We start from the raw sequence: 57,671 nt of genomic DNA on the forward strand, positions 1-57,671 counted from the left end.
CAGCCAGGCGTCGACGGTGACCACCACGGCGAGCAGGGTCATCGATGCCACGAACGACAGGTGCCCGACGGTGGCCAGCACCCGGCCGCGGCCCCGGCCGACCAGCCGTCCGGAGACGTTGGCCAGCACCAACGTCCCGAGGGTGGCCGGCAGGGTGAGCACGCCGGTGGCCAGGGGACTGAAGCCGCGTACCTGTTGCAGGTAGAAGGTGTTGACGAAGGTGAACCCGCCAAGCGCCAGGTAGGCCACGACCGCGGTGAGCACCGCGCCGCGCAGCGCCGGGACGGCCAGGTGTGCCGGGTCGAGCACCGGGTCCGGGCGACGTCGCGCGGCCGGCAGGTAACCGGCCGCCGCAGCCACCGAGACCGCCACGGCCACCAGCACCGCCGGGCTGGTCCAGCCCCGGTTCGCGCCGTCGATCAGCGCGAAGGTGAACCCGACCAGCACCAGGGCCGCCAGGGTGTTGCCGAGCCCGTCGAGGCGTCGGGGCGGGCCGGCGACGACGCCGGCCGGCAACAGCCGGGTGCCGACCGCGAGCAGCAACGCGCCGCCGATGCCCACCCAGAACACGCTGCGCCAACCGGCGGCCTGCACCAGGACCCCGCCGACCAGCGGCCCGCAGGCCGCCGAGACGCCGGCGGTGGCGCTCCAGGTGCCCAACGCGCGACCGCGTTCGGCGGCCCCGGGGAAGAGGTTGGCGATCAGGGCCAGTGCCGGCGGCGCCATCAGGGCCCCACCGGCGCCCTGCACACCCCGGCTGACGATCAGCGACACCGCGTCCGAGGAGACGCCGCAGAGCAGCGAGCCGACGACGAACACGGCCAGGCCGAGCCGGAACATCCGACGCCGGCCGAACCGGTCGGCGACCGCGCCGCAGGGCAGGGTGAGGCTGGCCCGGACCAGCGCGTTGCTGGCCGCGACCCACTGCAGTTCGGCGGTGCTCAGCCGCAGGTCGCGTTGCAACGAGGGCAGGGCCAGGTTCAACGCGGCACCGTCGAGCACGCCGAGGAAGAGCGTCCCGCAGCAGACCAGCAGGGCGGCGCGGCTGCGCCGGGGCGGGGACATCAGAGCTGCTCGTACACCGGCCGACTGGCCCGCTGCTTGAGGATGCCGACCTCGACGGCCAGGTCGATCTGCTTCTCCAGGTTGGCGAAGACGGTCTCGTCCCACCGGTCGCCGTAGATCGGCACGAGGCGTTCGGGCAGCAGCTCGATCGCCCTGCGTTCGTCGGCCTTGACCCCGTAGTCGGCGTGGTACTTCGCCACCAGCGACGGGTCCTCCTTGATCAGTCGCCAGGCCTCCAGGGTGAGGTCCACGTACGCCTTGGCGGTCTCCCGGTTGGCGGCCAGCCAGTCCCGGCGGACGGCGGTGCCGTTGAGGAAGAGCGGGTTGGTGTCGCCGGTGCCCTGCTGCCACAGTTCGCCGACCGAGGCGAGCTGCCGGTTGCCGGCGGCCACCAGCCGGGTGGCGTTGGGCTCGATGGCGATGATGGCGTCGAGGTCACCGCGTTCGTAGAGCGCCAGGTTGGCGATCGGCTGCCCGGTGAAGAGCTGGAACTCCCGGTCGAAACGGATGCCGTTGACCGCCGAGGCCAGCGCCGCCGCCCGGTAGGTGTCGCTGCTGGGTGGCTGCACACCTACCTTGCGGCCCTTCAGGTCGGCGATGCTCTGGTACGGGCTGTCGGCGGGCACGATCCAGCGGCCGTGGTTCCACAGGGACGGCCCGACGATGACGACGTCGTGGCCGCTGGTGTTCACCTCGGTCGCGCCCAGCGGGCCGAAGGCGAAGATGTCCAGGACGCCGGTGAGCAGCTGCTCCTGCCCCGCGCCGGGACCGCCGCCGGCCTGCCGGTCGAGGTCGAGCCGGTGCTTGGCGGCCAGGTCGAACTGCTCCACCACGGAGTCGCGGATCGCCCCGGCGGTGCCCGGGCTGCGTGGTTGCACCTTGGCCCGCAGGGTGCCGTCGGCGGCTGCGGGCTCCTCGTCGCCGCAGGCCGCCAGCAGGGCGGTCACACCGGCGCCGCCGGCGAGCAGCCCGGCCGCGCGCAGCAGGGATCGTCGATTGAGCTGGTACGTGGACACGAGGTCCGTCCTTCCGGGGGTCAGGCCAGGGCCGCCACGATCTGGCGGTGGATGTCGAACAGTTCGGGGTCCTCGGGGCTACGTGGCCGGGGCCGGTCGATCCGGTACTCCCGCACCACCTGGGCCGGGCGTCCACCCAGCACCACCACGCGGTCGGCGAGGAACGCCGCCTCCAGGGCGTTGTGGGTGACCAGCAGCCCGGTACGCGGGGTGTGTAGCCACAGCTCCTGCAACAGCAGGCGCAGCCGGCGGGCGGTGAGCTCGTCCAGGGCGCTGAACGGCTCGTCGAGCAGGACCAGCTCCGGTCGCACCACGAACGCGCGGGCGACCGCGACCCGCTGGCGTTGACCGCCGGAGAGCACCGACGGGTACGACTGGGCGTACTCGGTCAACCCGACCTGGTCGAGGATCCGGGGCACCTCGGCACCGTCGATCCGCGCCGCGCGGGCGGCCAGCCGGACGTTGGTGTCGACGGAGGTCCAGTCCAGCAGGCGGGGCTGTTGGAACACCATGCCGAGGCGGGGCTGCCCGCCGCCGGTGTCCACCGTGCCGCGGTCGGGCAGTTCCAGCCCGGCGACCAGGTGCAGCAGGGTGGTCTTGCCGGTGCCGGACGCGCCGACCACCGCGACCAGTTCGTCGGCGGCCAGGGTGAAGGAGAAGTCCCGCAGCACCTGCTGGCGTTCGCCGGTACGGCGGTTGACGAAGGCCTTGTCCACCCCGTCGAGTCGGATCCGGGCGTCGCCGGTGGGCCGGCTCATCGGGTCGCCACCCGGCGCCACCGCACCGCGCGGCGTTCCAGCGTCTGCAGCAGGCCGTACTCGATGACCGCCATGACCAGGGTGAAGGCGAGGGTCCAGGCGAGCACGCCGGCCACGTTGTGCTGGGAGAACTCCAGGTTGAGCTGGTAGCCGACGCCGTCGGCCAGGCCGAAGATCTCGACCAGGACGATGACCTTCCAGGCCATCGCGATGCCCAGTCGCGCGCCGGTGAACAGGTCGGGCACGATGGCCGGCAGCCACACGTACCGCAACCGGGTGAGCGCGTCGAGGCGGTAGACGTGGGCCATCTCGCCGAGTGCCGGGTCGACCGCGCGGACGCCCTGGGCGATGTTGATGGTCAGTGCGGGCGCGGCGGCCAGGGCGACGGTGAGGATCGGGTTGAGCAGGCTCACCCCGAACCAGATCACGCAGAGCAGCGCCTTCACCAGGCCCGGGGTGGCCAGTCCGATCAGCACCGCCGGCTCCAGGAACCGGCGTAGCCACTCGTTGCGTCCCATCGCGATGCCGGCGGCCACCGAGACGACGAAGGCCACCGCGAAGCCCAGCGCGACCCGGGTCAGGGTGGTCTGGACGTTCTCCCAGAGCGCGCCGTTGACGGTGATCTCGACCAGGTTGCCGGTGATGTCGGCGACGCCCGGGAGCAGCGCGCTGTCGGAGCTGCGCGCCATCAGCTCCCAACCGGCGACGAGCAGTCCGACCAGCAGCAACGCGGGCAGGACCCGAGCGATCCGGTCGCCGTGCGACGTCCGGGGCGGCGGCGCGGGGGAGCGCCCACGGTGCGGGGCCACCTCCTCGGTGTCTACGGGGTGCGTCACAGTCATCGTCGTCCCAGATTTCGGTAGGCGGTCGGTGGCATACACCGGTGCCGGGTGGCATCGCCGCAGGTGAGGCGAGGTAGGTAATCCCTATCTTGTTGATGGGATTACTGGGGATGCAATATGCATCTCGCATGATGGGAAGCGGGGTCGAGGGGCGCGTCGGCGGCCACCGACGCGGGAACGGCCCGTCGCGACGACCACCGGACGGTGGCGCGCGACGGGCCGTGGCACGGCGGGTCGGTGTGGCTACCGGGTGCCGGCGGCCCCACCGGGGCGGTACTCGAACCAGTCGAAGGCGGCGGTGCCGGCGGTGACGTACATGCCGATGACCCGGCCGGTGAACCCGGTGGCCACCTCGGTCGACAGGTAGCGACCGTCCAGTTCGGCCAGTGGATCCGGGTGCTCGGTGCCGACCCGGAAGGCGATGGTGTCCGGGCCGGTGGGGCCGACCCCGACCGGACCGGCGGCCAGCTGCCCGGCCGAGGTCACCGACGGCGGCAGCACGTCGTGGGTACGGATGTCCACCACCAGTTCCACCGGTCCGGCCGGGACGGACCGTTCGGCCAGGCACTGCCGCAGCGGACCGATCCGGGCGATCACCCGTACCCGACCCTGGGCCACCTCGAGGTCGTAGTGGTGGGCCTCGTCGAGCCGGACCGACAGCCCGGCGCGGGCGTCGAGCGGATCGAGGCGGGCGGTGACCCGGCAGTCGAGGTGCTGCTGCCGGCGGCCGACGAAGGTGTACCCGGGGCGGTCGAGGGTCGGCCCGGTGGCGTGCAGGGTCAGCCAGCCCGGCCGGTCGGTAAGCGACCAGGAGTGCGCCGGCCGGCTGCGCGGCGAGATCCAGCACGGCGCGAGGGTGTCCGCGTCGAAATCGTCCCGCTCCGGCGGTGTCCCGGCGCGCACAGCCGGCGCGGCCGGCGGCGACCCGGCCTGCTCAGCCGGCGCGGCCGGCGGTGTCCCGCCGGGGGCGGTCGACCCGCGCGGTTGCACCGGCTCGACCCGGGGCCAGCCGTCGACCCAGCGTACCGGGGTCAGGAACGTCTCCCGACCCAGGACGTGGAACTGCGGGGTGTGGCCGCGCGGGCGGGTGCCCAGCAGCACCATCCACCAGGATCCGTCGGGGGCATGCACCAGGTCGGCGTGGCCGGTGCTCTGGATCGGCCGGTCGGTGCTGCGGTGCGACAGGATCGGGTTGCCCGGGGCGGCCTCGAACGGACCGCGCGGGGACCGGGCGCGGGCCACCGAGACCGCGTGGCCGCGTTCGGTGCCGCCCTCGGCGATCAGCAGGTACCACCAGCCGTCGATCCGGTACAGGTGCGGGGCCTCCGGATACTGCAGGCCGGTGCCGGTCCAGCCGGGCCACGGTCCCTCCAGGACGGTGCCGGTCGCCGGGTCGATCCGGGCGAGCTGGGTGCCGGAGAAGGCGCACCAACAGGTGCCGTCGTCGTCCCAGGCCAGGTCGGGATCGATGCCCGGCAGGTCGAGCCAGACCGGATCGGACCAGGGGCCGGCCGGGTCCTCGGCGGTGACGACGAAGCTGCCCCGGTGCACGTTGGTGGTGATCAGCCAGAACCGGCCGTCGTGGTGACGGATCGTGGGAGCGTAGATGCCGCCGGAGGTCGCGGCGTCCGGCGGGATCGGCAGCTGCTCCGGTCGGTCCAGGGCGTTGCCGATCTGCCGCCAGCGCACCAGGTCGCGGCTGTGGAACACCGGTACGCCGGGGACGTACTCGAAACTGGAGCAGACGAGGTAGTAGTCCTCGCCCACCCGGCAGACGCTGGGGTCGGGGTGGAATCCCGGGACCACGGGATTGTCGTAGTGGGACAACGGTGCTCCGTTCGGCTCAGCCGGCCAGGCGGGCGCGGAGGAAGTCCAGGGCGCGGGCCTCGTCGAGGATGCCACCACCCTCGTGCCCGTTGTACTCCCAGACCAGCAACTCGCGTGGCCCGGCGTAGGCGTGGTACGCCCCGTAGACCGTCGACGGGGGACAGGTGGCGTCCATCAGGGCCACCGAGAACAGCGCCGGCGCGGTGGCCCGGCGGGCGAAGTTGACCCCGTCGAAGTAGGCGAGGGTGCGGTGTACCCGCTCGATGCTCTCCCGGTGCACGGCCAGGTAGTCGGCCACCTCCCGGTACGGGTACGCGTTGGTGATCCGGGTGGCGCGCGGGAAGTCACAGAGGAACGGCACGAAGCTCACCACGGCGGCCAGGTCGGTGCGGAGTCCGGCAACGGCGAGCGCGGCCCCACCGCCCTGGCTGGACCCGAGCACCGCGACGCGCGCCGGATCGACCTGGGGCAGGCTGCGGGCCGCGTCGACGGCGCGCACCGCGTCGGTGAGGAACCGCCGGTAGTAGTAGTCGGCCGGGTCGCCGATGCCCCGGGTGAGCACGCCCGGTACCTGTGGGGTGGCCACGGCCGGGTCCGGGGTCTCGCCGACGCTCCAGGAGGAGCCCTGCCCCCGGGTGTCCATCTGCAGGTGGGCGAAGCCGGCCGACGCCCAGAGCAGGTTCGCCAGGGCGTGCCCGCGACCGCCGCCGTAGCCGACGTACTCCACCACGGTCGGCAGCGCCGTGGTGGCCCCGGCCGGCAGCCGCAGCCAGGCCCGGACGTCCTGGCCGGCGAAGCCCCGGAAGGTGACATCGTAGGTGACCAGCGTGGTCAGGCCGGTCGGCACCTCGCGTAGCCGCACGTCGAGGTCGTGACCGGCGGCCTCGGCCAGGGTGTCGGCCCAGAAGTCGGCAAAGTCGTCAGGCGTGCGCTGCGAGCTGCGATAGGTCGCCAGTTCCGGCAGGGGGAGATCGGTCAACACCGGTGTTCCTCCAGGTGGGGGTGTGGGGTTGCGCGGCCGGCTGGCGACCGCGTCGTCCATGATGCGGTACGGGCGACCGCGCGACCGGAGCGGGTGGCCGAAACTTTCGGCCCTGCTGCCAGCGGCGGAAGCCGTCGACCCGGGCTCGTCGGGGTTGAGCTGTCGAGGGTGTTTCGGTAACGTTTCCGATCGGAGAGCGTCGATCTCCACGGCGATGTTCCGTTGACCGTGTCCCTGCGGTGGCCTCCGGGCGGCCACGACGACAGCGGACCGGCCGCCGTGGCGGGCGGGATCGAGGCGACTCCCCTCCTGTGACAGTTCCCGGAAAGGCATTCGCCATGAACAACCTGTCCGCCCGCGACAGCGGGCGTGCGATCAGCACGCACCGACGACGTACCGCGCTCGCGGCGGTGGCGGTCGGCACCGCTGCCGTCGTCGTCGCGACGCTGGCCCTCGCCCCCGGCGCCAGTGCCGGCACGACCCTGGGTGCCTCGGCGGCGGAGAAGGGCCGCTACTTCGGTGCCGCGGTGGCGGCCTACAAGCTCTCCGACTCCACCTACGTGGGGATCCTGAACCGCGAGTTCAACTCGGTCACCCCCGAGAACGAGATGAAGATCGACGCGACCGAGCCGTCGCAGGGCAACTTCAGCTTCGCCAACGCCGACCGGATCGTCAACCACGCCATCGCCCAGGGGATGAAGGTGCGGGGCCACACCCTGGCCTGGCACTCCCAGCAGCCCCGCTGGATGGAGAGCATGGAGGGCACCGCGCTGCGCAACGCGATGCTCAACCACGTCACCCGGGTCGCCACCTACTACCGAGGCAAGATCGACTCCTGGGACGTGGTGAACGAGGCGTTCGCCGACGGCGGCAGCGGTGGCCGGCGTGACTCGAACCTGCAGCGCACCGGCAACGACTGGATCGAGGCGGCGTTCCGCGCCGCGCGGGCCGCCGACCCGGGCGCGAAGCTCTGCTACAACGACTACAACACCGACAACTGGACCCACGCCAAGACCCAGGGCGTCTACAACATGGTCCGGGACTTCAAGGCCCGGGGCGTGCCGATCGACTGCGTCGGCTTCCAATCGCACTTCAACCCCAACTCGCCCTACCCCAGCAACTACCGCACCACCCTGGCCAGCTTCGCCGCGCTCGGCGTCGACGTGCAGATCACCGAGCTGGACATCGAGGGCTCCGGTACCGCGCAGGCCAACTCCTACCGCAGCGTGGTGCAGGACTGTCTGGCCGTGCCGCGCTGTAACGGCATCACGGTGTGGGGCATCCGGGACACCGACTCCTGGCGTTCGGGCGGGACGCCACTGCTCTTCGACGGCAGCGGCAACAAGAAGCAGGCGTACAACGCCACCCTGGAGGCGCTGAACGCCGGGGGCACCACCACCCCGCCGACGACTCCACCCACCACGCCCCCGACCACCCCGCCCACCACGCCGCCGACGACCCCGCCCACCACCCCACCGGTCGGCGGGGCCTGCTCGGCGACCGTGTCGGTGAACCAGTGGAACGGCGGCTTCGTGGCCACGGTACGGGTCACCGCCGGCAGCGCCGGGCTGAACGGCTGGACGGTCAGCACCACCCTGCCGGGCGGCGCCAGCGTCACCAACGCCTGGAGCGCCACGAACACCGGCACGACCGGCACGGTCAGCTTCCGCAACGTCAGCTACAACGGCCAGGTCGCGGCCGGCGGCAGCACGGAGTTCGGGTTCCAGGGCACCGGCACCGCACCCAGCGCCACCCCCACCTGCACGGCGAGCTGAGTTTCCCGCCGCGGCGCGAGGGGTCGACCGGCTCCTCGCGCCGCCCGCTGTCCACCCTCCGCCGGTGACCGCACCCCCCTGACCGGTGCCGGCCGCGGTCCCGGGTGGAGTTGCCGTCCGGGAACCGGTGCCGCATGATCGAAAGAGAGTAGTTGCGGTCGGCCAACCATCCCGAGAAACCGGTCGGGCACCCCCGGTGGCCTTGCCGTCGGCGTCGCGACCAGGGGGTTCAACCATGGGTACGCCCCGACTCGTCCCGCCACCGGGGCCCGCCGACGGTCGCCCCGTCCTGGTCGTCGTGCCGTACGCCGGCAGTGGTGTCGCCCCGTTCCGGGACTGGGCCGACGCACTGGCCGACGTCGCCACGGTCACCGCCGTACTGCTGCCCGGTCGGGAGCACCTGTTCGGCCAGCCGGCGCTGACCTCGATGGCCGACGTGCTGCGTGGACTGACCCCACAGGTCGAGGCGCTGGCACCCCGTCCGGTGGTGCTCTTCGGGCACAGCATGGGTGCGGTGGTCGCCTTCGCGCTCGCCCGGCAGTTGCGGCGACGTGGCGTCCCGCCGGCCGGGTTGATCGTCTCCGGCGCCGGCAGCCCGTGCCGGCGCGACCCGACCGACCTGGTGCACCTGCTCGACGACGACGCCCTGCTGCGCCGTACCGCGGACTTCGGCGGAATGCCCCCGCAACTGCTGGCCGACCGGGAGCTGCTGGGGTTGTTCACCCCGGTGCTGCGCGCCGACTTCCAGGTGCTGGAGACCTGGCCGGTGGACCCGCAGCCGCCGCTGGCGCTGCCGGTGACGGTGTTACGCGGGACCGGTGACACCACGGTCACCGACCACCAGGCCGACGGGTGGCGTACCCACACCGTCACCGACCCGGACGAGCACTTCTTCGCCGGTGGGCACTTCTTCGTCCACACCGCCCGCGCCGAGGTGCTGCGCACCGTCGCGGACGTGCTGGCCGCCGTGCCGGGCGACAACCGACGGTCCCACCACCCGCGCCATCGATGACCGACCGGCGTCGGCGATCGGGGTGGGCCGTACGCTCGCTGCCATGAGCATTCCTGACCTGCTGCGTCGGCACCGTCTCGTCCCCGTGGTCGTGCTCGACGACGCCACCGCCGCCGAACCCCTCGCCGACGCGCTCGCCACGGGCGGGCTGCCCGTCGCCGAGGTCACCTTCCGGACTCCGGCCGCCGCCGAGTCGATCGCCCGGATGGCCGCGCACGGCGGGGTCACCGTCGGGGCCGGCACGGTGCTCACCGCCGAGCAGGTGGACATCGCGGTCGGGGCGGGCGCCCGCTTCGTCGTCTCGCCCGGGTTCAGCCCGGCGGTCGTCCGGCGCTGCCGAGAGCACGGGGTCACCGCGCTGCCCGGTGCGGTCACCGCGACCGAGGTGATGGCCGCCCTCGCCGAGGGGGTCGACACCCTGAAGTTCTTCCCCGCCGGTACCTCCGGCGGTGCGCCGGCGGTGGCGGCGTTGTCCGCGCCGTTCGGTCAGGTGAGTTTCGTGCCCACCGGCGGTATCGACGCCACCTCCGCCGCCGACTACCTGGCGCTGCCGGCTGTGCTGGCCGTCGGCGGCAGCTGGATGGTGCCCCGGGCGGCGATCCGGGCCGGCGAGTTCGACCGGATCACCGACCTGGTCACCGCCAGCGTCGAGGCGGTGGCCCACTGACGGAGCCCGTAGCGACGCGCCGGAGGCTCACGACACACCGTCCTTACCGGACAGACGGCGGGGCGGTGCGGCAGTATCCTGTGCAGTCGTGGGCACCTGGCGCACCGGGCGCACGACGGGGTGGGAGGCGGCCGGATGCAGGCGACGCAACGGGTCCGGTTAGGACGCACCGAGGTCGAGGTGACCCGGCTGGGCGTCGGTCTGGCCCAGATCGGTGGGCTCTACACCCCGGTCGGTGACTCCGCCGCCCGGGTCACCGTGGAGACCGCCTGGGATCTCGGTCTGCGCTACTTCGACACCGCGCCGCTCTACGGCTGCGGCCTGTCGGAGCGCCGGGCCGGGGCGGTGCTGGCCGACCGGCCACGCGCCGAGTTCACCCTCTCCACCAAGGTCGGCCGGCTGCTGGTGCCCGGCGACGACGATCCCCAGGGAATCTGGGCCGAGCCCACCGGGCTGCGACCGGTCTTCGACTTCAGCTACGCCGGGGTGCGCCGCTCGTACGCCGACAGCCTGGAGCGCCTGGGCCTGGACCGGATCGACATCGCGCACATCCACGACCCGGACGCCCACCTGGCCGACGCCCTGCGGCAGGCCTACCCGGCCCTGGCCGACCTGCGGGCGGCCGGGGAGATCGGGGCGGTGAGCGCCGGCATGAACCAGGCCCCGGCGTTGGTGACGCTGGCCCGCGCCGCCGACCTCGACTGCGTCATGCTGGCCGGCCGCTACACCCTGCTGGACCAGTCGGGCCTGGCCGAGCTGCTGCCGCTCTGTCAGCGGCGGCAGATCTCGGTCCTCGCCGCCGGGGTCTACAACTCCGGCCTGCTGGCCGACCCGAAACCCGGGGCGTTCTACGACTACGCCCCGGCCGACGCGGCGCTGGTGGAGCGGGCCCACGCGATCCGGACCGTCTGCGACCGGCACGGGGTGCCGCTGCGGGCCGCCGCCATCCAGTTCCCCCTCGGGCATCCGGCGGTGGCCAGCGTGGTGGTCGGCGCGCACGATCCCCGGCAGATCGCCGACAACATCACCATGTTCGAGTGGGACATCCCCGGTGCGCTCTGGGCCGACCTGAAGCGGGCCGGTCTGCTGGCCCGGGAGGTTCCCACGCCGTGACCGACCGCCGTCGTCTGGAGCGTGCTCCGGGAGACTGACGGGGCGGACCGGTGGGCGCGCGACGCGCCACACCGGAGGCGGCGGGGGGCACTCCGGCGTCAACGGTAGGCTGCGGACGGCGTCCGAGTGACCTAAGGGGAACGCGTGTTTGGCGGAACGGTTGCCGGGTCGGTTGTGGCCTGCGGAAAACCGGCGTGAGTCACGGGCTGCGCGCCGGCGACCCGGCCCGACTCGGCGGTTACGAGTTGCTCGACCGGCTCGGCGAGGGTGGCATGGGCAGCGTCTTCCTGGCCCGCTCGCCGCAGGGACGGCGGGTCGCGGTCAAGGTCGTCCGGGCGGACCTGTCGCACGACGACGAGTTCCGGGGCCGGTTCCGCAGCGAGGTCAACCGGGCCCGCCAGGTCCCACCGTTCTGCACGGCCGAGGTGCTGGACGCCGACCCGGACCACGACCCGCCGTACCTGGTGGTGGAGTACGTCGAGGGGCCGAGCCTGGCGCAGTTCGTCCGGGACCAGGGGCCCCTGGGGGCGGCCGGGGTGCACAGCATGGCGGTCGGGGTGGCCACCGCGCTCACCGCCATCCACGGCGCCGGGGTCATCCACCGGGACCTGAAGCCGGCGAACGTGCTGCTCGCCCCGGGCGGGGTCAAGGTCATCGACTTCGGCATCGCCCGTGCCTTCGAGGCCACCAGCCGGCACACCCGGACCAACCAGCTGGTCGGGACCGCCGCGTACATGGCGCCGGAGCGCTTCGAGCCGGCATCCGGCCAGCCGGTGGGTCCGGCCGCCGACGTGTTCGCCTGGGGCGCGGTGGTCGGCTACGCGGCGACCGGCCGTAACCCGTTCGGCGGGAATTCCGCCACCGACACCGCGATGCGGATCCTCACCCAACCGCCGGACCTGACCGGGCTCGACGGGCCGCTGCGGGAGCTGGTCGGCCGGGCCCTGGCCAAGAATCCCGCGGACCGGCCCACCGCCCGGGAGCTGCTCGACGGGTTGCTGACGGCGGCGCCCTCGACGAGCCCGGCGCAGCCGGCCCCTGCGGCGGCGGTGTCGCCCGCCCCGACCGGTGCCGCGGGTGACGGCGGGTATCCGACCGACGGTGCGGGCTCGGGCCGGCGACGTCGGCTCACCGGGCTGGCGGTGACCGCCGTGGTGATCGCGGCGCTGGTGTCCAGCGCCCTGTTCGGCCCGCAACTACTGGGCGGCGGCGCTGATCGGGACCCGGTCGGTTCGACGGGCAACGGCACGCCGGCGGCTGACGGGCCGACGTCGCCGGCAGCGGGTACGCCGAGTCCGTCGCCGTCGCCGTCGGGGACGGATCGGACCCGGGCCATGCTCTCCGGAGAGCGCCGTGTCCTGCTGCACGTGGTGCAGATCGACCGGGATCTTTCGCTGCCGTTCGACCGCACGTTGCGCGTCGGCGACGGGACCGGACCGGACGCCCTGTTCGTGCTCGATCCGGTCGGTGTGGATTACATGATCAAATCGCTGAACCCGGACGTCGCCCACCAGCCGTGCCTCGGGGTCAAGATCGATTCGGCGGGTTACGCCTCGTTGGTCGGCGTCGACTGTCAGCCGACGCCGGCCACCGTCTTCGACATCTCCCGCGACGGCTGGGACGACAAGGGTCGCCTGGCGTACTCCATCATCAACGAGACGTACGGCGTGCTGGAGTGGAACGCGGACGAGAAGCGGCTGCACGTGCAGGAGCAGGGCGACGCCCCGGTCGGCACCACCTTCAGTCTGGTCGACCGCGGCGCGCTCTGACCGACCCACGTCGGGCCGGTTCGGATGCGGGCCGCAGAGGCACCTCGTCGGGGCGGGGTCGGCTCGACAAGGGTCTCCTGCACCCCCCCCCGAGAGCTGAGGCCCACCCGAGAAAGGCACCCCTCGTGAAGATCGTCGCCGCAGACGTCATCGTCTCCAGCCCGGACCGCAACTTCGTCACCCTCAAGATCACCACTGAGGACGGCCTCACCGGTCTGGGCGACGGCACCCTCAACGGACGCGAGCTCTCCGTCGCCTCGTACCTGCGCGACCACGTCGCCCCGCTGCTGGTCGGGCGGGACGCGCACAACATCGAGGACGCCTGGCAGTTCCTCTACCGCTCGGCGTACTGGCGGCGCGGCCCGGTCACGATGGCCGCCATCGCCGCCGTCGACGTGGCCCTCTGGGACATCAAGGCCAAGGCCGCCGGCATGCCGCTCTACCAGCTGCTCGGCGGGGCGTCCCGGACCGGCATCATGGCCTACGGGCACGCCTCGGGCCGGGACCTGCCGGAGCTGTTCGACTCGATCCGCGCCCACCTCGACGAGGGCTTCCGGTCGATCCGGGTGCAGACCTCGGTGCCCGGCATCAACGCCGTGTACGGCGTCGCCGCCCAGCCCAGCAGCGGCGGCAAGCGGTACGACTACGAGCCGGCCCAGCGCATCCCGCTGCCGGCCGAGGAGGACTGGGACACCCGGGCGTACCTGCGGCACCTGCCCGGCGTCTTCGAGGCGGTACGCGCCGAGTTCGGCCCGGAGCTGCCGCTGCTGCACGACGGCCACCACCGGATGACCCCGATCCAGGCCGCCAGGCTCGGCAAGTCGCTGGAGCCGTACGACCTGTTCTGGCTGGAGGACTGCACCCCGGCGGAGAACCAGGAGGCGCTGCGGCTGGTCCGCCAGCACACCACCACGCCGCTGGCCATCGGCGAGATCTTCAACACCGTGTGGGACTACCAGACGCTGATCCGGGAGCAGCTGATCGACTACGTGCGCTCGGCCGTCACCCACACCGGTGGCATCACCGCGATGCGCAAGCTGCTGGACTTCGCCGCCCAGTACCAGATCAAGTCGGGCATCCACGGACCGACCGACATCTCGCCGGTGGGCATGGCCGCCGCCCTGCACCTGGACCTGGCCATCCACAACTTCGGCATCCAGGAGTACATGCGCCACGGCGAGCTGACCAACGAGGTGTTCCGCCAGTCGTTCACCTTCGCCGACGGTTACCTGCACCCGGGTGACCAGCCCGGCATCGGCGTCGAGCTGGATGAGGAGGCCGCCGCCCGGTTCCCGTACCAGCCGGCGTACCTGCCGTACAACCGGCTCAAGGACGGCACCGTCCATGACTGGTGAGGTACCGGCGACCCGGCACGTGGTGGTGATGGGGGTCTCCGGCGCGGGCAAGACGACGGTCGCCGTCGGTCTCGCCGCGGCGACCGGGCTGACCTTCGCCGAGGCCGACGTGCTGCGGCAGGGGCCACCGGCGGTGGACTTCGTGCACCTGGCCGGACCGACCGAGATCATCCGCGCCCGGCTGTCGGTGCGGGAGGGTCACTACATGCCGCCCAGCCTGCTCGACTCGCAGACCGCCACCCTGGAGCCGCTCCTCCCCGACGAGCAGGGCATCATCCTGGACCTGGAGTCGTCCACCGAGACCCTGGTCGACGCGGCGGTCGCGCAACTCGGTCTGCCGACGTCGGGCCGGTCGGCCGGACCGCCGCCGTCGCCGACCCCGGCTCGCCGGTGACCGCCGTGCCTGATCGGTCGTGCCTGATCAGCGGTGGATAATGCCGGTATGCGCGAGCCTGCCATGACGGATGTCGCCCGCCTCGCAGGCGTCTCCCACCAGACCGTCTCCCGGGTGCTCAACGACCACCCGAACGTCCGGGAGGCGACCAGGCTGCGGGTGCGGGCGGCCATCGCCGAACTCGGGTACCGACCCAACCGGGCCGCGCGCACCCTGGTCACCGGCCGCTCGCAGTTGATCGGCGTGGTCGCGCAGAACAGCACCCTGTACGGTCCCGCGTCGCTGCTGGCGGCCTTCGAGCAGGCGGCGGCCCAGGCCGGTTTCGCGGTGAGCGTCGGCAGCGTCAGCACCCTGGACCGCCGGTCGATCCTCGCCGCGGTGGAACGGCACCTCGACCACCGGGTCGCCGGCATCGTGGTGATTGCGCCGGTGGCCTCGGCCAACGAGGCCCTGGACCACCTGCCCGACCAGGTGCCGGCGGTGACCGTCGACGGGGACCTGAACCGGCAGGCCGCGCTGGTCACCGTCGACCAGGTCGCCGGGGCGGCGATGGCCACCCGGCACCTGCTGGAGCACGGCCACCGGACCGTGTGGCACGTCTCCGGGCCGGCCGACTGGTTCGACAGCGCCGGTCGGGTCGCCGGCTGGCGCTCGGCGCTGCGTGCGGCCGGCGCGGAGGAGCCGCCGCTGCTGTCCGCCGACTGGTCCGCGGCCTCGGGCTACCGCGCCGGGCAGATGCTGGCCAGGATGCCCGAGGCCACGGCCGTCTTCGCGGCCAACGACCACCTCGCCCTCGGGGTGTTACGGGCGTTGAGCGAGCGCGGTCGCCGGGTGCCGGCCGAGGTCAGCGTGGTCGGCTTCGACGACGTGCCGGAGGCGGCCTACTTCATCCCCCCGCTGACCACCGTCCGGCCGGACTTCGACGCGGTCGCCCGGGCCAGCCTGGGCCTGCTGCTGAGCCAGATCGAGTCCGGGATGCCGACGCGGGAACGGCACACCATCGCGCCCACCCTGGTCACCCGGGACAGCGTGGCCGGTCCCGCCCGCTGACCGGCCCGCCGGCTCACGTCCAGCAGACCCAACCGCGGGTCTGGCTGAACCACGTCGCGACCTGCAGCACCGACAACGCGGCCCCGGCGACCCAGGCGGCCACCTGCCAGGCCGAGTCGAGCAGGGACCAGGTGGCGACCAGACCCACCGGCGCGGTTGCCCAGCACCACCCCCACGATCGCCACCACCGCCGTGACGTGCAGGTGCATCGTCGTACGATGCGCGCCGGCCAGGTTGTCGATCTCGTTGCGCAGGGCGGTGAACTCGGCAAGCGCCACCTCGACCGTCACCTGGCCGGCCGACCGGTCCGCACCGGTGGCCCATGGTCGACGTGGTGACCGGGAGCGGACGGATACGGCACGCAGAGTGTCCATGCCGGAATCCTGTCAGCCCGGTGCCACCGGTCGGGCGTACCCTCGGCGCACCCGATCCGCCCGGGGCGCTCCGGTCGTGTCGCGGGCCGACCGGGCCGAACCTGGTCCAGAATGTCCGATGTGACAACGTGGTTGGTGGGGCCCGACGGCGGTATCGACCGGGCGGCCGGGTTCCCGCCGGGCCCGGTGTCGACGCGGCCGGCCGGGGACGGCTCCCTGGACTACTACCTGGTCCGACCCGCCGGTGACGGTCGGTCGGCCCGACGCGACGGCGGCGTCGGGGCCCCGGACGGGATCCTGGTCGAGGAGTTCGTCCTCGACCGGGAGCACTGTGCGGTCCGGCTGGACAGCGCCGGCTGGACGGCGGGGGAGCGCCGCTGGTGGCGCGCGGCGGCGTTCAGCCGGGCCGTCCGCTCCGATCCGACCGTGCGGGCCCGGGTGGTGCCGGTCGACCGGGACGAGGCCGCCGCCGTGCTACGTCTCTTCGGTGGCGCCGACCTACCCGACGAGCGGACGCTGCGGGGCTACTTCCGCGACGGCACGCCGCTGCGCACCGCCGTGCCCCTGCGGCTGGGCGGGGAGGTGACCGCCGGCTTCCACGACACCCGGGTGCACCGGATCCTGTTCGCCAACGACCTGACCCCGCCGGGGCTGGCCGACCTGCGCACCCGCTGGCCGCTGACCGTCACCGGTGACCTCGCCGACCCGCTGGCCCGGGTCATCGGCACCGCCGAGCTACGGGTAGGCGACGACGCGTTCCGCTGGGAGCTGCGCCGGATCGGCACCGTCTCGGCCTGGTGCGTCGACCTGACCAGCGACCTCGCCGGACCGCACGACGACGCGCTCCGGCCGATGCTGCGGCAGCTGACCACCGCGATGCGCCGGCAGGGCCTGATCCCGGTCACCATCGAACGCTTCGCCTGACCCCTGGTCGGCCGGATGCCACGACGGGTGCGCGACCGCAGCGCCGGCCCGACCACCGCACCGGGACCGGACGGTTGACCCTCGACCCGGTCGAGACCGGAGAGTACGGCCGAGCACGAGGCCGTACGACAACCGGGGGACCGACCGTGGCGACTTCCGACCAGCCGGCGGTGGCCGCAGCCCCACCGGCGGACCCCCGCGGATCGGCGGTGCCACCCCGGGCGTACTGGGTGTGGTTGGGCGGGACCCAACTCTCCGTCCTCGGCACCCAGATCCTGGCCTTCGCGATGGCCTGGGCGGCGAGCGGTCGGGGTGGTCTCTTCGCCGGCCTGGTGTTGACCGCGATCAACCTGCCCCGGGTGCTGCTCCTGCTGGTCGGCGGGGCGGTGGCTGACCGGGTGGGGCCCTGGCGGGTCCTGATCGTCGCCGACGCGATGATGGTCGGGGTGACCCTGGCGTTGGCCGTCGGCGCCTGGTCGGTGCCCGATCCGGCGGTGTTCTTGCTGGTCGCCGCCCTCGCCATCGGCGCGGTGGACGCCTTCGGGCTGCCTGCCTCGGGTGCGCTCCCCCGGCTGCTGGTGTCCCCGGCGGCGTTGGCCCGGGCGTTGTCGGCCCGGCAGGTAGCCGGTCAGCTGGCGGTCTTCGCCGGCCCACCGCTGGGCGGGCTGTTGGTGGCAGCCGCCGGGCTGGTGGCGGCGGCCCTGGCCACCGCGGGCACGTTCGCGGTACTGCTGTTCGTCCTGGCGCTGCTGCGTCCCCGCCACCCCACCGGGCAGACCCTGCCGGATCGGCCCCGGCTGCGGAGTGCGGTGATTGACGGGATGTGGGTCGCCGCTCGGGACCCGGTGCTGCGGACCGCGTTGCTGCTGGTCATGGCCACCGCTGCGGTCCTGCTGCCGGTCTCCGGGCTGTTGGTGCCCCTGCTCGCCCGGGACAATGCCTGGTCGGCCCGGTCCGCCGGCTCGGTGGTCGGGGTGGTCGCGCTCGGCGTGGCGGTCGTCGCCGCGACGGTGGCGGTGCGGGGTGCCTGGTCCAGTCCGGGGCGTACCGCCGGAGCAGGGCTGTTGCTCGCCGCCGTCGGCGTGGGCGCGCTGGCGTCGGCTCCGACCGTGTCCTGGGCGGTACCGGCCGCGGCTTTGGTCGGCCTCGGCACCGGCGGGGTCACCACCGTACTCGCGCCGCTGATCCTCGGTTCGACCCCCGGCACCCACCTGGCCCGGGTCCAGGCGGTGCTGGTCCTGGCGCAGGGCGTACCGCTGCTGGTGACCCACAACCTGCTCGGCTGGCTCGCCGACGCCGTCGGCACCTCGACGGCCCTCTACGGCTGCGCCGCCACCCTCACCGCCCTCGCCCTCACCGCCCTACGGGCCCCCACCCCCTCGCCTCGCCCGATCGGGGCCGCCGGGGGTGCAGCTTCCGGGAAATAGTGGTGTCCGGTGCGGACGTGGCCACTCTTTCCCGGAAGCTGCCCGCCCTCGACCGTCCGGGACGACGCCCGTCGAGCGGGGACGGGGGCGGATGGGTGAGACTGGCGGGGTGTTGCCCGCTGCTGAACTGATCGCCGACCTGCCGGTCCGGGAGGTGCTGCCGGCCCTCACCGAGGCTCTGGCCGATGTCGGCGCGGCGGTGCTGGTCGCGCCGCCGGGCACCGGCAAGACCACCCTGGTACCGCTCGCGCTGGCCGACGCCGGCAGTGGGCGGGTGGTGGTCGCCGAGCCCCGGCGGGTGGCGGCCCGGGCGGCCGCCCGACGGATGGCGGCGCTGCTCGGTGAACGGGTCGGCGAGCGGATCGGCTACACGGTGCGCGGGGACCGTCGGGTCGGCCCGGCGACGCGGGTGGAGGTGGTCACCACCGGCGTGCTGGTGCAGCGGCTGCACCGCGATCCGGAGCTGGCCGGCATCGACGCGGTGGTGCTCGACGAGTGCCACGAGCGGCACCTCGACTCCGACCTGGCGCTCGCCTTCACCACCGAGGTACGGGCCACCCTCCGACCGGACCTGCGACTGCTGGCCACCTCGGCGACCGCCGAGGCCACCCGACTGGCCCAGATCCTCGACGCCCCGGTCGTCGAGGCGCACGCCGCGACGTACCCGCTGCAGGTGCACTGGTGCCCACCGGCCGGACCGGTCGACCCGCCGCGTGGTGCGCGGGTCGATCCCCGGCTGCTGGACCACGTGGCGGCCACCGCCCGCCGGGCGTTGGCCGACGGCCCGGGTGACGTGCTGGTGTTCCTGCCCGGTGCCCGCGAGCTGGGCACGGTGGCCGCCCGGCTGACCGACGTCGACGCCGACGTGGTCACCCTGCACGGCCGGCAGACGGGGGCCACCCAGGACGCCGCGCTGCGGCCCGGGCCCCGACGGCGGGTCGTGCTCGCCACCTCGATCGCCGAGAGCAGCCTGACCGTCCCCGGCGTACGCGCGGTGGTCGACGCCGGACTCAGCCGGGTGCCCCGCACCGACCACGCCCGGGGCCTGGGCACCCTGGTCACCGTCGCGGTGTCCCGCGCCTCGGCGACCCAGCGGGCCGGCCGCGCCGCCCGCCAGGGACCCGGCCGGGTCTACCGGTGCTGGTCGCCGGCCCAGCACGAGCGGCTGCCCGCGCAGCCCGAGCCGGAGATCGCCGCCGCCGACCTGACCGGGTTCGCCCTGGACCTGGCCCGGTGGGGGCATCCGGACGGGACCGGGTTGGCCCTGCCGGACCCGCCGCCGGCCGGCGCGCTGCGGGTCGCCCAGGCCGCCCTGCGCGCCGTCGGCGCGCTCGACGCGACCGGTCGGGTCACCGCGCGGGGGCGGGCGATCGCCGAGGCCGGCACCCATCCCCGCCTGGCCCGGGCGCTGCTCGACGGTGCCGCCCTGGTCGGCACCGCCCGGGCCGCCGAGCTGGTCGCGCTGCTGACCGAGGAGGGCACCGGTGGGGCCGGCGACGACCTGGTCGCCGCCTGGCGGCGGCACCGCGCCGAGGCACCCCACGCGTGGCGGCAGGAGGTGCGCCGGTTGACCCGCAACGCCGGGGACCATCCGGGTACGCCGGTCCCGGACGACCTCGCCGCCGCGCTGGTGGTCGGGCTGGCGTACCCGGAACGGCTGGCCAGGCTGCGCCACGCCGACGGCACCGCGTACCTGATGGCCGGGGGAACCGCCGCGGACCTGACGCCCGGCACCCGGTTGACCGGGGCGGCGTGGCTGGCCGTCGCCGTCGCCGACCGGGCACCGGGCGCGACGGCCGCGCGGATCCGCTCGGCCGCGCCGCTGGACGAGGCGACCGCCCGCCAGGCCGGTGCGGGGCTGCTCACCGAGACCGCCGAGGTGGCCTGGGCCGACGGCGACGTGGTGGCCCGCCGGATCGTCCGCCTCGGCGCGATCACCCTGGTCGAACGGCCGTTGGCCGAGGTCGACCCGCAGGCCCGGCGGGCGGCCCTGCTCGACGGGCTGCGCGAGGTGGGGCTGAGCCTGCTGACCTGGTCGCGGGAGGCGGTCGCGCTGCGCGACCGGCTCGCCTTCTGTCACGCGGCGCTGGGCGGGGGATGGCCGGACGTCTCCGACGGGGCGCTGCTGGCCGCCGCCGACGATTGGCTGGCCCCGGAGCTGGCCCGGGCCCGGCGCCGGGCCGACCTGGCCCGGGTCGACCTGGTCACCGCGCTGCGCCGGCTGCTGCCGTGGCCGGCCGCCGCCCGCTTCGACGAGCTCGCCCCGGAGCGCATCGAGGTGCCCAGCGGCTCGCGGATCCGGGTCGACTACACCGACCCGCGGGCCCCGGTGCTCGCGGTCAAGGTGCAGGAGGCGTTCGGCTGGGCCGAGACACCCCGGCTGGCCGACGGGCGGGTACCGGTGCTGCTGCACCTGCTCTCGCCCGCCGGCCGCCCGGCGGCGGTCACCGGCGACCTGCCGTCGTTCTGGCGTACCGGGTATCCGCAGGTCCGTGCGGAGCTGCGGGGCCGGTACCCGCGTCATCCGTGGCCGCCGGACCCGGCCACCGCCACCCCCACCCGGGGTACGGCGCGCCGGGCCCGTTGACCCTCAGCCCTTCGTGATCACCTCGTCGGTGGCCAGGCTCGACGTGCGCTGCTGGATCAGTGTCCGCAGCCGCGTCGAGTCCGTGTCGACCGACGCGGCGTCCGAGCTGTCCACACCGGTCAACACCCGGGTCAGCTCGTCCAGGGCGGTCGACGCCGCCCCGTCGGCGTAGATCTGCTGGTACAGCTCCCGGTAGGCCGACTCGTAGACCTCGGTGAACGCGTCACTGGCCAGGAACCGCTCCTTGAGCTTGTGCCCTCCGCCGAAGCCCCCACCAGGGGCCCGGCCGTCCTCGGCATCCGCGCCTCCGCCGGGCGGCTGCATCCCCTCGGGCAGCTCCGGCATCCCGCCGGGTACCTGTCCGCCGTCCGGCATCCCGCCGGGTACCTGTCCGCCGTCGGGTGCCGCGCCGCCGCGGAACATGTTCCGCATGCTGCCCTGCTCGTGCGGGCCCTGGTCGGCGTTACCGCTGAAGGTCAGGTTGTAGTCCCAGCCGACCACCGTGAACTTCCTGGCCGACAGGTCGTACCAGAGGTAGTAGTTGCGACCCGGGCCCGACATGTCGTCGAAGTTGAGCAGCAGGTTCTGCAGCGCCACGTACCGGGCGAAGGACTCCACGTCGATCCGGTCGGCCAACCCCGCGTCGAACTCCTCGTCGCTGCTGTTGTCGACCCACCTGATCAGGTCGATGACGGGTTGCAGGTCCTGGCTGCCCAGCTTGGTGACCTGCTTGAAGTCGTCCTGGTAGTCGATCGGATCGTCGCCCTGGTCGGTGAACTGCCCGGTGGCCAGCGACTTGTACAGCACCCCCGAGCCGTCGATGTCCTCGGCGAAGGCACCGTCCGGGTTCTGGATCACCAGCCGGGCCGTCGCCGGCCGGTCGTTGACCACGAAACTGGAGTACGCGTACCGGGGGGCGATCTCGCCGAGGTCGGCCAACAGGTCGAGGGTGACCGCCTCGTTGAGCACGGTGGATCCACCGCCCATCCCGCCGACCCGTACCGCGATCTCCCGGTGCCCCTGGTAGCGGAGGCCCTCGACGAACTCGTCGAACCGGATCAGCCACGGCAGCGTCTCCGGCTCCTCGGCCTTCAGGCTGGTCATGGTGAAACCACCTCCGGCCCGGTTGCCCCACCCGCCGTTGTCCTCGGTCGTGTCGCCCTGGGGGGCGCCGCCTTCGGGCGCGCGACCGCCTTCTGCAGCGCCGCCTTCGGGCGCGCGACCGCCTTCTGCAGCACCGCCTTCGGGCGCGCGACCGCCGCGGGCGCGACCTTCGGCTGCGCCGTCGCCGGGAGGGCCGCCGTCGGCCGCACCGCCGGGGCGGTCACCGGAGCGGCCGATCGACTCGCCGTCGCGGGTCAGGCCACGCAGGGTGGAGTTGCCCTTGAGCCGTACGCCCACGCTGGAGATCGTGGTGCCGTCGATGGTCACGTCGGCCTCGACGTAGTCCTTCTCGCCCTCCTGGTGGAAGGTGTCCAGCATCCGCTGGTAGTCGGCGTCCCGGAAGGTCACCGTGATCTCGTGGGCGACGGTCGCATCGAACAGGTCCCGGGTGCCCGCGATGTTCTGGGTCACCACGTCACCCTCGCCGTCGCTGCTGCTGGTCACGTAGGGCTGCACCCGCACCGTGCTGAACACCACCGCCACGACGGCGAGGAACGCGACGCAGCCGGCCAGCAGTTTCCAGTAGTGGCGCAGCCGGACCGGAATCCGGTGCCGCAGCCGACGACGGGGCGGGGCAACGGCTGCGCCCATCACAGGTCCGTCTGGTCGTAGCCGGTCAGGACGGTGACCCGCTGGCCGGAGGTACGCTCACTCAGCGCCGAGATCAGCTCACCCGGCTCGTGGCCCTTCTTCAGCCGTACCGTGTACATGATCTCGGTGAGCGCCCCGCCCCGGATCGTCTCCATGCTGACCAGCTCGAACTCGCTGGTGAAGCGGATCAGCACGTCCTTGATCGCCTCGGTGTGGTTGCCGTCCGGGGGCACCTGGACCTTGACGACCTGGCGCTGCACGTTGCTGGCGAACCAGTTGAACCGGTACATCACCAGGATGATCAGGCTGATCGCGACCGCGGCGACGATGGCCAGGCTGTAGAAGCGGGTGCCGCAGGCCATGCCGACGCCCATCACCAGGAAGATGAAGCCGACGTCGCGGGTTTCCTTGATCGCGTTGCGGAAGCGCACCACCGACAACGCGCCGACCAGGGCGAACGCCCGGGCGATGTTCGAGCCGACCACCAGCATGATCAGGGCGATGAGCATGCCGAGGATGACCAGCGTCTGCACGTAGGACTGGCTGTACGACACGTTGCGGTGGGTGAACCGGTAGATGTATCCGATCATCGTGCTGAGCAGGAAGGAGAGCGACAACGCGACGGCGATGTCGGCCATGCTGAAGGTGCCGGACAGGTCCTGGAAGGTGAAGTCCACGGTGGATCAGGCCTCGTTTCGGATAGGGCTCGGCGACAGGCCGGCGGCGGGGTCGTCGTCGACGACGTGGAAGACCGAACGGGGGGCGCGGCCGAAGGCCTCCACGCTCTGGCAGTACTTGGACATCCGGACCACCGACATGTTCGACCGGGCGGCGAGGTCGGTCAGCCAGTACGGCACCCGCTCGTTGGCCTTGATCTCCACGACCGCGCGGGTGGCCGGCACGATCAGCCGGTTCTCGGCGTCGGCGCCCAGGTGGAAGTCCCGGTCCCGGCCCCGGACCCGGTGGTCCAGGGTGACCCGCAGGCCCACGTCGGCGTCGCGGCCGACGAACGCCTCCCGCTGGTAGCCGGTCATCGCGACCGGTCGCAGGTCCAGCCCGCTCACCAGCTCGAGCACCTCGGAGACGAAGCCGCGCTGGGACTCGTCGTGCTCGATCATCCGGCGGCCGTCGCAGAGCTCCCGGGCCAGCCGGTAGGGCAGGGCCACCCGTCGTTTCTGGGTGACCCGGTTGACCCGCTGCTTGATCTCGACATAGACGGTGCTGTCGTCGGTGATGCCGAAGCGGTCGCCGTAGTGCCGTACCCGCAGTTTGCGACGGAACTTCAGCCCCTCGATCTTCTCCCAGTAGAAGCGCAGCTGCGGGGTGTCGTAGTAGAGGCTCCAGACCCCGTACCCGCCGGTGCCACCGTGCTGGTCGCCGTCCATCCGGCCGGCCAGCACCTCGCGCAACGCCGGCACGTCGACGCTGGGCACCAGGTACTTGATCTCGTACCGGTTGAAGGAGTGCAACCGGCTCGGCGCGCGCAGGGCGTGGCCGGCCCGGTCGGTGCCGGCCGTCGGGGGGCCACCGGACGACCGCGGTGGTCGGTCCGCAGCGGCGACCGGTACGGGAGGTGGGCGAAGCGGAAGGGGCATGGTGTCGCGCCGATCTCGGAGGTGGACGAGGTCAGGCGACAAGCCAATCCGTGTTGTCTGTGTGCCGGATGTGGACAACTTATGAATACGGGGTGAGCCGTGGGTGGACGTCGACCTCCGGCCGGTGCCGGCGAGGGTCCGGTGACCAGACGATCTTGTGACATGTGTCCCCACTTCGCCGATGAGCAGGGTCACGAGCTGTGCAGTTACCCGGGTACCCCGGTAGGGTAGGTGGACCGTCTGTTGATCTCTGGGGAGGTTGTGTGCTGGTCCTGGTGGCGGTCCATGCGCTCGCAGCCGTGGTCGCCCCGGCGCTGGTGCGCAGGTGGGGACCGCGGGCGCTGTACCTGGTGGCATTGCCCCCGGCCGTGACCCTGGGGTGGGCGTTGACCCACACCGCCCAGGTCCGCGGCGGGGACCCGGTGGTCGAGACGGTGCCCTGGGTGCCGCAGCTCGGTCTGGAGATCGCCCTGCGGATGGGCACCCTGAGCTGGCTGATGGTGCTGCTCGTCGGCGGCGTCGGCGCGCTGGTGCTGGCCTACAGCGCCCGGTACTTCTCCGCCGGCGACCCGGGGCTGGGACGCTTCGCCGCGGTCTTCGTCGCCTTCGGTGGAGCGATGCTCGGCCTGGTGGTCTCCGACGACCTGCTGCTGCTCTACGTCTTCTGGGAGTTGACCACCGTCTTCTCCTATCTGCTGATCGGGTACGACCCGGCCAAGCGCTCCGCTCGCCGGGCCGCCATGCAGGCGCTGCTGGTCACCACCCTCGGCGGTCTGGCGATGCTCGCCGGGTTCATCATGCTCGGCCAGCACGCCGGCACCTACCGGTGGTCCGAGGTCGCCCAGAACCTCCCCGACGGCGGCTACCTCGCCGTCGCCCTGGTTCTGGTGCTGCTCGGCGCGCTCAGCAAGTCGGCCATCTTCCCGTTCAGCTTCTGGTTGCCGGGGGCGATGGCCGCGCCCACCCCGGTCAGCGCCTACCTGCACGCCGCCGCCATGGTCAAGGCCGGGGTCTTCCTGGTCGCCCTGATGGGACCGGCGGTCGCCGGAGTCGCCTCGTGGCGCACGATGCTGCTGGTCGGCGGCCTGATCACCATGTTCCTCGGCGCCTGGGCGGCACTGCGGCAGGTCGACCTCAAGCTGCTGCTGGCCTACGGCACGGTCAGCCAACTCGGTCTGCTGATGGTGGTGCTCGGTGCCGGCACCCGGGACACCGCGCTGGCCGGCGTGGCGATGGTCCTGGCCCACGCGCTGTTCAAGGCCACCCTCTTCCTCGTGGTCGGGATCGTCGACCACGTCACCGGCACCCGCGACCTGCGCGAGCTCAGTGGCCTCGGCCGTCGGCTACCCGCCCTGGCGGTGGTGGCCACGCTGGCGGCCGCCTCGATGGGCGGTCTGCCGCCGATGGCGGGTTTCGTGGCCAAGGAGGCGGCCTTCGAAGGCTTCCTGCACGGCAGCGGAGCCGACCGGATCGTACTGGTGGGCCTGGTCCTCGGCTCGGCGCTGACCGTGGCGTACACGTTGCGGTTCCTCTGGGGCGCCTTCGCCGCGAAGCCCGGCGTCGCGCCGACCGAGCCGGGCCGGCTCGACTGGGCGTTCCTGACCCCACCGGCGTTGCTCGCGGTGGCCGGCCTGGCCACCGGGGTGCTCGCGCCCGCGATCGACCAGGTGCTGGCCCCGCACGCCGACCAGTACCCGAGCACGGGTGAGGGCTACCACCTGGCGCTCTGGCACGGGCCCACGCTCGCCCTCGGCCTGTCGGTGCTGGCGGTGGCCGGCGGTGCCGGGCTGTTCTACCTGGTCTACCGGTACCGGCTGCACCCCGCGCTGCGGCTGCCCTTCGACGGCGCCTCGGTCTACCAGCGGGTCAACAGCGGGGTGGACCGCCTGGCGGTGGAGCTGACCGGTGCCACCCAACGTGGTTCGCTGCCGTTCTACCTCGGTGTGATCCTGGTCGTGCTGGTGGTCCTGCCCGGCGGTGCCCTGCTGGCCGGCAGCCCCTGGCCGACGAACTTCAAGCTCTGGGACACCCCGTTGCAGGCCGTCGCCGCCGCGGTGATCATCGTCGCGGCGATCTCCGCCGCGCGGGCGCTGCGCCGGCTGACCGCGATGATCCTGGTCGGGGTCGCCGGGTACGGCACCGCGCTGCTGTTCATCCTGCACGGCGCGCCGGACCTGGCGCTCACCCAGTTCCTGGTGGAGACCGTCACCATCGCCATGTTCGTGCTGGTGCTGCGCCGACTGCCGGCGAAGTTCTCCGAGCGTCCGATCCGGGCCAGCCGACGGGGTCGCATCGCGATCGGCGTCGCGGTGGGCGCGGTGACCGCCGGCATGGCCTACGTCGCGGCGGCCAGCCGGCAGGCCATTCCCATCTCGGTCGACTTCCCCGGCGAGGCGGTCTCCTACGGCGGCGGTAAGAACGTGGTCAACGTGACCCTGGTCGACATCCGGGCCTGGGACACCATGGGTGAGATCGCCGTGCTCGTGGTGGCCGCCACCGGGGTGGCCAGCCTGATCTTCCGCCGGACCCGGGAACTCGACCAGCGCAAGGGCATCCCGCACGCGCGGGCCGCGGCGGAGTCCGCCGGGCCGCGCTGGCTGCGGACCGGCGCCGGGGGAGACCTGCGCCGCCGGTCGATCATCCTGCAGGTGGTCACCCGGCTGCTGTTCCACGCCATCGCGCTCTTCTCGGTCTATCTGCTCTTCTCCGGCCACAACGCCCCGGGTGGCGGGTTCGCCGCCGGGTTGGTCGCCGGTCTCGCGCTGGCCGTGCGGTACCTCGCCGGCGGGCGCAAGGAGCTGAACGCCGCCGCGCCGGTGGACGCCGGTGCGCTGCTGGGCGCCGGCCTGTTCATCGCGGTGGGCACCGGCCTGACCGCGCTGCTGCTGGGCGGGGAGTTCCTGCAGACCGCGGTGCTCGACCTCTACGTACCCGTGCTCGGCAAGGTCCACTTCGTCACGTCGGTCTTCTTCGACGTCGGGGTGTACCTGATCGTGGTCGGGCTGGTGCTGGACATCCTGCGCAGCCTGGGCGCGGAGATGGACCGGCAGAGCGAGGCGGAGCAGGCCGACTCACGGACGAAGGAGCTGGTATGACCCCGAACCTGACCTACGTCCTCGTGGTCGGTGTGCTCTTCGCCGCCGGCGTGACCCTGCTGCTGGAACGCAGCCTCACCCGGGTCCTGATGGGCGTCATCCTGCTCGGCAACGGTGCCAACCTGCTGCTGCTCACCGGTGGCCAGGCCGGCGGGGCACCGATCGTGGGCACCACCCCGGAAGACGAGATGAGCGACCCGCTGCCCCAGGCGATGGTGCTCACCGCCATCGTCATCACCCTCGGCATGACCGCCTTCCTGCTGGCGCTGGCCTACCGCAGCTGGCACCTGGTCGGCCACGACGAGGTGCAGGACGACGTGGAGGACCGCCGGATCATGGAGCTCGCCGACCGGGACGAGGGGCCCGGCACCGCCGACGTCGGCGAGAGCGACGAGGACGACCTGGACGTACTCGACCCGATCGGTGACGGCAACGACCGGCGGTCGACCGGCGGCACCGACCGCCCGACGGCAACGGCGACTGGCGACGCCCGGAGGCCCGGATGACCTACCTCGTTCCCCTGCCGGTGGTGATGCCGCTGCTCGGTGCGGCCCTCACCCTCCTGCTCGCCGGCCGTCCCCGGGCGCAACGGCTGGTCAGCCTCACCGTGCTCACCGCCACCGTCGCGGTGGCCGCGATGCTGCTGGTCCAGTCCACGCTCAACGGGCCGCTGGTGGTGGCGGTCGGCGGCTGGGCCGCGCCGCTGGGCATCGTGCTGGTCGCCGACCAACTCGCCGCGCTGATGCTTGTCGTCTCCGCCTCGGTGACGCTCTGCGTGCTGATCTACTCGATCGGGCAGGGTATGGCCGACGGCGACGAGGAGACGCCGATGTCGGTCTACCACCCCACCTACCTGGTGCTGACCGCCGGAGTCTGCAACGCGTTCCTCTCCGGCGACCTGTTCAACCTTTACGTCGGCTTCGAGATCCTGCTGGTCGCCAGCTACGTGCTGCTCACCCTGGGCAGCACCGAGAACCGGATCCGGGCCGGCACCACGTACGTCGTGGTCAGCCTGCTCTCGTCGTTGATCTTCCTGGTCGCGATCGGCCTGGTCTACGCCTCGACCGGCACGCTGAACCTCGCCCAACTGGTCGACCGGCTCGACGCACTGCCGGACAACCTACGGCTGGTGCTGCAGGGCATGCTGCTGCTCGCCTTCGGCATCAAGGCCGCGGTCTTCCCGCTGTCGGCCTGGCTGCCGGACAGCTACCCCACCGCGCCGGCACCGGTCACCGCCGTCTTCGCCGGCCTGCTGACCAAGGTCGGCGTGTACGCGATCATCCGGACCGAGACGCTGCTCTTCCCGGGTGGGCGCGCCGCCGACCTGCTGCTGGTCGTGGCGCTGTTGACAATGGTGGTCGGCATTCTCGGCGCGGTCGCCCAGTCCGACATAAAACGGTTGCTGTCCTTCACCCTGATCAGTCACATCGGCTACATGCTCTTCGGGGTGGGGCTGGCCAGCACCATCGGGCTCTCCGCGGCGATCTTCTACGTGGTCCACCACATCACCATCCAGACCACCCTCTTCCTCGCCGCCGGGCTGGTCGAGAGACGCGGCGGCAGCACCGCCATGGACCGCCTGGGCGGGCTGGCCCGACTCTCGCCGCTGCTCGGGGTGCTGTTCTTCGTCCCCGCGCTCAACCTGGCCGGCATCCCACCGTTCTCCGGCTTCCTCGGCAAGGTCGGCCTGATCCAGGCCGGAGTCGCCGACGGCGGCCCGCTGGCCTGGGCGTTGGTCGCCGGTGGTCTGCTGACCAGCCTGCTCACCCTCTACGCCACCGCCCGGGTGTGGAACCTCGCGTTCTGGCGGGCACCGCACCCGGACATGCCCGGTCCGCAGGACACCGTGCACACCAGCCGCTCCGAGGGGGCCATCGAGCCCGACCAGGAGCCGGAGTCGTCGTACTCCGGGGCGATGATGCCCCGGCTGATGGTCGCCCCGACCATCGCCCTGGTGGTGCTCGGGCTGGCCTTGACGGTGGTGGCCGGCCCGCTCTTCGAGGTCAGCACCGACGCCGCCGACGACCTGCTGCGGCGCGTACCGTACGTGGAAGCCGTCTACCCGGGGGGTACGCCGTGAGCCCCGAACCGACCACCGCGCGGGAGCAGATCGACGAGCCGAACCCGCCGCTGACCCCCCGGGACAGCCGCCGTAACCGGTTGGTGGCACTCTTCGGGCTGGTCGCCGTCTGGGTGCTGCTCTGGGGCACGCTCAGCTGGGCCAACATCATCGGTGGCCTGGTCGTCGCACTGGTGGTGCTGGCCGTGTTCCCGCTGCCGCCGGTGAAGTTCTCCGGCCGGATCCGACCGGTACCGCTGCTGCGGTTCTGGCTACGCTTCCTGTGGGACCTGGTGGTGGCCAGCGTGGAGGTCGCCTGGTTGGCGTTCCGGATCGGGCACACGCCGCAGAGCGCGATCATCGCGGTGCCGCTGCGGGTCAACTCGGACCTGAACCTCACCCTCACCGCCGAGGCGCTGTCCCTGGTGCCCGGTAGCCTGATCCTCGAGGTCGACCCGAGCACCGGCACCCTCTACGTGCACGTCATCAACGTGCGCGACATGGACGAGGTGGAACGGTTCCGCCGCAGCGTCCTGGAGCTGGAGGCCCGGATCGTCGCCGCCGTCGGCTCGCCGGAGGAGCAACGTCTGCTGGCGCTGCCACCCCCACCCCTCGCCCCGGCGTCCGCCGCGGATCCCTCCGCCGTCGACGCCGCCGGTGCCGAGCGCACCGGTGCGGGTCCCGCTGGTGCGGACTCCGCCGACGCCGATTCCTCCGATGCTGATGTTTCCGCCCCCGCCGATGCGGAAGGAGCCCCCAGATGACCGTGGTCGCCGTGATCGTCACCGTCCTGCTCGCGGTGGCCGGTGCGCTCACCCTGTTCCGGCTGATGCGTGGACCGTCCACCCTCGACCGGGCGGTCGCCACCGACGTGCTGCTGGCCGTCATGGTCGCCGGCATCGCGATGAGGGCCGCGTACAGCCAGGACGCCACCTCACTGCCGGTGCTGGTCGTACTGGCCATTCTCGGCTTCGTCGGCTCGGTCAGCGTGGCCCGGTTCGCCCCCCGGAAGAACGAGAAGCGATGAACGGGCGTCGCGGGCGAATCACCGCTGCCGTTGGTCCGTGCCGGCGTTCGCCGTGGCAGGGTGGCGGTCTGGGCGAGCGAGCCGCCGACGCCGCGGGCCATGCCGGTGTCGAGCGTAGCGAGGTGACGGTATGAGCGTCGACGCCGTCCTCGACATCGCCGCCGCGGTCTTCCTGATCGCGGGCGCGGTGCTCTGCCTGGCCGCCGGAGTTGCCCTGGTCCGGTTCCCCGACCTGTTCTCCCGGATGCACGCGGCGGCCAAGCCGCAGGTGCTCGGCCTGCTGCTGGTGCTGATCGGCTGTGCGCTGCGGCTGCGTAGCGGAGTGGACATCACCACCCTCGTCCTGGTCGGCGTGTTCCAGCTCGCCACGGCACCGGTGGCCGCCCACATGGTCGGTCGGGCGGCCTACCCGGACGAGCAGACCCGGTCGGACCTGTTGCTCACCGACGAGTTGGCCGGTCACCTCGACCGGATCACCCAGCACCGTCAGGACGACCCCACCCCCTCCTGACCGTTGTCCCGCACGGCCCCTGCCCGCAGCGGGGGTGCGGTCGGAACCTCGCCTGCTGACTGCGTCACCCCGGCTCGTCCCGGGCTCCCGGCTGCCCGGTCCGTCCCGGCGACGGCGGCCGGGTGAGGTGCCGGGTGGCGAGTGCCGGGTGGCGAGTGCCGGGCCTGGACGGGGTGGTTGATCGACTCGGTTGTGCCGATGTGGCGGTATCGAACTGCCTCGGACACCGCCATTTCGGCACAACCGAGTCGATCAAGGCTGGTCCGGAGGCTCGGTGCGCCCCCGGCCTTGTGTGTTCCCGCACTCCCGCGCTTCTCCGGTCGCACATCCCGCGCTCCTCGGCTCCGCGCCCCTGCGCCGTTGTGCCCCTTCGCTCGTGTGCTCTTCGGTCCGGCTGTCCTTGCGCCCCTCGGTCCGGCGTCCCGGGCGTTTCCCGGGCCTTGCGCGCTTTCCTGTTGCCTGGCGGCCCGATCTTCGTCAAGCCCATCAGGGACCCGGCCTGTCCCAGTTGCGCCGACTGCCCCGCGCACTGAGCGCCGGCTCCTGTGAGAGGGGTGACCCTCTCGACCGAATGCGTTAACAGGGGGCCCTTCCTTACCCCGGGGTGGAACGGGGGTTCGCCTGGTGGATCGGGGTTTCTTGACCAGTTGGCGCGTGGGTGGGTACGGTGCAGGAACGCCGTTCCTATCAACGGAACAGGCCGCCGGCTCCTCCGGTCGGTGAACGTGACGAGAGTGGGATCGAGTGGGCGGGCAGGAGTCACGCAGCCGACGGGTGCTCGACGGTATCCGCGTCCTCGACGTGTCGACGATCCTGGCTGGTCCGATGACCTGCCAGATCCTCGGCGACTTCGGTGCCGACGTGATCAAGATCGAGCATCCGCGGCACGGCGACGGCATGCGGGGCCACGGTTTGGCCAAGGACGGCGTCGGCCTGTGGTGGAAGATGATCAGCCGCAACAAGCGCACCGTCGGGCTGTACCTCGGTGACGCCGAGGGGCAGGACGTCTTCCGTGAGCTGGTGCGTACCGCCGACGTGGTGGTGGAGAACTTCCGCCCCGGCACGCTGGAGAAGTGGGGCCTGGGCCCGGAGCGGCTGCGGGAGCTGAACCCGGGCCTGGTGCTGCTGCGGGTCACCGGGTTCGGCCAGACCGGGCCGTACGCGGCCCGGCCCGGGTTCGGCACCCTCGCCGAGTCGATGAGTGGCTTCGCCCACCTGACCGGTGAGCCGGACGGCCCGCCGACGCTGCCCGCGTTCGGCCTGGCCGACTCGATCGCCGGGATCACCGGCGCGTCGGCGGTGATGATGGCGCTCTACGCCCGGGCCACCGGCGACGGTCGCGGGCAGGAGATCGACCTCGACATCCTGGAACCGATCATGACGGCGGTCGGCCCGAGCGTCATCTACGTCGACCAGCTCGGGGTGGTCCAGCAGCGTACCGGCAACCGGTCGCTGAACAACGCCCCCCGCAACACCTACCGCACCAGCGACGACCGGTGGGTGGCCATCTCCACCTCGGCGACCTCGATCGCCGAGCGGGTCATGACGCTGGTCGGGCATCCCGAGGTGATCGCCGAGCCGTGGTTCGCCACCGGCGGCGGCCGGGCCGCCCACGCCGACCAGCTCGACTCCTATGTGGCCGACTGGATCGGCGCGCGTACCCGGGACGAGGTCTCCGACGCCTTCGCGGCGGCCGGCGCGGCGGTGGCCCCGGTGTACGCCCCGGACGAGCTGCTCGACGACCCGCAGGTACGCGCCCTGGACATGATCACGAAGGTCGACGACCCGGAGCTGGGCAGCATCCGGATGCAGAACGTGCTGTACCGGATGGCCGGCACCCCCGGCGAGATCCGTTTCACCGGCCGGCCGATCGGGGCCGACACCGACGAGGTGCTCGGCGACGAGCTGGGCCTCGACGCGGACCGGTTGGCCGAACTTCGACAGCGGGGAGTTGTGCGATGACCGTGGAGACAGTGCTGGCCGAGCGCGGGGGTGACCTGCTGCTCGACGCCGTCCTGGCCGGAGTGCGGGTGTTCGACCTGGGCCGGCCGCTGCGGATCGGGATGCCCCAGTCGCCGAACCACCCGCCGTTCTGGCACACCCTGCCGCGCCGGCACGGCGACAGCTACCGGGCCGACGGGATGTCCGCCGCCAACGACCTGATCTCGATGGGCACCCACGTGGGCACCCACATCGACGCGCTGGCCCACGTCGCGGTCGACGACCGGCTGCACGGCGGTGGCGACGCGAAGCAGGCCCAGACCGGCGGCCGGTTCGACTCCGGCGCGATCGACCAGCTGCCCCCGCTGGTGGGGCGGGCGGTGCTGCTGGACGTGCCGGCGGCGCTCGGCGTGGCGACGCTCGAACCGGCCTACGAGATCACCCCGGCCGACCTGGACCGGGCCGTCGAGCGGCAGGGCACCCCGGTACGACCGGGCGACGTGGTGCTGATCCGCTCCGGGTGGGGCAGCCGCTACGACGACCGGGACGCCTACATCGGCCACCACACCGGGGTACCCGGGGTCGGCGAGGCCGGCGCACAGTGGATCGCCGCCCAGCGGGCCCGGCTGGCCGGTGCGGACACCATCGCCTTCGAGCGGCTCAGCGCGGGGGCGGGGCACGCCCTGCTGCCGGCCCACCGGGTGCTGCTGGTCGAGCACGGGATCAACCTGATCGAGGCGATGGCCCTGGAGGAGCTGGCCGCCGCCGAGGTGCACGAGTTCACCCTGATCCTGGCCCACCTGGCCATTGTCGGCGCCACCGGCAGCCCGGTCCGCCCGCTCGCGGTGGTCGGCGCGTGACCGCCACCCAGAACCAGCCGGCCACCGGGCAGGCCACGGCCACCGGGCAGCACACCCCGGACCAGTCGGCCGCGACGCTCGGGCGGCAGCTTGCCGAGTTCGCCGCGGCGTACGGACCGGGCGGGCGACCCCTGCCCGAGGCGGTGACCCGCAGCGTGGCGCAACGCGTACTGGACATCCTCGGCATCGCGGTCGCGGCCACCAGCCTGCCGACCAGCGCCGCGGTGATCGAGCTGGCCCGTGAGCGCGGCGGCCGGCCGGCGGCGCGGGCGATCGGGCTGACCGGTCGGGTGCCGGCCAGCGAGGCGGCCCTGGTGCACGGCGTGCTGGCCCACTCGCTGGACTACGACGACACCCACCTGCCGTCGGTGCTGCACCCCAGCGCCAGCGTGGTGCCGGCCGCGCTCGCCGCCGGCGACGAGGTCGACGCGGACGGCGCGCAGGTCACCGCGGCGATCGCGGTCGGCCTGGAGATCTGTGTCCGGGTGGGGATGGCCGGCTACGACCGGGCCTCCGGCGTCAACAGGTACTTCGAGCGGGGTCAGCACGCCACCTCGCTGTGCGGGGCGCTCGGCTCGGCCGCCGCCGCCGCGAAGCTGTACCGGCTGGACGCCGACGGGATCCTGCACGCGCTGGGCATCGCGGCGAGCATGGCCTCCGGGATCATCGAGGGCAACCGCACCGGCGGTACGGTCAAGCGGATGCACTGCGGCTGGGCCGCGCACGCCGGGGTCTGGGCCGCGCAGTTGGCCCAGCGCGGGTTCACCGGGCCGGAAACCCTGTTGGAGGGCCGGTTCGGGCTGTTCCAGGCGTTCCTCGGTGGCGAGTTCGACGCCGAGGCGGTGACCGAGGGGCTTGGTCGACGCTGGGAGGTGCCGGGGATCTTCTTCAAGCCGTACCCGGCGAACCACTTCACCCACGCCGGCATCGACGCGGCGATCGCGTTGCGCGAACGCGGCCTGCGGGCGGCCGACGTGGCCGCCGTGGAACTCGGGGTGCCCACCGCGACGGTCCGCACCATCGGTGAGCCGCTGGCGGTCAAGCAGGCCCCGGAGACCGGGTACCAGGCGCAGTTCTCCGGCCCGTACACCATCGCGGCGGCGCTGCTCGGCGGTGGTGGGCTGGGGCTCGGCCTGGACGACTTCACCGACGAGCTGGCCCGTGACCCGGTGCGCCGGGAGCTGATGGGACGGGTCACCGTGGTCGCCGACGCGCGCTGCGACGCGATCTTCCCGAACCAGTTCCCGGCGGTGCTGCGGGTACGCACCCACGACGGCACCTGGCTGGAGGAGGCGGTGCTGGCCAACCGGGGCGGTTCCGAGCGGCCGCTCTCCGACGACGAGGTGGCCGGCAAGTTCCGGGACAACGCCGCCCGGGTGCTGCCGGCCGAGCGGGTCGAGGCGATCGCCGCGGCCGCCCGGGCGCTGCCCGACGCACCCAGTATCGACGACCTTCTCGGCGCGCTGACCGCCGCCGACGGTGTTCCACGATGAGGAACGACTACGGTGCGAGCGTACGATTCCGTGCGCCGCGCCCGCGAGGACGCGGGTCGGATCCGGTCGTGGAGGGGCTTCCAGTGAGCGACACCAGCAAGACGATTCTCACCGTGGGTCGGGCGATGGACGTGCTGACGCTCTTCACCGAGCGCAACGAGTCGACCCTCGGGGTCACCGAGATCTCCAAGGCGCTCGGGTTGTCCAAGGCGGTGGTGCACCGGATCCTGTCGACCCTGCTGGAGAAGGACTTCATCCAGATCGAGGCACAGACCCGCCGGTACGCCCTGGGCCCGGCGGCGTTGAAGCTCGGCCTGACCTACCTGGACGGCATCGACGTACGCCGGCTGGCCCAGCCGATCCTGCACGAGCTGGTGGCGGCCACCCAGGAGACCTCCACGCTCTCCATCCGCAGCGGCTGGACCCGGGTCTACATCGACCAGGAGACCCCGTCGACCGACATCCGGATGTCGGTGCAGCTGGGCCACCCCTACCCGCTGCACGCGGGCTCGTCGTCCAAGGCGCTGCTGGCCTTCCTCGACCCCGACGAGCAGGAGGCGTACCTGTCCAGCGGGCCGCTGCAGCGGCGTACCCCGAGCACCATCACCGACCCCGACGAGCTGCGCACGGAGCTGCGGCTGGTCCGGGAACGGGGCTACGCCCGCTCGCTGGGCGAGCGGCAGGAGGACGCCGCGTCGGTGGCCGCCCCGGTCTTCGACCACCGGGGTACGCCGATCGCCGCGGTGAGCGTCTGCGGGCCGCTCAAGCGCTTCGAGCCGAAGATCGACGCCGCCGCGCAGGCGCTGCTGGAGGCGGTACGCAAGCTCTCGGCCCAGCTGGGTCACCGGGAGAACGGGACGGCGCCGCCGATCGGGCGGTGAGGCCGTAGCACGGGGGCGAGGGCCCCCGGGAAGGGATCGTCGGTGCCGGTGCACTCCACGCTCGACCTCTCGGGCGACTCGTTGCTCTACGCGGATCCCGCCGAGGTCCAACGGCTTCGTGATCCGCTCGTCGCCGAGCAGGTCCAGCTGCTCGCCCGGCACCATCCCTACTACCGGCAGGTCCTCGCCGGTGGCGACCCGGGGCAGGTGCGGGGCGTGGCCGACCTGGACCGGCTGCCGGTCACCGGCAAGCAGGACTTCCTGGCCGACCCGGAGGCGTTCCGGTTGGCCCCGCCGGACCGGCTGCCGGTGGAGGAACGGACCCTGGCGTACCTGATCTACACCACCGGCACCACCAGCGGCGCGCCCGCCCCGCTCTACATCACCACCAGCGACGACTGGGCGTACCTGCTGCACGCCCGGCGCTGTGCCCGGATGCTGGGGCTGGAGAGCACCGACGTGATCGCCAACCTGTTCCCGCTGACGCCGTTCCCGATGGGGGCGCGGATCCGGGCCGACCGGACGGCGGCGGCCGTCGGGGCCAGCATCTTCCAGGGCCACACCGGCCGGGGCAGTGCGGCGTGGCCGGTGCACCGGCGGTTGGACGAGGCGATCGACCTGGTGCTCGCGCACCGGGCCACGGTGCTCTGGGGGGTGGCCGGCTTCGTCCGCCGGGTGCTCATCCGCGCCGCCGAACGGCAGCTGCGGCTGCCCAGCGTACGGTGGTGTTTCGTCACCGGGGAGGCGACCAGCGACGCCGGCCTGGACGACCTGCGGGCCCGGTTGTCGGCGGTAGGCGCGCCGCAGGCGAGGGTGGCCAACCGGTACGGCTCCACCGAGGGCTGGAGCATGATCGCCTGCGCGGACGGGCACGGCTGGCACAACCCGACCCCGGAGCTGGTGCACCTGGCGGTGGTCGATCCGGTCACCCACCAGCCGCTGCCCGACGGGGAGACCGGGCTGCTGCTGATCAGCCACCTGCGGGCCCGGGGCACCGCCTTCCTGCGGTACGCCGTCGGCGACCTGGTGGCGCTCACCCGGCAGACCTGCCCGTCCTGTGGGCGTACCGCCGAGCGGATCGTCTCCCAGCCGGTGCGGACCAAGGACCTGGTCAAGGTCAACGGCACCCTGGTCAACCTCGGGGTGCTCGGCGACGCGCTGGTGGACCTGCCCGGCGTCGCGGAGTACCGGGTGATCCTCGACCACCGTCAGCCGGGTGACACGTTCTCCGGTGACGGCATCCTGGTGGAGTTCGCCCCGGTCGCCGGGGCCGACCCGGACCCGGTGGCCTCGGCGGTGCGCGAGCGCATCCGCGAGCTGGCCCACCTGACCCCGCAGGTACGGGTGGCCGCCGCCGACGAGATCTACGACCCGGCGGCCGACGCCAAACCCCGCCGGCTCATCGACCGGCGCCCGACCGGCTGAGCCGGCTTCCGCGCAGCACCCGAAGGAGACTCAAGTGCCCACAGGCGCGATAGACGTGGTCGTCAACCCGTACACCCCCGAGATCGTGGCCGCCCGCCCGGGCTGGAGCAAGGACTTCCTCGGTCGCAAGATCGGGGCGGGGGACCGGCTGCCCGGCGTCACCACCGAGGACTACCTGGCGAAGATGGACCGGGCCGGCATCGAGCGGTCGTTCCTGATCGCCGCGAAGCTCGGCCCGGTCACCGACGTCAACAGCTTCCACCTGCAGATCGAGGTGGTCGCCGAGATGGTGGCCGCGCACCCGGACCGGTTCAGCGGCCTGGTCGGGCTGGACCCGACCGCCGGCATGGCCGAGCTGCGGCACCTGGAACGGGCGGTCACCGAGTACGGCTTCGTCGGGGCGCACTCCTACCCGCACTGGTTCGGCCTGCCGCCGGACCACCGGCGGTACTACCCGATCTACGCCAAGTGCGCCGAGCTGGACATCCCGATCCAGCTGCAGGTGGGCCACTGCCTGCGCTACGACGACGCCCGGCCGCTGCGTAGCGTGGGCCGCCCGATCACCCTGGACACGGTGGCCTGCGAGTTCCCCGAGTTGAAGCTGGTGGGGATCCACATCGGCTGGCCGTGGACCGAGGAGATGATCGCGGTCGCCTACAAGCACCCGAACGTCTACATCGGGGTCGACGCGTACGCGCCGAAGCACTGGCCGGAGACGCTCGTGCACTTCATGAACACCTTCGGCCGGGAGAAGGTGCTCTTCGGCACCGACTACCCGGTGATCGACCCGGAGCGGGCCATGCGGGAGTTCGCCGAGCTGGGGTTGCGCGCGGAGTCGGCGGCGGCGGTGCTGCGCGACAACGCGCTGCGCCTGTACGACCTGCCGACCACCTGACCGACGCACGTCTGGTCGCCGGTGGGCTCAGGCCCGGCGGCGGGTGGTCAGGTAGGCGGCGGTGGCGAGCGCGGCCACCATGGCGGCGGCGGCGATTCCGCTGACGCCGAAGGCGGCCATCGGCCCGACCGCGCCGACCAGCACCGCACCGATCACCGGGCCGGTGGCCTGGCCGAGGCGGGACGAGGCCGACCAGGCGCCGATCAGCGCCCCCCGGCCGGTGATCTGCTGCCGGGAGACGTGGTGCAGCGCGGCGTTGTAGGCGCAGCCCACCCCGACCCCGAGCAGCAGGGTGCTGAGCACCACCACCCAGAGCGCGGGCGCGGCGGCGGCCAGCAGCAGGGCGGCGGCGCAGAGGCCCAGGCCGGCCAGGGCGGTGTGCCGGTCGGCGAGCCGGCCGGCCAGCACCGCCAGCATCGCCGAGGCGGCCAGGCTGCCGATGTTGCCGAGGCCGACGAAGACGCCCCGGGCGGCCAGTGGCACCTCGAACACCCGTTCCAGGGCCAGCGGGAGCACGGCGGCGGTGGTGCCCGACATCAGCACGATGGTGACCGTGGTCAGGCAGAGGGCGCCGAGGGCGGTGCCGAGGGTGCCCTGCCGGCGCAGGTCCGGCAGGACGCGTGGGGAGCCGCCCCGGGTGGTGGCCTGGCCGGGGGCCAGGCCGAGCACCCGGATGGTCGAGGGGACCAGCAGGATCCCGACGGCGTAGGTCCAGAACGCGTTGCGTGGGTCGCCGAGGCTGGCCACGAACCCGCCGACCACCGGCCCGAGGGTGCTGGCGGTGGTCAGGACCAGGGTGTTCACCGCCAGGGCCCGTTGCCGGCCGGCGCCGGTGAAGGTCTCGGCGATCACCGTGGGCGGGATGGTCAGCAGGCCGGCGAAGCCGATCCCCTGCACCACCCGCAGGGCGACCGCGACGCCGAACGAGTCGACAAGCGCGCAGGCGGTGCCCGCGCAGACGAACAGCAGCAGGCAGAACAGTGCCATCCGGCCCCGGCCGACCCGGTCGGAGAGGCCCCCCAGCAGCACGGTCAGGGCGATCCCGGGTACCGCGATGACGCCCTGGAGCAGTCCGACGGCGGCCTCGTCGACCTGGTAGGCGGCGGCCAGTTCGGCCATCGCCGGGGCGAGCATTCCGTAGCCGGAGGAACCGACCGCGGAGAGCGCGGTCACGGCGAGCAGGGCGCCGGTGCCGGGTGGTCGAGATGACACGAAATCGATCCATTCAGCGGAACGGCGTTTCGCTGAACGTACCGCATGGGCTGCTCACGAGTCCATAACGGCACCTCAGGGCCGTTGACACTCCCGGCGAGCCGCGCTTAGTGTGCAGAAACGCTGTTCCGCTTGGCGGATCGCACAGCCTCAAATCTCTTGGAAGAGAGGTCCCGGGATGAGTCCGAAAACGGGAGTTCTCGGCCGGCTCAGGGCCCTGCGGGTGCCTGCGTTGGTCGGAGTGATGGCCCTTTTGGTCACTGCCTGTAGTTCGTCCAACGGGGATAACGAGCCCGATTCCGCCCCCGGCGAGGCGGGCGCGGAGATCGTGGTCGGGGTGGGAGTCATCAACCCCGACCTCGACGCGTTCTCGGCCACCTCCCCGCCCCGCTCCTACTACACGTACCCGGTCTGGTCGTTGCTGACCCGCGTCGACACCACCGACGAGGGTGCCGAGATCGTTCCCGGCGTCGCCGAGTCCTGGACCCGGGTCGACGACCTGACCTGGGACTTCAAGCTGCGCCCGGATCTCAAGTTCCCCAACGGCGAGCCGGTGGACGTCGCCGCGGTGATCTACTCCACCGAGTTCATGCTCGACCCGAAGAACGAGTCGGGTGTCCGCGGCAAGCTCAGCATCATCAAGACGGTCACCGCCGTCGGCGACGACACCGTCCGGATGACGATGGACGTGCCCGAGGCGATCCTGCCCCGGCTGCTCGGCGCGATGCCGATCGTGCCGCCCAAGATGCACCAGGAGATGGGGGCGAAGGCGTTCAACGTCGCGCCCATCGGCACCGGGGCCTTCATGGTGGAGAAGTTCGTGCCCGGCCAGGAACTCGTCCTGGTGCCCAACCCCAACTCGGCGCACGGCGAGCCGAAGCCCGCGAAGATCACCTTCAAGGTGATCGCCGAGGACGCCGCCCGGGTCGCCGCGCTGCGCTCCGGCGACGTGGACATCATCAGCAAGGTCCCGATCGACGCCATCAACTCGCTGCAGTCGAACAACATGAAGATCTACGACGCGGTCGAGCCCCGGACCTACACCCTGGACCTCTACACCGAGAACGGGCCGCTCAACGACAAGCGGGTCCGCCAGGCCATCGCCATGTCCCTGGACCTCGACGGTCTGGTGCAGGGCGTGATGGGCGGCAAGGGCCTGGTCGGCGAGGGACAACTGGCCCCGCAGTTCATGTCCGGCTACTGCGAGGAGGTCAAGCGCTGGCCGTTCGACCTGGCCGCCGCCAACCAGCTGATGACCGAGGCCGGGGTCTCCGGGCTGAAGCTGAAGTTCCAGACCTCCCAGGGCTTCATCCTCAACGACTCGCTGCTGGCCCAGGCCATCGGCGACATGATCGGCAAGCTGGACGCGGTCGACTCGGTGGAGATCGTGCCGATGGAGTTCTCCAACTACCTCGACGTCTACTACAACCGCACCCCGCGCGCCGACATCTTCGCCTGGGGCATGAGCAGCTCGCCGTTCGTGGACGCCTCGGTGCAGCTGGAGCGGCTGGTCAGCGACTACACGCCGCACAACATCGAGTACGCCAACCCGCAGTACGACGAGTGGTTCACCAAGCTGCGCTCGGCCGAGGAGGGCACCCCGGAACGGCAGCAGGCGGCCTGCGAGCTGTCGAAGATCTTCCGGGAGGACGTGCCGCAGGTCGCGGTGATGACCCTGCCGGACATCTGGGCCAGCGGACCGAACATCCAGGAGTTCAAGGTGGACCAGGCGGGCAACCCGGCCTGGGAGCTCATCACCCGGAGCCGGGGCTAGGGCGGAGCCGACCGTGACGAAGCTACTGCGACAGCGCCTGCTGCAACTGCTGCTGGTCATCCTCGGAATCTCGAGCCTGGTGTTCTTCCTGGTGCGGGTCTCCGGGGACCCGGTGGCGGCCATCGCCGGCACCGACGCGGACCCCGAGACCCTGGCCGCGATCCGGAGCAACCTCGGACTCGACGATCCGATCCTGCTCCAGTACGTGCGCTTCCTCGGTGACCTGTTGGTGCTCGACTTCGGCGACTCCTACCAGTACCGCAGCTCCGCGATGGGGCTGGTGCTGGACCGGTTGCCGGCCTCGGCGCTGCTGACCATCCTCGCGATGGTGATCGCGGTCGGCATCGGCGTACCGGCCGGGGTGCTCGGTGCGGTGCACCGCGACGGGTTCCTCGGCCGGGCGGTCAACGGGTTCGCCATCCTCGGGCAGAGCATCCCCAGCTTCGTCCTCGGCATCCTGCTGATCATGGTCTTCTCGGTCAGCCTGGGCGTGCTGCCCAGCTTCGGTGGGGAGGGGGTGGCCAGTCTGGTCCTGCCGGCGGTCACCCTCTCCGCCTTCATCTGCGCCCGGCAGATGCGCCTGGTGCAGGCGTACACCCTGGAGGAGCTGAGCAAGGGCTACGTCCGGACGGCGAACTCGCTGGGCTACAGCAACCGGCGGATCCGCTACCGGCACATCCTGCGCAACGTGACCGTGCCGATGCTCAGCCTGGTCGGGCTGGAGCTGGGGCAGTTCATCGCCGGGTCGGTGGTGGTCGAGTCGGTCTTCTCCTGGCCCGGCCTGGGCCGGCTGATGGTCGAGTCGGTAGCCGCCCGCGACTACCCGGTCCTGCAGGCGGGCGTCTTCGTCATCGGGGTGCTCGTCGTGCTGATCAACTTCATAGTCGACCTGCTGTACCAGGTGGTCGACCCCCGCCTCAAGTCGCAACTGGTGGCCAAATGACCACTCCGCTGATCGTCACGCCCCCGGGGCCCGGCGAACCGGCCGCCGAGGCCGTACCGGCCCCGAAGAAGGCACCCCGCCGTCGGCGACTGCCCCGGTTCCTCGGCAGCCGGTTCGCCCTGGGCTTCCTGGTCGTCGGGGTGCTCGCCGCCATCTTCGCCCCGGCGGTGGCCCCCTTCGACCCCACCGAACAGAACCTGCTCAACCGGCTTGCCGAGCCGTCGCTGTTCGGCGGCGGCGGCGAACACCTGCTCGGCACCGACGAACTGGGCCGGGACCTGCTCAGCCGTGCCATCTACGGCGGCCGGGTCAGCTTCATGGTCGGCTTCGTCGCGGCCACCCTGGCCGGCCTGCTCGGCACCATCCTCGGCATCCTCGCCGGCTACTACCGGGGGGTGCTGGAGGCGGTCATCATGCGCCTGGTCGACGTGCTCACCGCCTTCCCGTTCCTGATCGTGGCGCTGTCGGTGGTGGCCGTCTTCGGCGCCACCCTGCCGGTGCTGATCACCATCCTGGTGTTCTGGGAATGGGTGCCCTTCACCCGGCTCGCACACGCCAAGACCCTGCACGTGGTCTCCACCGACTACTTCCGGGCGGCGGTGGCCATCGGCCGCCGGGGCACGGGCATCCTGGCCCGGCACGTGCTGCCCAACATCGCCGGCCCGCTGATCGTGGTCTGGACCTTCGTGGTGGCCCGCGCCATCGTCATCGAGTCGTCGCTGAGCTTCCTCGGCCTCGGCGTGCCACCACCCACCGCCACCTGGGGCCAGATGCTCAGCGCCAGCCGTGGCTACCTCGACACCGCCTGGTGGATTCCGCTGGTGCCCGGCGTGGCGATCACCCTGGTGGTGTTGAGCGTCAACATCGTCGGCGACTGGATGAGTGAGAGGTGGGATCCGCATGGCCGGCGCTGACGCCGTACCACTGCTGGAGGTCGACGGGCTCGACGTCGCCTTCGACACCCCCAACGGGACGGTGCACGCCGTCCGGGGCGCCACCTGGTCGCTGCACCAGGGGGAGACCCTGGTGGTGCTCGGCGAGTCCGGCTCCGGCAAGAGCGTGTCCCTGCACGCCATCGCCGGGCTGCTGCCCAAGACCGGGCGCACCGCCGGCCGGGTCCGGTTCCAGGGCCGCGACGTGCTGGGCCTGCGCGGCGAGGAGCTGCGCCGGTTCTGCGCGGAGAACTACGGCATGGTCTTCCAGGACCCGATGAGCTCGCTCGACCCGAGCTTCACCGTCGGCGACCAGATCGCCGAGATCCTCCGGGTGCACCGGGGCGCCTCGGCCAGCGACGCCTGGGAGCGGGCGGTGGAGCTGCTCGCCCAGGTCCGCATCGACGACCCGCCCCGGCGCGCCAAGCAGTACCCGCACGAACTCTCCGGCGGCATGCGGCAACGCATCATGATCGCGATGGCGATCGCCCTGGAACCACCGCTGTTCCTGGCCGACGAGCCGACCACCGCGCTGGACACCAGCGTCCGGGGCGCGGTCCTGGAGACCATGGCCGAACTGCGCGACCGGCTCTCCATGGGCGTCGTGCTGATCACCCACGACATCGGGGTCGCCGCCGCCGTCGCCGACCGGGTCGCCGTCATGTACGCCGGCCGGGTCGTCGAGTACGGCACCGCCGAGCAGGTGCTGCACGACCCCGGCCACCCGTACACGGCGGCACTGCTGGGCTCGCTGCCCCGGCTGCGTACCCTGCGCTCGGCCCTGACCGCGATCCCCGGCAGCCCGCCGAACGCCGCGCGGACCCCGACCGGCTGCTCCTTCCACCCCCGCTGCCGGTTCGCCACCGACGAGTGCGCCACCGAGCTGCCCCTGCTGCGCCCGACCGGCTCCGGGCAGGTGGCCGCGTGCCACTGGACCGAACGCCTCACCGCCGACGGCGACCTCGGTTACTGGCGCGACGGCGGCGAACCGCTGGCCGCCGGCACCGCCGAGGACACCGACGTGTTCGTGACGGTGGAGAACCTGGTCAAGGAGTACCCGTTGGGCTCCGGCCGCAAGGCCCGCACCCTGCGGGCCGTCGACGACATCTCGTTCACCATCGCCAAGGGCACCACCCTCGGCCTGGTCGGTGAGTCCGGCTCCGGCAAGTCCACCACCGCCATGATCATGGCCGGGTTGACCACCCCGACCGCCGGCCGGGTCAGCATCGACGGGGTGGACATCGCCCGCCTCTCCGGCAAGGCGATGCGCTCGGTACGCCGCAACCTCCAGGTGGTCTTCCAGGACCCGTTCTCCTCGATGGACCCCCGGATGACCATCGGCCAGATCGTCGACGAACCACTGCTGGTACACAAGATGGGCGACCGGGCCGCCCGGCGGAAGCGGGTCACCGAGCTGCTCGACCTGGTCGGTCTGGACGCGGAGTACGCCGGCCGGTACCCGCACCAGCTCTCCGGCGGCCAGGCCCAGCGGGTCGCCATCGCCCGCGCGCTCAGCCTGGAACCGGCCCTGCTGGTGCTGGACGAGCCGGTGGCCGCCCTGGACCTGTCCATCCAGGCCCAGATCCTCAACCTGCTGCGCGACCTGCAGCAGCGGCTCGGCCTGACCTACCTGTTCATCGGCCACGACCTGGCGGCGGTAGCCTACATCTCCGACCGGGTGGCGGTAATGTCCAACGGCCAGATCGTCGAGATCGACGAGGTTGAATCGATCTACCAGCGGCCCGCCGCGGCGTACACCCGGCAGTTGCTCGACGCGGTGCTCGACCCGGAGACCGACCTCGGCCGCTACCTCAACCGCGCGGAGCCCCGACCCGACCGGAAGGAGCAGCCGTGCGAACCCTCGGTGCCGGCGACACCCTGATCGTCATCGACGTGCAACGCAAGTACGTCAACTGTCAGGGGCCGCTGGCGGTGCCGGACGGTCCGGCGCTGGTCCAGCGGATCGCCCGGTTCGCCGAGGCCGCCCGGACCCGGCGCGTCCCGGTCGTCTGGGTCACCCGGGAACAACGCCCCGGGGTGTCGATGGGCACCGCCACCGAGGCCGCCTACGGGGTGGCGATGCCCGACCTGTTCCAGGGCCCCGCCGCCGAGCTCGACCCCGATCTCGGCGCCCGCGACGACGAGGTACGGGTGGTCAAGCCCCGCCAGTCGGCCTTCTACGGCACCGACCTGGAGGTGGTACTGCGCACCGCCGGCACCCGCCGGGTGATCCTGGCCGGCGTCACCACCAACATCTGCGTGCAGGCCACCGCCCAGGACGCCCGTGCCCGGGACCTGGAGGTGGTGGTGCCGGCCGACCTGACCGCCGCGCTGGCGGTGACCAAGGAGGGCTTCGAACTGTCGGCGGCGGCCGTGCAACAGGCCACCCTGGCCACCCTGGCGCACGCCGTCGGCACCGTCTGCCCGTCAGCCGAACTGCTCGGCCAGCCCTGACGCCGGGGCCGACCGGACGCTTCCTGCCCGGCGGGCCACACGCTTCCTGCCGGCGTGCCGCACGCTTCCTGCCCGGCCCGTCGCAGGCTTCCTGCCTGCGTGCCGCACGCTTCCTGCCCGGCCCACAGCGTGGTGGGCCGGGCAGGAGCACCTCAGCGATCCCAGCTGAAAACGGGTACGTCTCACCTTCCGCGCTCACCATCGGTCCGGCCGTGCGAAGCACCCCGTGTCCACCCGCCCTGTGTCCACTGCCCCGTGTCCACTGCCCCGTGTCCACTGCCCTGTGTCCACTGCCCTGTGTCCACCGCCGAGGACGTCACCGGTGAACTCCGGACCCTGCTCACCGGCGTCGAGTGGGCGCAGAGCCTGATCGCCGCTGCCGAATCCGGCAATGAGGGCATTCTGTCGGGCTGACGGCCGCCGGGTCGCCGGGTTTCCGGTCGAGGTGCGTTGATCGACTCGGTTGGGGAGAAATGGCGGGGTCCGGGGTCGGTTGATACCGCCAGATCAGCCCAACCGAGTCGATCATGGCTGGGCGCTGGGCGCTGGGCGCTGGGCGCTGGGCGCTGGGCGCTGGGCGCGGGGCGCGGGGCGCGGGGCGCGGGGCGCCGGTCATCGGCGGACGGAGGCGGGCAGCGGCCGACTTGACCCCGCCCCTACGTCATGATTCTGACTGGGGGGCATGAGGCTCATTCCCGGCGCGTATCTGGCGTCGTACCTGCTCTCCCTGCTCGGCAACTCGATCGCGGGGGTGGCCCTGCCGCTGATCGTGTTGCAGGTCACCGGCAGCGTCCTCGGCACCGGCATCGTCGCCGGGGCGACCGCCGTCCCGGCGGTGCTGGCCGGCCTGCTGATGGGTGTGGTGATCGACCGGATCAACAGGCGTACCTCGTCGGTGGTGACCGATCTGGTGTCGGCGGGGGCGATCGCCGCGCTGCCGGTGATCGACATGATCTCGGGGCTGAGCCTGGGGTGGTTCATCCTGTTCGGGATCATCGGCTCGCTGGGCGACGTACCCGGCATGACGGCCCGGGAGACCCTGCTGCCCGCCGTCGTGCGGCACAGTGGCGTCACCCCGGAGCGGCTGATCGGCCTCCGGGAGGCCCTGGGCGCGGTCGCGCTGCTGCTCGGCCCGGCCGCCGCCGGGACGCTCATGGTGCTGTTCGACGGCGCCACCGTACTGTGGATCACCGCGGCGACCTCGCTGGCGGCGGCCCTGCTGACCCTGCTGATTCCCCACCACGTAGGTGCCATCGCCACCACCGAAGGCGCGGCGACGAGCACCGACGGGGCGGCGGCCACGCATGGCGCGGCGGCGACCGACGGAGCAGCGGCGACCACCAACGGGGCGGCGGCGACCACCGACCGGGCGGCGGCGGATAGGGACGGGGCGGCGGTGGTGTCGGCCGGGACCGGCTGGGGGCAGTTGCGTGACGGCTGGCGGGTGCTGTTCCGCAGCCGGTTCCTGACCGTCGCGACGACGCTCAGCTTCGCGTCGGTGATCGTGCTTGCCGGCCTGCAGGGGCTGATCCTGCCGGTCTACTTCACTCTCGCCGACCGGCCCGGCCTGCTCGGCTTCGTGCTCACCGCCCTCGCCGCCGGCATGCTCGTCGGCGGCGCGCTGTACGCGACCGTCGGCACCCGGGGCCGGCGACGCGTCTGGTTCCTCGCCGGGCTGCTCGGCAGCACACTCGGCTTCGGGCTCATCGGCGCGCTCTCCTCGGTCTGGGTGGTGTTCGGCGGCGCGTTCGTCGTCGGGTTGGCCAGCGGACTCTTCGGCAGCCTGATCGGCGTACTGATGATCGAGCGGATTCCCGAGAAGCTGCGGGGACGGATCATGGGTACCCAGAACGCTCTGGTGACCGCCGCGCCGGCGATCGGGATCGTCGCCGCGGCCGTGGTCACCGAGTACGCGGGCGTGCGGGTCGCCGCGGTCGCGCTGACCGGGGTGTGGCTCGTCGCGTTCGTCCGCGGCCTGTTCGCGCGCTCGCTGCGTAATCTCGAACCCGAACCGGCACCGGCCGGCGACGGGGCGAAGGTGGTGGTGGCAGGTGCGTAGCGGGGAGCTGGCGCGACTCGCCGGGGTCACCGTCCGGGCGTTGCGCCACTACCACCAGGTAGGCGTCCTCGCCGAGCCCGAGCGGGGCAGTAACGGCTACCGCAGCTACGACGTGCACGACCTGATCCGGGTCGTCCGGATCAAGCGCCTGGCTTCGGTCGGGATACCACTGGAACGGATGCCGGCCCTGCTCGACGACGCGGCGGTGGACGGGGGAGAGCTGCTGGAGGTTCTGGCCGCCGAGCTGACCGGGCAGATCGACCGGCTGACCGCACAACGCGATCTCGTCCTGCGGCTGCGTGCCCAGAACGCGGCCCCGGACCTGCCCCCGGAGTTGGCCCCGTTCCTCGCGGTCTTCGCCACCGCCGGGCTGTCGCCGCACCTCGCCAGGCTCGACCGGGACCAGTCGGTGCTGCTGGCGCACCTGGTCGGCGTCGACGGGATGCCGCACCTCGAACGCTTCTACCAGCGGATCAGCACCTCCACGGCCGCGCCGGCGGTGGTCGACCTCGCCAGACGGTTCGACCGGCTCGGGCCGGACAGCACCGAGCCGGAGGTGACCGCGTTCGTCGACAGCTTCGTGGCAACCGTCCGGCCGCTGCTCGACGAACTCGCCGACGGATCGGTGCTGCACGACCTGAACGGGGCGGCGGGCCTGGTCGACGAGTACACGACGGACGTCCTGAACGAGCAACAGCGGCACGCCCTCACGAGTATCGCGGCAGTCCTCGACACGCCGGTGTCGGAGGACCGGACGTAGCCCTGCGCTCGCGACTGTCGTCCCAACCTCGGATCGACAGACCCTGGCTGCCGTCTCCCGGTGCGGTCAGGGTGATGGGGCACCCCCGTTCGACGTCTATCCGGGGAGAACCGATGAATCCACACGACGACGATGGCCAGGGCCGATCAGGCGTGGCCCGCCGGAGCGTCCTGGGTGGCGGTGCCGCCGCGTTGGCGATACCGCTGCTGCCAGGTGGGGCGCAGGCCGCGCCGGCGGCCCCGAAGGGCAGCGTCGAACTCGTGACCGTCCAGGCCGAGGTCAACGGCACGGCGGTCGCGGCACAGGTGGACCCGCGTGCCACGCTGCTCGACACACTGCGCGAGGAGTGGGGGCTCACCGGCACGAAGAAGGGCTGTGACCGTGGTCAGTGCGGGGCGTGCACCGTGCACGTCGACGGTCGGCGGGTGCTGTCCTGCCTGACGCTGGCGGCCACGGTCGACGAGCGGGCGGTCACCACGATCGAGGGCCTGGCCCACGGTGATCGACTGCACCCGATGCAGCAGGCGTTCATCGAGCGCGACGCACTCCAGTGCGGCTTCTGCACGTCGGGACAGATCATGTCGGCGGTCGGCATGGTCCAGGAGGGCCGTGCCCGCTCCGACGACGAGATCCGCGAGCGGATGTCGGGCAACATCTGTCGGTGCAGTTGTTATCCGGGCATCGTGGACGCGATCCGCGACGCGCAGCAGGTGATGCGCTGATGCGGGCGTACACCTTCAGCCGGCCGCGCTCCGTCCGCGAGGCCGTCGCGCACGCCGGTGCGGACACGGCCTTCCTGGCTGGCGGCACGACCCTCGTGGACCTGATGAAGCTCGACGTGGTGGCGCCGGCCCGGGTCGTGGACATCAACCGGCTTCCGCTGCGGGGCATCAGGCTCGACCGGGACGGGCTGCACATCGGCGCGCTCGACCGGATGAGCGATGTCGCCGCCGACCGCGATGTGCGGCGGGACTATCCGGTGATCGCCCAGGCGTTGGAGCTGAGCGCGTCCGCCCAGCTTCGCAACATGGCGAGCATCGGCGGGAACCTGTTGCAGCGCACCCGGTGCGGCTACTTCCGTGACGTCACCACCGGTTGCAACAAACGGGAGCCCGGCAGTGGTTGCTCGGCGCTGACCGGCATCAACCGTACGCATGCCATCCTCGGCACCAGCGACGCCTGTGTGGCGACCCATCCCAGTGACCTGGCCGTCGCGTTGGTAGCCCTCGGCACCGACGTGCACCTGGCCACCCGCCAGGGTGCCCGTACGGTGCCACTCGACACGTTCTACGCCCTGCCCGGCAGCACACCCCACGTCGAGAACGTGCTGCGTCCGGGCGAGCTGATCACCGGCATCACGGTCCCCCGCTCGAGGTGGGCGGCGAACTCCCTCTACCTCAAGATCCGCGACCGGCAGTCGTACGAGTTCGCCCTCACCTCGGCGGCTGTCGCCGTCGAGTGGCGGGGCCGCACCATCAAGCAGGCCCGCATCGCCGCCGGTGGGGTCGGCACCCGACCCTGGCGGCTGCCGGCGGTCGAAGACGCCCTGGCCGGCCGACCGGCCACCGCCGACGTCTTCGAGGCGGCGGTCCGCACCGCCGCGGACGGCGCCCGGCCGCTGTCGTACAACGGGTTCAAGCCCGCGCTGCTGCGACGGACGCTGGTCCGGGCCCTCACCGTGCTGACGGAGCGCCGATGAACCACACACCCGGCCCGGCTCGCTGCGGCGGCGCTCATGCTTGAACTCGCCACCGAACTCCTCGACCGGGTCCGCGGTGGGACCCCGTTCGTGACCGCCACCGTCACCCGCGTGGACGGCAGCGCGCCCCGCCAGCCCGGCGCGTCGCTCGTCGTCGACGCGGACGGTGCGGTGCTGGGCAACGTCTCCGGCGGCTGCGTCGACTCCGCCGTCTACCAGGCGTGCCAGGAGATGCTGCGGGGGGAGCGCAGCCCGAAGACCCTGCGGTTCGGCTACACCGACGACGACGCCATCGCCGTCGGCCTCACCTGCGGCGGAACGATCGAGCTGTTCCTGCGCCACCACGATCCGGGTGCCGAACCCGGCCTGGAAGCGGCGTACGCCGACGCGACGCGGGACGAGCCCGTCGCCGTCGCCACCGTCGTCCGCGGCCCGGAGGCCCACCTCGGAAAACTGATCGTGGTACGCCCCGGGGGACACCGGGCGGGAACCCTCGGCGACGAACGGCTCGACGAGGTGGCTGCCGCACACGCGACCGGCGTGCTGCACGCCGGGACCAGCGGCACCGTGGACATCGGGGTGGCCGACGGCTACTGCCGGGAACCGATGACCCTGCTGGTCGAGTGCAACACCCCGGCGCCTCGGATGCTCATCTTCGGGGCCATCGACCATGCCGCGGCACTGGCCCGCCTGGGTGCCTTCCTCGGCTACCGGGTGACCGTCTGCGACGCCCGGGCCACGTTCGCCACGCCGGCCCGATTCCCGTACGCCGACGAGGTCGTCGTCGACTGGCCACACCGCTACCTTGCCACCCAGCGCCTCGACGGCAGCACCGTGATCTGTGTCCTCACCCACGACCCGAAGGTCGACGTACCGCTGCTCACCGCAGCCCTGCGACTACCGGTCGACTACGTGGGGGCGATGGGGTCACGGCGTACCCACGAACAACGCCTGGTACGGCTGCGCGAGGCCGGCCTGACCGACCGGGAACTCCGCCGGCTGCACTCGCCGATCGGGCTGGACATCGGCGCCCGTACCCCCCAGGAGACGGCGCTGTCGATCGCGGCGGAAATCGTCGCGCACCGGCACGGCGGCACCGGGGTGCCGCTGCGTACCGGGGTCCCCATCCACCGTCGCGCCACCCCGTCGTCGGCTCCCTTCCCGCCGACCTGGACCGCCGAACACCTCGACCACAGCGCCGGCATCACCCGACCACGGTCCTCTTCCCAGAGCTAGGAGCCACGATGACCGTCTCCCCACTCGGCCGCGACATCGACCGCGTCGACGGCCGGGCGAAAGTCACCGGCGCCGCCCGATACTCGGCCGACTACCCGGCGGCCAACCTGGCCCATGCCCACCTGGTCACCAGCACCGTCGCCCGAGGCTCCATCACCACGATGGACACCGTCGCGGCGCAGAACGCCCCAGGCGTCATCGGGGTGTACAGCCCGTTCCACAAACTCGCGCTCCAGCCGGTGCCCGGCGTCGGGGAGAACTACGCACCCCTGCAGGACACCCAGATCCGCTTCCGGGGACAGATCATCGCCATGGTCGTCGCCGAGACCGCCATGCAGGCACGGGACGCCGCAACGCTGATCACCACGACCTACCACGAGCAACGGCCGCGTACCTCGCTCACCGACGAGCCCCGCGTGCCTGCCGACGGGGGGCCGACCTGGCCCGCCCCCAGGGCCATCGTCCTCGCCCCCGGCGTCGACTCGATCGAGACCGCCCTGGCCGCCAGCGACATCGTCGTGGAGGCATCCTTCCACCAGCCGATGCAGCACGCCGTCGCGATGGAACCCCACGCCGTCCTCGCCGAGTGGAACAACGACCGAACCCAGCTCACGCTGTACAGCGGCGCACAGCTACCCCACCTCTCCGCCACGGCGGCAGCCGCACGGCTCGGCCTGCCGCCAACGGCGGTACGGCTGATCAGCACGTACGTCGGCGGTGGTTTCGGCAGCCGGGTGATGCCGTGGTACGACGCCGCCCTGGCCGCAGCCGCGGCCCGCGAGCTGAACCGCCCGGTCAGGCTGGTCCTCTCCCGGGAACAGGTGTTCACCGTGGTCGGCCACCGCAGTGCGATCAACCAGACCGTCACGCTGGGCGCCTCCCGGGACGGGGTCCTCAACGCGGTCAGTCATGTCACCGACGCCTCGATGCCGCCCGTCGGCTACCGGCACATGCAGCCGGCCGTGGACACCTCGGCCGTGCTGTACCGGACCCCCAACCTGTCCATCGACCAGCGGCACGTCATGCTCGACGTGCCACCGACCTGCGCCATGCGGGGCCCCACCGAGGCCCCCGGGTCCTTCGCGTTGGAGACCGCGATGGACGAACTCGCCGTCGCCACCGGTATCGACCCGGTCGAGCTACGGCTGCGCAACTACGCCACCGCCGTACCCGGGTCGGGCCTGCCGTGGTCGAGCAAGCACCTCGACGAGTGCTACCGCGTGGGCGCCCGACGCTTCGGCTGGTCGGCCCGACGCGCCAGGCCCCGCAGCCGGACCGACGGACACTGGCTGGTCGGGATGGGAATGGCCACCGCCATCTACCCCGGAGCCCGCAGGCCGGAGGCCATCCAGGCCCGGGTCCGGCTGCTCGACGACGACACCGCCGTGGTCTCCTCCGCGACCGCCGACACGGGCACCGGCGCGTTGACCATGCTGGCCATCACCGGCGCCCACGAACTGGGCATCCCGCTGCGGCGGGTGACACCCGAACTCGGTGACACCGCACTGCCGCCGGGCGCACCGTCCGTGGCGTCGGCCGGCACCTCCACCAGCGTGCCGGCGGTCGAGGCCGCCGCCAACGCCGCGATCGCCGAACTCGTCAACGTCGCCGTCACGAGCCCCCAGTCACCCTGGCACGGTACGAACAGCGAGGACCTGAGCTACCAGAAGGGCACGTTGCGCGGGGGAGGCCTCTCGATGTCCTTCGGCCGCCTGCTCACCACGGTGGGCCGCCGCAACGTCGAGGCCACCGCGACGGTTCAACCCGGCCCGGAGGCCACCCGGTACCGGTTCCACAGCTTCGGCGCACACTTCTGCGAGGTCAGGGTCAACCGGTACACCGGAGAGCCCCGCGTGACCCGCTTCACCACGGTCGTGGACATCGGACGGGTGGTCAACGCCCAGGCCACCCGGAGCCAGATCGTCGGCGGCATCATCTTCGGCATCGGCCACGCCCTGCTGGAGGACGACCCGCTCGAGGAGGCCACCGGCCGGCTGGCCGCCGGCAACATGGCCGACTACCTGGTGCCGGTCAACGCCGATGTTCCCGACCTCGACGTCCACTGCCTCGACCGGCCCGACCCCGTCATCAACAACCTCGGCGCGCGGGGTGTCGGCGAACTCGGCACCGTCGGCTCGGCGGCCGCTGTCGGCAACGCCATCTTCAACGCCACCGGTAAGCGGATCCGCAGCCTCCCCATCACCCTCGACAAGCTGCTGTGAACGCAACCAGCCCCGGCCAGTGGTCACCGTTCGTCGATGTCGTACCCGGCGGCCACGTCACCGCACTCGACCAGGTCGACCTGGGCAGCGTGCCGGCGTAGGTACGCCCGGGCGCCCCGGTCGCCACGCACGGTCGAGACGATCTCGGCCCAGTGGTCACGACCGAGTACCACCGGATGGCCCGCCTCGCCGTCGTAGCAGGCTCGGACCAGGCAGCCCGGGTCTGCCCGGGCCAGCAGCCGCATCACCGCCGTAGCGGAGACCCCGGGCATGTCGACCAGGTGTACGCACACGGCCGAGACGCCCGGCAGGCGGGCGGCCGTGGTGAGCCCGAGCCGCAACGACGAGGCCATGCCCTCGGCCCAGCCCGGATTGTCGAGGACCTGGACACCCGCCAGGTCGACGGTTGCCCGGGCCTGGCGGGCTCCGGCACCGAGGACCGCGAGAACCGGGTCGCAGCCGCCCTCGCGCAGCACCCGCAGCGCCTGCCCGAGAAACACAGGTGCCTTCGGGCCGCCGTAGCGGCGCCCTGCCCCGGCGGCGAGAACCAGGCCGGCGGCCTGACCCCCCGCGAGATCGCGGAGGTTCATCGGGGCTGACGATCGGTCGACGCCCGGGTCGGGCCACAGTCCGGCTGCGGGAACCACTCTCCCACCGAGACACCGTCGGGTATGTCCCGCGCACCGACCTCCGACAGCAACCTGAGCCGGCGGTGGCTCTCGCTGCCCGGGGTGGCGGTGTAGACCAGCAGCCGGTGCGACTGTGCCGGGTCGTCGAGCACCTGGCAGCTGAGTTCCAGTACGCCGACCTCCGGATGCACGAAGCGTTTGACGTCGGCGAAGGTCGCGCCGACCTCATGCCGGTGCCACAGGTCGGCGAACTCGGGGCTCTCCCGGAGCAGAAGTTCGACAAGGCGCGCTGCCTTCGACCCAGGTCCGCGCAGCGTGGCCACCCTGCGCGCCCCTGAGGCGAAGACCCGTGACATGCGCTCGTGGTCCTCCGGGAGGTACGTGGCGCGGGTAGTCGGGTCGGTGAACCACCGGAAGGGCATGCTTCGGGCAGGGCCGGAGTACCGGGTGTTGTCGCCCACGAGTGCGACGCTCGGCGGGGTCTGCCGCATCGTCTCGCTGAGCTCCGTGACGATCTCGGCGGGACTGTCGGCGAGCCGGTCGAAGATGCGCAGCAGTCCCGGACTGATGTGCTCGCTGGTCGCGCCGCGCGGCGGAGGCTGGTGTCCGGCGAGCCGGAACAGGTGGTCGCGTTCGTCGAGCGTGAGGTGCAGTCCCTGGGCGATGGCGGCGATCAGACGGTCGGACGGGAGGGGCCCGCGCCCCTGCTCCAGCCGGCTGTAGTAGTCGGCGGAGATGTGACACAACGCGGCCACCTCCTCCCGGCGGAGCCCGGCGGTCCTGCGCCGCCGTCCGCGAGGAACACCGACGTCCTCAGGCTGCAGCGACTCACGCCGCCGGCGTAGGAACTCGGCAAGTCCGGCTCGGTCGATCATGTCGGCCTCCTCCACCGTGGCGATTTCGTACCTTTCTACAGTGGGTGTTGCCCGGCAGCCACGGACCAGCGATCCCCCTCTCCCGGGCGCGCGTGTACCTGGTGGTTGATCTTCTCGATGAGGCGTACCGAGGTGTCTTCGTTGAGCGCATGGGTGGCGATGGCCAGCCAGAGGCGTTCGTAGCTGGTGATCTCCTCGGGCCGGTCGAGGTAGAGGTCGCCGGTGAGAGATGCCCGGTACACCACCGGTGGGTCGGGGGTGACGCGCCTGTCGGGGGTGAAGTCGAGCATGGTGAACGGCCCGGCGAGGGCGGCCTCGGGGACTCCGGCGGAAAGCGGCAGCACCCGGACGGCGACGTGCGGCAGCTCGGTCAGCCTCAGCAGGTGGGTCAGCTGCTCGGCCATGACTCCCGGCTCGCCGACCCGGCGCAGCAGCACCGCCTCGGAGAGCACCACGTAGAGCCGTGGTGGTGGGGGCAGCCGCCGGGTGAGCAGGTTGCCGGGCGGGTGGCGTACCTCGTGGAGATGCTCGGGGTGGTCGGGCCGGTGAGGGTGGACGGCCTGGTGGTAGGCGGGCGTCCGCAGCAGGCCGGGCAGGAGGGCCTGCTGGTAGCTGCGGATCCGGGCGGCGGCGTTTTCCAGGCCCGGGTACGGGGTGAACCAGGCGGGGACGGGGTTGTCGTGGGCGTGCCACCAGCCGGTTGCCTTGGTCTCTGCGGCCACGGTGACCAGGGCGGCGGTGAGGTCGGGGTCGGTGTTGTAGAGGTCGCAGAGGGCGCGTACGTCGACCGCGCGGGTGGTGCCGAGGCCGGTTTCGATGCGCCAGACCTTTTGTCGGCTGCAGGCGATGGCGTCGCTGGCGGCGTCGAGGGTGATGCCGGCGTCGAGGCGCAGCTCGCGCAGGATGCGTCCGAGGTGTCGTCGGGGCACGCTGGATCCCAGGTCTTCGGCCACGGGTCGACTGTTCCTTTCGGTGTGGTGGGTGGTCAGCGGGTCAGGCCGACGAGGGTGGCCAGTCGCGCCACGTCGGCCGCCGCCGGCTCGCCGCGGGTGATCTCGGTGATCGCGGTACGGGCGTACGGGCGGTGGCGGACCTCGGCGGGGGCGATGCTGTCGGCGGCGATCAGGGCCTGGCCGGCGGCGGTGGGGTCACCGGCCGAGTCCGGCCTGGAGTAGCAGGGTGCCGCGTACCCGGTGGTCGGTGGTGGTGTCGGTGGCGTCGAGGGTGGCGGTGAGGGCGAGTCGGTCGCGGCCGAGGGCGCGTAGCGCCTGGGCGACGGCGATGGTGGCGTTGCTCGTGGGGTCGGTGGTGGCGGCGCGGTCGGCGGCGAGCCAGCTCAGGTCGGCCGCGCCGAGTTTGACCAGTACCAGGGCGGTGATCTGGTACGCCGACGCGCGCAGTGCCGGTGTGTGGTGGGTGGTGTCGAGCAGGGTGGGCAGGGTTCGTAGGAGCTGCGGGTACTGGGCGTGGTGGTAGGCGAGCCAGGCGTGGCCGGTGTGTCGGCGGAGTTGGTCGACGGGCAGGTGGGTCGGCTGGTGGTGGTAGCGGGCGAGCGCGGTCCGGATGGTGTCGACCCCGTCCAGGCTCGTCACCGGCGGGGTGGGGGCGGGTTCGTGCGGGTCGAGTAGTTCGGTGGGGTCGATGCGGAGGACGGTGGCGATGTCCCGCACCACCGAGTAGCGGTCGAGGGCGCGGACGCCGCGTTCGACCTTGTCGACCCAGCTCTTGGACTTGCCGAGGCGGTCGGCGAGCATCTGTTGGGTGAGTCTGCGGCGTACCCGCCAGCGGGCCACCCGCCGTCCGATCGGCAGCTGCTCGCCGCCGTGGACGGTCGGCCGGGTCACCGGTGCGGCTCCGTGGTCGGGGGCATCGCCTCGGTGGACTCCCCACACCGCGGACACCACCGCGCCTTGACCCGAAACGCGAACAACCCGAGCACGAAGCCGGGCACCAACCCACCGAACACGACCGACATGGCATGGAGCACGATCACTCTCACCTCCTGAGAGGTCGAGCCGGACGTGGATCATCCGTCTCATGGTGTGTGGTCTATGTCCCGAAAGTTAGCGCACTTGCCTGAGTTGGTAAAGGATTTAAGTGCACTTACTTGAGGTGGCGAACATGCCGCTCTGCTTGCTGCGCCTTCGGTGCCATGGTCAACTTGACGCAGTCAGGCGCGTCAACCCGAAGGGGTCACCCATGACCGGCAAGGAACCGCCCAACTATCAGCGCGTCGTCGACGACCTGCGCCAGCGGATCCTCTCCGGTGAACTGGCCCCCGGGGACAAACTTCCCACCGAAAGGGACCTCCAGCAGCGTTGGGGCTTCTCCACCACGATCATCAAGCACGCCCTGACCCTGCTCCGCAGCGAAGGGCTCATCGAGGGCCGACGTGGTTCCGG

51 protein-coding genes (2 of these 51 running past the window's edge) are annotated in these 57,671 nt (G+C 72.3%); 36 read left to right on the plus strand and 15 right to left on the minus strand.

Annotated features, from left to right (window positions below):
* From ACN28G_RS10480 to ACN28G_RS10505, 6 genes are all read right to left on the minus strand, one after another.
* Positions 1 to 1,065: the 5' portion of an MFS transporter gene (locus ACN28G_RS10480; RefSeq protein ID WP_421478990.1), read on the minus strand. The gene continues 408 nt to the left of window position 1, outside the view; the window shows 1,065 of its 1,473 coding nt (coding positions 1-1,065); it begins with the start codon at positions 1,063 to 1,065; its stop codon lies off the left edge, out of view.
* Positions 1,065 to 2,081, minus strand: a complete 1,017-nt coding sequence (locus ACN28G_RS10485; RefSeq protein ID WP_421478991.1) for an ABC transporter substrate-binding protein — start codon at positions 2,079 to 2,081, stop codon at positions 1,065 to 1,067. Before ACN28G_RS10485 ends, ACN28G_RS10480 begins: the two co-directional genes overlap by 1 nt.
* 20 nt (positions 2,082 to 2,101) lie before the next feature.
* The gene (locus ACN28G_RS10490; protein WP_421478992.1) at positions 2,102 to 2,839 is read right to left on the minus strand and encodes an ABC transporter ATP-binding protein; all 738 of its coding nucleotides are present in this window, start codon (positions 2,837 to 2,839) and stop codon (positions 2,102 to 2,104) included.
* Positions 2,836 to 3,675, minus strand: a complete 840-nt coding sequence (locus ACN28G_RS10495) for an ABC transporter permease (RefSeq protein ID WP_217628819.1) — start codon at positions 3,673 to 3,675, stop codon at positions 2,836 to 2,838. The genes ACN28G_RS10490 and ACN28G_RS10495 overlap by 4 nt, the downstream gene beginning before the upstream one ends.
* A 249-nt stretch (positions 3,676 to 3,924) precedes the next feature.
* The gene (locus ACN28G_RS10500) at positions 3,925 to 5,508 is read right to left on the minus strand and encodes a glycoside hydrolase family 43 protein (RefSeq protein ID WP_421478993.1); all 1,584 of its coding nucleotides are present in this window, start codon (positions 5,506 to 5,508) and stop codon (positions 3,925 to 3,927) included.
* Positions 5,509 to 5,524: 16 nt separating this feature from the next.
* Positions 5,525 to 6,490 (minus strand): acetylxylan esterase, encoded by a 966-nt coding sequence (locus ACN28G_RS10505; RefSeq protein WP_091437983.1) that lies wholly within the window; start codon positions 6,488 to 6,490, stop codon positions 5,525 to 5,527.
* Between the two features lie 338 nt (positions 6,491 to 6,828).
* Here ACN28G_RS10505 and ACN28G_RS10510 point away from each other — a divergent pair, with 338 nt between their 5' ends.
* From ACN28G_RS10510 to ACN28G_RS10545, 8 genes are all read left to right on the plus strand, one after another.
* A complete protein-coding gene (locus ACN28G_RS10510) occupies positions 6,829 to 8,265 on the plus strand; it encodes an endo-1,4-beta-xylanase (protein WP_421478994.1) in 1,437 nt (478 codons plus the stop codon).
* 235 nt (positions 8,266 to 8,500) lie between these two features.
* Positions 8,501 to 9,277 (plus strand): thioesterase II family protein, encoded by a 777-nt coding sequence (locus ACN28G_RS10515; RefSeq protein WP_091437988.1) that lies wholly within the window; start codon positions 8,501 to 8,503, stop codon positions 9,275 to 9,277.
* 43 nt (positions 9,278 to 9,320) lie between these two features.
* Positions 9,321 to 9,944 (plus strand): bifunctional 4-hydroxy-2-oxoglutarate aldolase/2-dehydro-3-deoxy-phosphogluconate aldolase, encoded by a 624-nt coding sequence (eda, locus tag ACN28G_RS10520; protein ID WP_091437992.1) that lies wholly within the window; start codon positions 9,321 to 9,323, stop codon positions 9,942 to 9,944.
* A 135-nt stretch (positions 9,945 to 10,079) separates the two neighbouring features.
* Entirely contained in the window at positions 10,080 to 11,057 is a 978-nt protein-coding gene (locus ACN28G_RS10525) for an aldo/keto reductase (protein WP_421478995.1), read from the plus strand.
* Between the two features lie 194 nt (positions 11,058 to 11,251).
* Positions 11,252 to 12,826, plus strand: a complete 1,575-nt coding sequence (locus tag ACN28G_RS10530; RefSeq protein ID WP_091437999.1) for a serine/threonine protein kinase — start codon at positions 11,252 to 11,254, stop codon at positions 12,824 to 12,826.
* Positions 12,827 to 12,951: 125 nt separating this feature from the next.
* Positions 12,952 to 14,181 (plus strand): D-mannonate dehydratase ManD, encoded by a 1,230-nt coding sequence (gene manD, locus ACN28G_RS10535; RefSeq protein ID WP_091438002.1) that lies wholly within the window; start codon positions 12,952 to 12,954, stop codon positions 14,179 to 14,181.
* Positions 14,171 to 14,575 (plus strand): gluconokinase, encoded by a 405-nt coding sequence (locus ACN28G_RS10540; protein WP_091438005.1) that lies wholly within the window; start codon positions 14,171 to 14,173, stop codon positions 14,573 to 14,575. Before manD ends, ACN28G_RS10540 begins: the two co-directional genes overlap by 11 nt.
* A gap of 48 nt (positions 14,576 to 14,623) precedes the next feature.
* On the plus strand, positions 14,624 to 15,625 hold the full coding sequence (locus ACN28G_RS10545; RefSeq protein WP_091438043.1) for a LacI family DNA-binding transcriptional regulator: 1,002 nt from the start codon (positions 14,624 to 14,626) through the stop codon (positions 15,623 to 15,625).
* A 13-nt stretch (positions 15,626 to 15,638) separates the two neighbouring features.
* On the opposite strand, the gene ACN28G_RS10550 is transcribed toward ACN28G_RS10545, so the two are convergent.
* Positions 15,639 to 15,773, minus strand: coding sequence for a hypothetical protein (locus ACN28G_RS10550; RefSeq protein ID WP_421478996.1), 135 nt, complete (start codon positions 15,771 to 15,773; stop codon positions 15,639 to 15,641).
* Between the two features lie 346 nt (positions 15,774 to 16,119).
* On the opposite strand from ACN28G_RS10550, the gene ACN28G_RS10555 reads away from it, so the two are divergent.
* From ACN28G_RS10555 to hrpB, 3 genes are all read left to right on the plus strand, one after another.
* Positions 16,120 to 16,923 carry a hypothetical protein gene (locus ACN28G_RS10555; protein ID WP_421478997.1) on the plus strand — a complete coding sequence of 268 codons (804 nt, stop codon included), beginning with the start codon at positions 16,120 to 16,122 and terminating at the stop codon, positions 16,921 to 16,923.
* 146 nt (positions 16,924 to 17,069) lie between these two features.
* Complete coding sequence (locus ACN28G_RS10560; RefSeq protein WP_421478998.1) at positions 17,070 to 18,350, plus strand: MFS transporter; 1,281 nt, start codon at positions 17,070 to 17,072, stop codon at positions 18,348 to 18,350.
* Positions 18,351 to 18,441: 91 nt separating this feature from the next.
* A complete protein-coding gene (hrpB, locus tag ACN28G_RS10565) occupies positions 18,442 to 20,937 on the plus strand; it encodes an ATP-dependent helicase HrpB (RefSeq protein ID WP_421478999.1) in 2,496 nt (831 codons plus the stop codon).
* 3 nt (positions 20,938 to 20,940) lie between these two features.
* Here the strand turns inward: hrpB and ACN28G_RS10570 are convergent, their stop codons facing one another.
* The 3 genes from ACN28G_RS10570 to ACN28G_RS10580 are packed head-to-tail and all read right to left on the minus strand — an operon-like array spanning position 20,941 to position 24,287.
* The gene (locus ACN28G_RS10570; RefSeq protein WP_421479000.1) at positions 20,941 to 22,692 is read right to left on the minus strand and encodes a CotH kinase family protein; all 1,752 of its coding nucleotides are present in this window, start codon (positions 22,690 to 22,692) and stop codon (positions 20,941 to 20,943) included.
* A complete protein-coding gene (locus tag ACN28G_RS10575; protein WP_091438063.1) occupies positions 22,692 to 23,369 on the minus strand; it encodes a DUF4956 domain-containing protein in 678 nt (225 codons plus the stop codon). Before ACN28G_RS10575 ends, ACN28G_RS10570 begins: the two co-directional genes overlap by 1 nt.
* Positions 23,370 to 23,375: 6 nt before the next feature.
* A complete protein-coding gene (locus ACN28G_RS10580) occupies positions 23,376 to 24,287 on the minus strand; it encodes a polyphosphate polymerase domain-containing protein (RefSeq protein WP_139135676.1) in 912 nt (303 codons plus the stop codon).
* Positions 24,288 to 24,550: 263 nt separating this feature from the next.
* Here ACN28G_RS10580 and ACN28G_RS10585 point away from each other — a divergent pair, with 263 nt between their 5' ends.
* The 12 genes from ACN28G_RS10585 to ACN28G_RS10640 all read left to right on the plus strand — a co-directional run bounded on the left by ACN28G_RS10585 (position 24,551) and on the right by ACN28G_RS10640 (position 38,474).
* Positions 24,551 to 27,382, plus strand: a complete 2,832-nt coding sequence (locus ACN28G_RS10585) for a Na+/H+ antiporter subunit A (RefSeq protein WP_091438070.1) — start codon at positions 24,551 to 24,553, stop codon at positions 27,380 to 27,382.
* Entirely contained in the window at positions 27,379 to 27,888 is a 510-nt protein-coding gene (locus ACN28G_RS10590) for a Na(+)/H(+) antiporter subunit C (RefSeq protein ID WP_421479001.1), read from the plus strand. Before ACN28G_RS10585 ends, ACN28G_RS10590 begins: the two co-directional genes overlap by 4 nt.
* A complete protein-coding gene (locus tag ACN28G_RS10595) occupies positions 27,885 to 29,462 on the plus strand; it encodes a Na+/H+ antiporter subunit D (RefSeq protein ID WP_091438073.1) in 1,578 nt (525 codons plus the stop codon). The genes ACN28G_RS10590 and ACN28G_RS10595 overlap by 4 nt, the downstream gene beginning before the upstream one ends.
* Complete coding sequence (locus ACN28G_RS10600) at positions 29,459 to 30,205, plus strand: Na+/H+ antiporter subunit E (RefSeq protein ID WP_229688359.1); 747 nt, start codon at positions 29,459 to 29,461, stop codon at positions 30,203 to 30,205. Before ACN28G_RS10595 ends, ACN28G_RS10600 begins: the two co-directional genes overlap by 4 nt.
* On the plus strand, positions 30,202 to 30,468 hold the full coding sequence (locus ACN28G_RS10605; RefSeq protein WP_091438076.1) for a monovalent cation/H+ antiporter complex subunit F: 267 nt from the start codon (positions 30,202 to 30,204) through the stop codon (positions 30,466 to 30,468). The genes ACN28G_RS10600 and ACN28G_RS10605 overlap by 4 nt, the downstream gene beginning before the upstream one ends.
* 130 nt (positions 30,469 to 30,598) lie before the next feature.
* A complete protein-coding gene (gene mnhG, locus ACN28G_RS10610) occupies positions 30,599 to 30,979 on the plus strand; it encodes a monovalent cation/H(+) antiporter subunit G (protein WP_091438079.1) in 381 nt (126 codons plus the stop codon).
* Positions 30,980 to 31,723: 744 nt separating this feature from the next.
* Positions 31,724 to 32,941: a CaiB/BaiF CoA transferase family protein gene (locus ACN28G_RS10615; RefSeq protein ID WP_091438084.1), complete on the plus strand. Its 1,218-nt coding sequence runs from the start codon at positions 31,724 to 31,726 to the stop codon at positions 32,939 to 32,941.
* Positions 32,938 to 33,780 (plus strand): cyclase family protein, encoded by an 843-nt coding sequence (locus ACN28G_RS10620; RefSeq protein ID WP_091438088.1) that lies wholly within the window; start codon positions 32,938 to 32,940, stop codon positions 33,778 to 33,780. The genes ACN28G_RS10615 and ACN28G_RS10620 overlap by 4 nt, the downstream gene beginning before the upstream one ends.
* Positions 33,777 to 35,273: an MmgE/PrpD family protein gene (locus ACN28G_RS10625; RefSeq protein WP_421479002.1), complete on the plus strand. Its 1,497-nt coding sequence runs from the start codon at positions 33,777 to 33,779 to the stop codon at positions 35,271 to 35,273. The genes ACN28G_RS10620 and ACN28G_RS10625 overlap by 4 nt, the downstream gene beginning before the upstream one ends.
* Before the next feature lie 83 nt (positions 35,274 to 35,356).
* The gene (locus tag ACN28G_RS10630) at positions 35,357 to 36,154 is read left to right on the plus strand and encodes an IclR family transcriptional regulator (RefSeq protein ID WP_229688357.1); all 798 of its coding nucleotides are present in this window, start codon (positions 35,357 to 35,359) and stop codon (positions 36,152 to 36,154) included.
* A 42-nt stretch (positions 36,155 to 36,196) separates the two neighbouring features.
* Positions 36,197 to 37,579, plus strand: coding sequence for a phenylacetate--CoA ligase family protein (locus tag ACN28G_RS10635; protein WP_421479003.1), 1,383 nt, complete (start codon positions 36,197 to 36,199; stop codon positions 37,577 to 37,579).
* A 34-nt stretch (positions 37,580 to 37,613) separates the two neighbouring features.
* The gene (locus tag ACN28G_RS10640) at positions 37,614 to 38,474 is read left to right on the plus strand and encodes an amidohydrolase family protein (RefSeq protein WP_421479004.1); all 861 of its coding nucleotides are present in this window, start codon (positions 37,614 to 37,616) and stop codon (positions 38,472 to 38,474) included.
* Between the two features lie 27 nt (positions 38,475 to 38,501).
* On the opposite strand, the gene ACN28G_RS10645 is transcribed toward ACN28G_RS10640, so the two are convergent.
* Positions 38,502 to 39,686, minus strand: a complete 1,185-nt coding sequence (locus ACN28G_RS10645) for an MFS transporter (protein ID WP_421479005.1) — start codon at positions 39,684 to 39,686, stop codon at positions 38,502 to 38,504.
* Positions 39,687 to 40,023: 337 nt separating this feature from the next.
* Here ACN28G_RS10645 and ACN28G_RS10650 point away from each other — a divergent pair, with 337 nt between their 5' ends.
* The 11 genes from ACN28G_RS10650 to ACN28G_RS10700 all read left to right on the plus strand — a co-directional run bounded on the left by ACN28G_RS10650 (position 40,024) and on the right by ACN28G_RS10700 (position 53,765).
* Positions 40,024 to 41,460: an ABC transporter substrate-binding protein gene (locus tag ACN28G_RS10650; RefSeq protein WP_175440545.1), complete on the plus strand. Its 1,437-nt coding sequence runs from the start codon at positions 40,024 to 40,026 to the stop codon at positions 41,458 to 41,460.
* 13 nt (positions 41,461 to 41,473) lie between these two features.
* Positions 41,474 to 42,403: an ABC transporter permease gene (locus ACN28G_RS10655; protein ID WP_091438108.1), complete on the plus strand. Its 930-nt coding sequence runs from the start codon at positions 41,474 to 41,476 to the stop codon at positions 42,401 to 42,403.
* Complete coding sequence (locus ACN28G_RS10660; RefSeq protein WP_091438111.1) at positions 42,400 to 43,317, plus strand: ABC transporter permease; 918 nt, start codon at positions 42,400 to 42,402, stop codon at positions 43,315 to 43,317. Before ACN28G_RS10655 ends, ACN28G_RS10660 begins: the two co-directional genes overlap by 4 nt.
* Positions 43,304 to 45,217 (plus strand): dipeptide ABC transporter ATP-binding protein, encoded by a 1,914-nt coding sequence (locus ACN28G_RS10665; RefSeq protein ID WP_421479006.1) that lies wholly within the window; start codon positions 43,304 to 43,306, stop codon positions 45,215 to 45,217. The genes ACN28G_RS10660 and ACN28G_RS10665 overlap by 14 nt, the downstream gene beginning before the upstream one ends.
* Positions 45,187 to 45,789, plus strand: a complete 603-nt coding sequence (locus ACN28G_RS10670) for a cysteine hydrolase family protein (RefSeq protein ID WP_421479007.1) — start codon at positions 45,187 to 45,189, stop codon at positions 45,787 to 45,789. The genes ACN28G_RS10665 and ACN28G_RS10670 overlap by 31 nt, the downstream gene beginning before the upstream one ends.
* A gap of 682 nt (positions 45,790 to 46,471) precedes the next feature.
* A complete protein-coding gene (locus tag ACN28G_RS10675) occupies positions 46,472 to 47,848 on the plus strand; it encodes an MFS transporter (protein WP_421479008.1) in 1,377 nt (458 codons plus the stop codon).
* Positions 47,841 to 48,608 carry a MerR family transcriptional regulator gene (locus tag ACN28G_RS10680; protein WP_139135678.1) on the plus strand — a complete coding sequence of 256 codons (768 nt, stop codon included), beginning with the start codon at positions 47,841 to 47,843 and terminating at the stop codon, positions 48,606 to 48,608. Before ACN28G_RS10675 ends, ACN28G_RS10680 begins: the two co-directional genes overlap by 8 nt.
* Before the next feature lie 260 nt (positions 48,609 to 48,868).
* Positions 48,869 to 49,330, plus strand: a complete 462-nt coding sequence (locus ACN28G_RS10685; protein ID WP_229688380.1) for a (2Fe-2S)-binding protein — start codon at positions 48,869 to 48,871, stop codon at positions 49,328 to 49,330.
* Positions 49,330 to 50,307 carry an FAD binding domain-containing protein gene (locus ACN28G_RS10690; protein WP_091438133.1) on the plus strand — a complete coding sequence of 326 codons (978 nt, stop codon included), beginning with the start codon at positions 49,330 to 49,332 and terminating at the stop codon, positions 50,305 to 50,307. The genes ACN28G_RS10685 and ACN28G_RS10690 overlap by 1 nt, the downstream gene beginning before the upstream one ends.
* A gap of 36 nt (positions 50,308 to 50,343) precedes the next feature.
* A complete protein-coding gene (locus ACN28G_RS10695; protein ID WP_421479009.1) occupies positions 50,344 to 51,543 on the plus strand; it encodes an XdhC family protein in 1,200 nt (399 codons plus the stop codon).
* Positions 51,544 to 51,551: 8 nt separating this feature from the next.
* Positions 51,552 to 53,765, plus strand: coding sequence for a xanthine dehydrogenase family protein molybdopterin-binding subunit (locus ACN28G_RS10700; protein ID WP_091438140.1), 2,214 nt, complete (start codon positions 51,552 to 51,554; stop codon positions 53,763 to 53,765).
* 23 nt (positions 53,766 to 53,788) lie between these two features.
* On the opposite strand, the gene ACN28G_RS10705 is transcribed toward ACN28G_RS10700, so the two are convergent.
* Genes ACN28G_RS10705 through ACN28G_RS10715 form a run of 3 tightly spaced genes read right to left on the minus strand, consistent with a single transcriptional unit; the run spans position 53,789 to position 56,222 of the window.
* A complete protein-coding gene (locus ACN28G_RS10705) occupies positions 53,789 to 54,355 on the minus strand; it encodes a nucleotidyltransferase family protein (protein ID WP_091438144.1) in 567 nt (188 codons plus the stop codon).
* Complete coding sequence (locus ACN28G_RS10710; RefSeq protein ID WP_421479010.1) at positions 54,352 to 55,269, minus strand: helix-turn-helix transcriptional regulator; 918 nt, start codon at positions 55,267 to 55,269, stop codon at positions 54,352 to 54,354. The genes ACN28G_RS10705 and ACN28G_RS10710 overlap by 4 nt, the downstream gene beginning before the upstream one ends.
* A 35-nt stretch (positions 55,270 to 55,304) precedes the next feature.
* Complete coding sequence (locus ACN28G_RS10715) at positions 55,305 to 56,222, minus strand: helix-turn-helix domain-containing protein (protein ID WP_421479011.1); 918 nt, start codon at positions 56,220 to 56,222, stop codon at positions 55,305 to 55,307.
* A 54-nt stretch (positions 56,223 to 56,276) separates the two neighbouring features.
* Here ACN28G_RS10715 and ACN28G_RS10720 point away from each other — a divergent pair, with 54 nt between their 5' ends.
* Positions 56,277 to 56,444, plus strand: a complete 168-nt coding sequence (locus ACN28G_RS10720; RefSeq protein ID WP_229688356.1) for a hypothetical protein — start codon at positions 56,277 to 56,279, stop codon at positions 56,442 to 56,444.
* Here ACN28G_RS10720 and ACN28G_RS10725 read toward each other — a convergent pair.
* Positions 56,418 to 57,113, minus strand: coding sequence for a helix-turn-helix domain-containing protein (locus tag ACN28G_RS10725; protein WP_421479012.1), 696 nt, complete (start codon positions 57,111 to 57,113; stop codon positions 56,418 to 56,420). The genes ACN28G_RS10720 and ACN28G_RS10725 overlap by 27 nt on opposite strands.
* Before the next feature lie 355 nt (positions 57,114 to 57,468).
* Between ACN28G_RS10725 and ACN28G_RS10730 the strand changes: the two genes are divergently transcribed.
* Positions 57,469 to 57,671 carry the beginning of a GntR family transcriptional regulator gene (locus ACN28G_RS10730; RefSeq protein WP_421479013.1) on the plus strand. 589 nt of this gene lie beyond the right edge of the window, so the window shows 203 of its 792 coding nt (coding positions 1-203); it begins with the start codon at positions 57,469 to 57,471; its stop codon lies beyond the right edge, outside the window.

It is taken from the genome of Micromonospora sp. WMMA1923, assembly GCF_049179195.1.
Classification (GTDB): domain Bacteria; phylum Actinomycetota; class Actinomycetes; order Mycobacteriales; family Micromonosporaceae; genus Micromonospora; species Micromonospora yangpuensis.

Bases quoted from the DNA above. Each gene is read 5' to 3' on its own strand.
- ACN28G_RS10490 (WP_421478992.1), bottom strand. From the start codon at position 2,839: ATGAGCCGGCCCACCGGCGACGCCCGGATCCGACTCGACGGGGTGGAC.
- ACN28G_RS10510 (WP_421478994.1), top strand. From the start codon at position 6,829: ATGAACAACCTGTCCGCCCGCGACAGCGGGCGTGCGATCAGCACGCAC.
- ACN28G_RS10515 (WP_091437988.1), top strand. From the start codon at position 8,501: ATGGGTACGCCCCGACTCGTCCCGCCACCGGGGCCCGCCGACGGTCGC.
- eda (WP_091437992.1), top strand. From the start codon at position 9,321: ATGAGCATTCCTGACCTGCTGCGTCGGCACCGTCTCGTCCCCGTGGTC.
- ACN28G_RS10525 (WP_421478995.1), top strand. From the start codon at position 10,080: ATGCAGGCGACGCAACGGGTCCGGTTAGGACGCACCGAGGTCGAGGTG.
- ACN28G_RS10540 (WP_091438005.1), top strand. From the start codon at position 14,171: ATGACTGGTGAGGTACCGGCGACCCGGCACGTGGTGGTGATGGGGGTC.
- ACN28G_RS10545 (WP_091438043.1), top strand. From the start codon at position 14,624: ATGCGCGAGCCTGCCATGACGGATGTCGCCCGCCTCGCAGGCGTCTCC.
- hrpB (WP_421478999.1), top strand. From the start codon at position 18,442: ATGGGTGAGACTGGCGGGGTGTTGCCCGCTGCTGAACTGATCGCCGAC.
- ACN28G_RS10570 (WP_421479000.1), bottom strand. From the start codon at position 22,692: ATGGGCGCAGCCGTTGCCCCGCCCCGTCGTCGGCTGCGGCACCGGATT.
- ACN28G_RS10580 (WP_139135676.1), bottom strand. From the start codon at position 24,287: ATGCCCCTTCCGCTTCGCCCACCTCCCGTACCGGTCGCCGCTGCGGAC.
- ACN28G_RS10590 (WP_421479001.1), top strand. From the start codon at position 27,379: ATGACCCCGAACCTGACCTACGTCCTCGTGGTCGGTGTGCTCTTCGCC.
- ACN28G_RS10595 (WP_091438073.1), top strand. From the start codon at position 27,885: ATGACCTACCTCGTTCCCCTGCCGGTGGTGATGCCGCTGCTCGGTGCG.
- ACN28G_RS10605 (WP_091438076.1), top strand. From the start codon at position 30,202: ATGACCGTGGTCGCCGTGATCGTCACCGTCCTGCTCGCGGTGGCCGGT.
- mnhG (WP_091438079.1), top strand. From the start codon at position 30,599: ATGAGCGTCGACGCCGTCCTCGACATCGCCGCCGCGGTCTTCCTGATC.
- ACN28G_RS10620 (WP_091438088.1), top strand. From the start codon at position 32,938: ATGACCGTGGAGACAGTGCTGGCCGAGCGCGGGGGTGACCTGCTGCTC.
- ACN28G_RS10660 (WP_091438111.1), top strand. From the start codon at position 42,400: ATGACCACTCCGCTGATCGTCACGCCCCCGGGGCCCGGCGAACCGGCC.
- ACN28G_RS10665 (WP_421479006.1), top strand. From the start codon at position 43,304: ATGGCCGGCGCTGACGCCGTACCACTGCTGGAGGTCGACGGGCTCGAC.
- ACN28G_RS10675 (WP_421479008.1), top strand. From the start codon at position 46,472: ATGAGGCTCATTCCCGGCGCGTATCTGGCGTCGTACCTGCTCTCCCTG.
- ACN28G_RS10690 (WP_091438133.1), top strand. From the start codon at position 49,330: ATGCGGGCGTACACCTTCAGCCGGCCGCGCTCCGTCCGCGAGGCCGTC.
- ACN28G_RS10695 (WP_421479009.1), top strand. From the start codon at position 50,344: ATGCTTGAACTCGCCACCGAACTCCTCGACCGGGTCCGCGGTGGGACC.
- ACN28G_RS10700 (WP_091438140.1), top strand. From the start codon at position 51,552: ATGACCGTCTCCCCACTCGGCCGCGACATCGACCGCGTCGACGGCCGG.
- ACN28G_RS10705 (WP_091438144.1), bottom strand. From the start codon at position 54,355: ATGAACCTCCGCGATCTCGCGGGGGGTCAGGCCGCCGGCCTGGTTCTC.
- ACN28G_RS10710 (WP_421479010.1), bottom strand. From the start codon at position 55,269: ATGATCGACCGAGCCGGACTTGCCGAGTTCCTACGCCGGCGGCGTGAG.